49 protein-coding genes (1 of these 49 running past the window's edge) are annotated in these 57,083 nt (G+C 73.4%); 28 read left to right on the forward strand and 21 right to left on the reverse strand.

The genetic code is table 11. From position 1 onward, the window contains the following. Positions 1-1,744: flavin-containing monooxygenase (locus tag M4J07_RS13080; RefSeq protein WP_255971256.1), on the forward strand; the 1,744-nt coding region annotated here is incomplete at its 5' end. Between the two features lie 232 nt (positions 1,745-1,976). Further along, positions 1,977-4,187, forward strand: a complete 2,211-nt coding sequence (locus M4J07_RS13085; protein WP_255971258.1) for an MMPL family transporter — start codon at positions 1,977-1,979, stop codon at positions 4,185-4,187. A gap of 249 nt (positions 4,188-4,436) precedes the next feature. Here M4J07_RS13085 and M4J07_RS13090 read toward each other — a convergent pair whose 3' ends face one another. Continuing rightward, positions 4,437-5,024, reverse strand: coding sequence for a TetR/AcrR family transcriptional regulator (locus M4J07_RS13090; protein ID WP_255971260.1), 588 nt, complete (start codon positions 5,022-5,024; stop codon positions 4,437-4,439). Positions 5,025-5,091: 67 nt separating this feature from the next. On the opposite strand from M4J07_RS13090, the gene M4J07_RS13095 reads away from it, so the two are divergent. Together M4J07_RS13095 and M4J07_RS13100 are read left to right on the forward strand one after the other, a co-directional pair. Further along, positions 5,092-5,904, forward strand: coding sequence for a class I SAM-dependent methyltransferase (locus M4J07_RS13095; RefSeq protein ID WP_255971262.1), 813 nt, complete (start codon positions 5,092-5,094; stop codon positions 5,902-5,904). Positions 5,905-6,016: 112 nt separating this feature from the next. After that, the gene (locus M4J07_RS13100) at positions 6,017-6,220 is read left to right on the forward strand and encodes a hypothetical protein (RefSeq protein ID WP_255971264.1); all 204 of its coding nucleotides are present in this window, start codon (positions 6,017-6,019) and stop codon (positions 6,218-6,220) included. Between the two features lie 62 nt (positions 6,221-6,282). Here M4J07_RS13100 and M4J07_RS13105 read toward each other — a convergent pair whose 3' ends face one another. The 5 genes from M4J07_RS13105 to M4J07_RS13125 all read right to left on the reverse strand — a co-directional run bounded on the left by M4J07_RS13105 (position 6,283) and on the right by M4J07_RS13125 (position 12,943). Beyond that, a complete protein-coding gene (locus M4J07_RS13105) occupies positions 6,283-7,722 on the reverse strand; it encodes a family 43 glycosylhydrolase (RefSeq protein ID WP_255971266.1) in 1,440 nt (479 codons plus the stop codon). Between the two features lie 115 nt (positions 7,723-7,837). Beyond that, the gene (locus M4J07_RS13110) at positions 7,838-8,779 is read right to left on the reverse strand and encodes a carbohydrate ABC transporter permease (RefSeq protein ID WP_255971268.1); all 942 of its coding nucleotides are present in this window, start codon (positions 8,777-8,779) and stop codon (positions 7,838-7,840) included. 2 nt (positions 8,780-8,781) lie between these two features. After that, positions 8,782-9,687, reverse strand: a complete 906-nt coding sequence (locus tag M4J07_RS13115) for a carbohydrate ABC transporter permease (RefSeq protein WP_255971270.1) — start codon at positions 9,685-9,687, stop codon at positions 8,782-8,784. Between the two features lie 32 nt (positions 9,688-9,719). Further along, entirely contained in the window at positions 9,720-11,063 is a 1,344-nt protein-coding gene (locus M4J07_RS13120) for an extracellular solute-binding protein (RefSeq protein ID WP_255971272.1), read from the reverse strand. Positions 11,064-11,119: 56 nt separating this feature from the next. Next, entirely contained in the window at positions 11,120-12,943 is a 1,824-nt protein-coding gene (locus M4J07_RS13125) for a glycoside hydrolase family 2 protein (RefSeq protein ID WP_255971274.1), read from the reverse strand. 183 nt (positions 12,944-13,126) lie between these two features. Here M4J07_RS13125 and M4J07_RS13130 point away from each other — a divergent pair, with 183 nt between their 5' ends. From M4J07_RS13130 to M4J07_RS13145, 4 genes are all read left to right on the forward strand, one after another. Beyond that, positions 13,127-14,149 carry a LacI family DNA-binding transcriptional regulator gene (locus M4J07_RS13130; RefSeq protein ID WP_255971276.1) on the forward strand — a complete coding sequence of 341 codons (1,023 nt, stop codon included), beginning with the start codon at positions 13,127-13,129 and terminating at the stop codon, positions 14,147-14,149. 207 nt (positions 14,150-14,356) lie between these two features. After that, positions 14,357-15,034, forward strand: a complete 678-nt coding sequence (locus tag M4J07_RS13135; protein WP_374215031.1) for an HNH endonuclease family protein — start codon at positions 14,357-14,359, stop codon at positions 15,032-15,034. Further along, positions 15,031-15,327, forward strand: coding sequence for a hypothetical protein (locus M4J07_RS13140; protein ID WP_255971278.1), 297 nt, complete (start codon positions 15,031-15,033; stop codon positions 15,325-15,327). Before M4J07_RS13135 ends, M4J07_RS13140 begins: the two co-directional genes overlap by 4 nt. A gap of 157 nt (positions 15,328-15,484) precedes the next feature. Next, positions 15,485-16,543, forward strand: a complete 1,059-nt coding sequence (locus M4J07_RS13145; RefSeq protein WP_255971280.1) for a murein hydrolase activator EnvC family protein — start codon at positions 15,485-15,487, stop codon at positions 16,541-16,543. On the opposite strand, the gene M4J07_RS13150 is transcribed toward M4J07_RS13145, so the two are convergent. Next, positions 16,534-17,409 carry a YhjD/YihY/BrkB family envelope integrity protein gene (locus M4J07_RS13150; protein ID WP_255971282.1) on the reverse strand — a complete coding sequence of 292 codons (876 nt, stop codon included), beginning with the start codon at positions 17,407-17,409 and terminating at the stop codon, positions 16,534-16,536. The two genes, M4J07_RS13145 and M4J07_RS13150, sit on opposite strands and share 10 nt — an antisense overlap. Positions 17,410-17,599: 190 nt before the next feature. Between M4J07_RS13150 and M4J07_RS13155 the strand changes: the two genes are divergently transcribed. Then, entirely contained in the window at positions 17,600-18,619 is a 1,020-nt protein-coding gene (locus M4J07_RS13155) for a DUF389 domain-containing protein (RefSeq protein ID WP_255971284.1), read from the forward strand. A gap of 43 nt (positions 18,620-18,662) precedes the next feature. Here the strand turns inward: M4J07_RS13155 and M4J07_RS13160 are convergent, their stop codons facing one another. After that, a complete protein-coding gene (locus M4J07_RS13160) occupies positions 18,663-20,303 on the reverse strand; it encodes an acyl-CoA dehydrogenase family protein (RefSeq protein WP_255971286.1) in 1,641 nt (546 codons plus the stop codon). 39 nt (positions 20,304-20,342) lie between these two features. Further along, entirely contained in the window at positions 20,343-20,951 is a 609-nt protein-coding gene (locus M4J07_RS13165) for a TetR/AcrR family transcriptional regulator (protein ID WP_255971288.1), read from the reverse strand. Between the two features lie 75 nt (positions 20,952-21,026). Here M4J07_RS13165 and M4J07_RS13170 point away from each other — a divergent pair, with 75 nt between their 5' ends. The 7 genes from M4J07_RS13170 to M4J07_RS13200 all read left to right on the forward strand — a co-directional run bounded on the left by M4J07_RS13170 (position 21,027) and on the right by M4J07_RS13200 (position 28,726). Then, positions 21,027-22,544 (forward strand): class I adenylate-forming enzyme family protein, encoded by a 1,518-nt coding sequence (locus tag M4J07_RS13170; protein WP_255971290.1) that lies wholly within the window; start codon positions 21,027-21,029, stop codon positions 22,542-22,544. Between the two features lie 46 nt (positions 22,545-22,590). After that, positions 22,591-23,193, forward strand: a complete 603-nt coding sequence (locus M4J07_RS13175) for a TetR/AcrR family transcriptional regulator (protein WP_255971292.1) — start codon at positions 22,591-22,593, stop codon at positions 23,191-23,193. A gap of 188 nt (positions 23,194-23,381) precedes the next feature. Then, entirely contained in the window at positions 23,382-24,314 is a 933-nt protein-coding gene (locus tag M4J07_RS13180; protein WP_255971294.1) for a TauD/TfdA dioxygenase family protein, read from the forward strand. A gap of 123 nt (positions 24,315-24,437) precedes the next feature. Beyond that, complete coding sequence (locus M4J07_RS13185) at positions 24,438-25,763, forward strand: MFS transporter (protein ID WP_255971296.1); 1,326 nt, start codon at positions 24,438-24,440, stop codon at positions 25,761-25,763. Positions 25,764-25,801: 38 nt separating this feature from the next. Further along, positions 25,802-27,517: an aldehyde dehydrogenase family protein gene (locus M4J07_RS13190; protein WP_255971298.1), complete on the forward strand. Its 1,716-nt coding sequence runs from the start codon at positions 25,802-25,804 to the stop codon at positions 27,515-27,517. Positions 27,518-27,670: 153 nt separating this feature from the next. Beyond that, positions 27,671-28,339: a class I SAM-dependent methyltransferase gene (locus tag M4J07_RS13195; protein ID WP_255971300.1), complete on the forward strand. Its 669-nt coding sequence runs from the start codon at positions 27,671-27,673 to the stop codon at positions 28,337-28,339. Between the two features lie 123 nt (positions 28,340-28,462). After that, on the forward strand, positions 28,463-28,726 hold the full coding sequence (locus tag M4J07_RS13200) for a GlsB/YeaQ/YmgE family stress response membrane protein (RefSeq protein WP_255971302.1): 264 nt from the start codon (positions 28,463-28,465) through the stop codon (positions 28,724-28,726). A 17-nt stretch (positions 28,727-28,743) separates the two neighbouring features. Here the strand turns inward: M4J07_RS13200 and M4J07_RS13205 are convergent, their stop codons facing one another. Continuing rightward, positions 28,744-29,958: a heparan-alpha-glucosaminide N-acetyltransferase domain-containing protein gene (locus tag M4J07_RS13205; RefSeq protein WP_255971304.1), complete on the reverse strand. Its 1,215-nt coding sequence runs from the start codon at positions 29,956-29,958 to the stop codon at positions 28,744-28,746. A 154-nt stretch (positions 29,959-30,112) separates the two neighbouring features. Between M4J07_RS13205 and M4J07_RS13210 the strand changes: the two genes are divergently transcribed. From M4J07_RS13210 to M4J07_RS13225, 4 genes are all read left to right on the forward strand, one after another. Then, positions 30,113-30,787, forward strand: coding sequence for a response regulator (locus M4J07_RS13210; RefSeq protein WP_255971307.1), 675 nt, complete (start codon positions 30,113-30,115; stop codon positions 30,785-30,787). Beyond that, the gene (locus M4J07_RS13215) at positions 30,784-31,896 is read left to right on the forward strand and encodes a sensor histidine kinase (protein WP_255971309.1); all 1,113 of its coding nucleotides are present in this window, start codon (positions 30,784-30,786) and stop codon (positions 31,894-31,896) included. The genes M4J07_RS13210 and M4J07_RS13215 overlap by 4 nt, the downstream gene beginning before the upstream one ends. 100 nt (positions 31,897-31,996) lie before the next feature. After that, positions 31,997-34,294, forward strand: coding sequence for an MFS transporter (locus M4J07_RS13220; RefSeq protein WP_255971311.1), 2,298 nt, complete (start codon positions 31,997-31,999; stop codon positions 34,292-34,294). A 40-nt stretch (positions 34,295-34,334) separates the two neighbouring features. After that, positions 34,335-34,733: an SHOCT domain-containing protein gene (locus tag M4J07_RS13225; RefSeq protein WP_255971313.1), complete on the forward strand. Its 399-nt coding sequence runs from the start codon at positions 34,335-34,337 to the stop codon at positions 34,731-34,733. A 124-nt stretch (positions 34,734-34,857) separates the two neighbouring features. On the opposite strand, the gene M4J07_RS13230 is transcribed toward M4J07_RS13225, so the two are convergent. Genes M4J07_RS13230 through M4J07_RS13240 form a run of 4 tightly spaced genes read right to left on the reverse strand, consistent with a single transcriptional unit; the run spans position 34,858 to position 39,843 of the window. After that, positions 34,858-35,445, reverse strand: coding sequence for a sarcosine oxidase subunit gamma (locus M4J07_RS13230; RefSeq protein WP_255971315.1), 588 nt, complete (start codon positions 35,443-35,445; stop codon positions 34,858-34,860). After that, a complete protein-coding gene (locus tag M4J07_RS13235; RefSeq protein ID WP_374215029.1) occupies positions 35,435-38,290 on the reverse strand; it encodes a 2Fe-2S iron-sulfur cluster-binding protein in 2,856 nt (951 codons plus the stop codon). The genes M4J07_RS13230 and M4J07_RS13235 overlap by 11 nt, the downstream gene beginning before the upstream one ends. Next, entirely contained in the window at positions 38,287-38,595 is a 309-nt protein-coding gene (locus M4J07_RS48510; protein WP_374215030.1) for a sarcosine oxidase subunit delta, read from the reverse strand. The genes M4J07_RS13235 and M4J07_RS48510 overlap by 4 nt, the downstream gene beginning before the upstream one ends. Before the next feature lie 21 nt (positions 38,596-38,616). Beyond that, on the reverse strand, positions 38,617-39,843 hold the full coding sequence (locus M4J07_RS13240) for a sarcosine oxidase subunit beta family protein (protein WP_255971317.1): 1,227 nt from the start codon (positions 39,841-39,843) through the stop codon (positions 38,617-38,619). A gap of 191 nt (positions 39,844-40,034) precedes the next feature. On the opposite strand from M4J07_RS13240, the gene M4J07_RS13245 reads away from it, so the two are divergent. After that, on the forward strand, positions 40,035-40,715 hold the full coding sequence (locus M4J07_RS13245) for a GntR family transcriptional regulator (RefSeq protein WP_255971319.1): 681 nt from the start codon (positions 40,035-40,037) through the stop codon (positions 40,713-40,715). A 140-nt stretch (positions 40,716-40,855) separates the two neighbouring features. After that, positions 40,856-40,987 (forward strand): hypothetical protein, encoded by a 132-nt coding sequence (locus M4J07_RS13250; RefSeq protein WP_255971321.1) that lies wholly within the window; start codon positions 40,856-40,858, stop codon positions 40,985-40,987. Between the two features lie 54 nt (positions 40,988-41,041). Here the strand turns inward: M4J07_RS13250 and M4J07_RS13255 are convergent, their stop codons facing one another. Next, positions 41,042-41,443: a hypothetical protein gene (locus M4J07_RS13255; RefSeq protein ID WP_255971323.1), complete on the reverse strand. Its 402-nt coding sequence runs from the start codon at positions 41,441-41,443 to the stop codon at positions 41,042-41,044. Between the two features lie 206 nt (positions 41,444-41,649). Between M4J07_RS13255 and M4J07_RS13260 the strand changes: the two genes are divergently transcribed. Further along, the gene (locus M4J07_RS13260) at positions 41,650-46,017 is read left to right on the forward strand and encodes a cation-translocating P-type ATPase (protein ID WP_255971325.1); all 4,368 of its coding nucleotides are present in this window, start codon (positions 41,650-41,652) and stop codon (positions 46,015-46,017) included. 157 nt (positions 46,018-46,174) lie between these two features. Here the strand turns inward: M4J07_RS13260 and gdhA are convergent, their stop codons facing one another. From gdhA to modA, 5 genes are all read right to left on the reverse strand, one after another. Next, entirely contained in the window at positions 46,175-47,515 is a 1,341-nt protein-coding gene (gdhA, locus tag M4J07_RS13265; RefSeq protein ID WP_255971327.1) for an NADP-specific glutamate dehydrogenase, read from the reverse strand. Positions 47,516-47,756: 241 nt separating this feature from the next. Beyond that, positions 47,757-48,176 carry a TOBE domain-containing protein gene (locus M4J07_RS13270; protein ID WP_255971329.1) on the reverse strand — a complete coding sequence of 140 codons (420 nt, stop codon included), beginning with the start codon at positions 48,174-48,176 and terminating at the stop codon, positions 47,757-47,759. A 130-nt stretch (positions 48,177-48,306) separates the two neighbouring features. Next, on the reverse strand, positions 48,307-49,431 hold the full coding sequence (locus M4J07_RS13275; protein ID WP_255971331.1) for an ABC transporter ATP-binding protein: 1,125 nt from the start codon (positions 49,429-49,431) through the stop codon (positions 48,307-48,309). Beyond that, a complete protein-coding gene (locus M4J07_RS13280; protein WP_255971333.1) occupies positions 49,428-50,306 on the reverse strand; it encodes an ABC transporter permease in 879 nt (292 codons plus the stop codon). The genes M4J07_RS13275 and M4J07_RS13280 overlap by 4 nt, the downstream gene beginning before the upstream one ends. Continuing rightward, a complete protein-coding gene (modA, locus tag M4J07_RS13285) occupies positions 50,303-51,124 on the reverse strand; it encodes a molybdate ABC transporter substrate-binding protein (RefSeq protein ID WP_255971335.1) in 822 nt (273 codons plus the stop codon). The genes M4J07_RS13280 and modA overlap by 4 nt, the downstream gene beginning before the upstream one ends. Before the next feature lie 168 nt (positions 51,125-51,292). On the opposite strand from modA, the gene M4J07_RS13290 reads away from it, so the two are divergent. Continuing rightward, entirely contained in the window at positions 51,293-51,775 is a 483-nt protein-coding gene (locus M4J07_RS13290) for a molybdopterin-dependent oxidoreductase (RefSeq protein ID WP_255971337.1), read from the forward strand. 49 nt (positions 51,776-51,824) lie between these two features. Here the strand turns inward: M4J07_RS13290 and M4J07_RS13295 are convergent, their stop codons facing one another. Next, entirely contained in the window at positions 51,825-52,220 is a 396-nt protein-coding gene (locus M4J07_RS13295) for a TOBE domain-containing protein (protein WP_255971339.1), read from the reverse strand. A 179-nt stretch (positions 52,221-52,399) separates the two neighbouring features. Here M4J07_RS13295 and M4J07_RS13300 point away from each other — a divergent pair, with 179 nt between their 5' ends. From M4J07_RS13300 to M4J07_RS13315, 4 genes are all read left to right on the forward strand, one after another. After that, positions 52,400-53,326, forward strand: a complete 927-nt coding sequence (locus M4J07_RS13300) for a universal stress protein (RefSeq protein WP_255971341.1) — start codon at positions 52,400-52,402, stop codon at positions 53,324-53,326. Positions 53,327-53,532: 206 nt separating this feature from the next. Then, positions 53,533-54,300: a crotonase/enoyl-CoA hydratase family protein gene (locus M4J07_RS13305; protein ID WP_255971343.1), complete on the forward strand. Its 768-nt coding sequence runs from the start codon at positions 53,533-53,535 to the stop codon at positions 54,298-54,300. Next, entirely contained in the window at positions 54,297-55,442 is a 1,146-nt protein-coding gene (locus M4J07_RS13310; RefSeq protein WP_255971345.1) for a CaiB/BaiF CoA transferase family protein, read from the forward strand. Before M4J07_RS13305 ends, M4J07_RS13310 begins: the two co-directional genes overlap by 4 nt. Before the next feature lie 8 nt (positions 55,443-55,450). Beyond that, positions 55,451-57,083: the 5' portion of a class I adenylate-forming enzyme family protein gene (locus M4J07_RS13315; protein WP_255971347.1), read on the forward strand. It continues 38 nt past the right edge of the window; only the first 1,633 of its 1,671 coding nucleotides appear in the window; its start codon is at positions 55,451-55,453; its stop codon lies beyond the right edge, outside the window.

Here is a 57,083-nt window from a genome sequence, read left to right on the forward strand (position 1 = left end):
TCGCGCCGAGCGCGAGCGCCGGGTGCGCCCCGAGGGCCCTGGCCAGTACCGGTCCACCGACGCCGAGTTCGGCTGGTTCGCCGCCGACCCGTACGCCGGCGACGTCACCGACCGCGCCCCGCTGCACGACATGGTCGACGTCGCGGTCGTCGGCGGCGGATTCGGCGGCATCCTCGCGGGCGCACGCCTGCGCGAGGAGGGCGTCGCCACGGTGCGCGTCGTCGAGCAGGGCGGCGACTTCGGCGGCACCTGGTACTGGAACCGCTACCCCGGCATCCACTGCGACATCGAGTCGCACGTCTACCTGCCGATGCTCGACGAGACCGGCTACGTACCCGAGTGGAAGTACGCCCCCGGCGAGGAGATCCGCCGGCACGCGATGCGCATCGCCGAGCGGTCGGGCCTGTACGAGCACGCGCTGTTCAGCACCGCCGTCACCGCCCTCACCTGGGACGAGTCCGCCGGGCAGTGGATCGTCGCGACCGACCGGGGCGACGCGTTCCGCGCGACCCACGTGGTCACCGCGACCGGCACCCTCACCGAACCCAAACTCCCCGGCATCCCCGGCATCGAGGACTTCCGCGGCCACACCTTCCACACCTCCCGCTGGGACTACGGCTACACCGGCGGCGGCCCCGACGGCGGGCTCGTGGGCCTGACGGACAAGCGCGTCGGCGTCGTCGGCACGGGTGCCACCGGCGTCCAGGTCGTGCCGATGCTGGCCGCGGACGCCGGTCACCTGTACGTCTTCCAGCGCACCCCGTCGTCCGTCGACGTGCGCGGTCAGCGCCGTACGACACCGGGCGACGTCGGCGCGGACCGGCCGGGCTGGTCGGCCGAACGGCGGGAGAACTTCCTGCGGATCGTCTCCGGCGAGCAGGCCGAGCGGGATCTGGTCGCCGACGGCTGGACGGCGTCCGCGAGCCTGCTCGAAAAGCTCCTGCCCAGCTTCCGCCGCGACGGCGAGCCGGACTTCGAGGCCGCCTACGAGGCCGCCGACCACGCCACGATGAACCGGATCCGCGCACGCGTGGCCGCGGAGGTCACCGATGCCGCCACCGCCGCGGCCCTCCAGCCCTGGTACCGGTACGCGTGCAAGCGGCCCACGTTCTCCGACACGTACCTGCCCGCGTTCAACCGGGACAACGTCACCCTCGTGGACACCGCGGACTCGCACGGCATCGAGCGGATGACCGAGCGCGGCGTGGTCGTCGACGGGACGGAGTACGCGCTCGACTGCCTGGTGTTCGCCACCGGGTTCTCCGTCGGCGTCTCCGGCGTCACCTCCGGACGGCTGCCCGTCACCGGCCGCGACGGCGTCCCACTGCTGCACGCGTGGGCCCGCGGCGGACCGCGGACCGTGCACGGATTCACCAGCCACGGGTTCCCGAACCTGATCCGGATGGGCTCCCTGCAGAACGCCAGCAGCGTCAACTTCACCCACGTCCTGGACGAGCAGGCCGTGCACGCCGCCGCCCTGATCGCCGCCGCGCTGGCCGAGGACGCCGTCCTGGAACCCACCCCCGAGGCCGAGGACGCCTGGCTCGACGTCTGCGCGCGGGACGCCCCCGACCACGAGGCGTTCCACGCCGAGTGCACTCCCGGCTACTACAACCGCGAGGGCCGCGGCCGTCCGAACGGCCCCACCGCCTACCCGCACGGCGCCGTCGCCTTCCACGAACTGCTCCGCGACTGGCGCGCGAAGCACCTCGGCGAGCTGCTCCGAAGCCCCGGGAAACCCTGATACGCCACTGCTCCTGGGGGTCTACACGTATCTGTCCCGGCTCCTCCCCGGGTATGACACCCGCCGCCCGCTCCTACCGCAGGAGTGGGCGCGGAGTCGGGCTCAGAGGCTGACCTGAGGGGCCGGGCGGGCGGTGACGATAGAGGAACGATCCTGCCGACCCCCTGACGTGCACCGACGCACGGCGGGCGGTCGCTCCTGCCCCACGACCCCGACGGGAGCCCCTTTCGCCGTGGCTACGTTCCTCTACAAACTCGGGCGGCTGTCCTTCCGGCGCCGCCGCTATGTGGCGCTGTTGTGGGTGCTGCTGCTCGGCGGGATCGGCTTCGCGTCGTCGGCCGCACCCGCCCCGCCCGCCGACTCCTTCTCCATGCCGGGCACCGAGTCGCAGAAGGCCTTCGACCTCCTCGACCAGAAGTTCCCGGCCGCCAGCGCCGAGGGCGCGACGGCCCGCGTCGTCATCCGCGCCCCCCAGGGCGAGAAGCTCACCGACCCGGCTCCCAAGGCCGACGTCCAGAAGCTGGTGACGGCCCTGGGCGACGGCCCGCAGGTCGCCTCCGTCGCCGACCCCTACAAGGCGAACGCCGTCAGCAAGGACGGCACCACCGCCTACGCCTCCGTCACCTACAAGGTGGCGGGCACCGAGCTGACCGACAAGGCGCACGAGGCCCTGACCCAGGCCACCGACGACGCGCGCGCCGAGGGCTTCACCGTCGAGATGGGCGGCGACGCCGTCGAGGCCGAGCAGGAGATGGGCGGCAGCGCCGAGCTCATCGGCATCGCGATCTCCGCGGTCGTCCTCATCATCACCTTCGGCTCGATGGTCGCCGCGGGCATGCCGCTGCTGACCGCCATCATCGGCGTCGGCATCGGGGTCTCCGGCATCGCGGCCCTCGGCAGCGTCCTCAACCTGTCCAGCACCACGTCCACCCTGGCCACGATGATCGGCCTCGCCGTCGGCATCGACTACGCCCTGTTCATCGTCTCCCGCTACCGCGCGGAGATAGCCGAGGGACGGGAACCCGAGGAGGCGGCGGGCCGGGCCACCGGCACGGCGGGCTCCGCGGTCGTCTTCGCCGGACTCACCGTCATCGTCGCCCTCACCGGCCTGTCCGTCGTCAACATCCCGATCCTCACGAAGATGGGCCTCGCCGCCGCGGCGACCGTCGCCATCGCCGTGGTCATCGCGCTCACCATGATCCCGGCGCTGCTCGGCTTCGCCGGCCGCAAGGTGCTGCGCCGCAAGGACCGCAAGAAGTCCGCGCCCGCCCAGGGCGCGCACGGGGGCAAGCCGAACCTCGGCACGCGCTGGTCGAGCTTCGTGCTGCGCCGCCCGGCCGCCGTCCTGCTGGCCGGTGTCCTCGGCCTCGGCGCGATCGCCGTCCCGGCCACCAGCCTCGAACTCGGCCTGCCCGACGAGGGCACGTCGGCGCCGGACACGACGCAGCGCAAGGCGTACGACATGCTGTCCGAGTCGTTCGGCGCGGGCTTCAACGGCCCACTGATGGTGACCGTCGACGGCAAGGGCGCGGCCGCCGCCGCGAAGACGGTCGGCGACTCGCTCGCCAAGGTCGACGGCGTCGCCGCGGTCGCCCCGGCCCAGGTCAACCAGGCCGGTGACACCGCGATCATGACGGTCGTCCCGACCACCGGGCCCAGCGACCACGAGACCGAGGAACTGGTCAAGACGATCCGCTCCGAGGCCACGGCGTGGGAGGCGGACACCGATTCCGACGTCCTGGTCACCGGCCAGACGGCCATGACGATCGACTTCTCGCAGACCCTGAACGACGCGCTCGTGCCCTACCTCCTGCTCGTCGTCGGACTGGCCTTCCTGCTCCTGATGCTGGTCTTCCGCTCGATCCTGGTGCCGCTCAAGGCCGCGCTCGGCTTCCTCCTGTCGGTGGCGGCGGCGCTCGGCGCCGTGGTCGCGGTCTTCCAGTGGGGCTGGCTCGCGGACATCGTGGGCGTCGACCAGCCGGGCCCGATCATGTCGATGATGCCGATCTTCATGATCGGCGTGGTCTTCGGTCTCGCCATGGACTACGAGGTGTTCCTCGTGACCCGGATGCGGGAGGCCTACGTCCACGGGGCGCGCCCCGGCGAGGCCATCGTGACCGGCTTCCGGCACGGCGGCCGGGTCGTCGGCGCCGCCGCGGTCATCATGATCAGCGTCTTCTCCGGCTTCATCATGGAGAACAACGACATGATCAAGATGATGGGCTTCGGCCTCGCCGTCGCCGTCCTCTTCGACGCGTTCGTGGTCCGGATGGCGATCGTGCCCGCGGTCATGGCCCTGCTCGGCAAGTCGGCCTGGTGGCTGCCCCGCTGGCTCGACAAGCTGCTGCCGAACGTCGACGTCGAGGGCGAGAAGCTGCACAAGAGCCTGACCCCGCCACCGGCCCCGCAGGACGACCGCGAACTGGAGTCCGTCCGCGGCTGAGGCCACCGCCACCCCGTGCACAGGGGCCCGCTCCGGTCACCGGAGCGGGCCCCTTCGTCCTGAGCGGCGGCCACGTCGGACACACCCGCACAGTGTCGTGGCCGCCGCCGGGACGCGTACGCCGTCGGGCGGCGCGGTGCGTCCACCGTCCTCAACCGCCGTACGCGCACCGGGGTGACGGCCGGCCCCCGGCCGCCCCTCGGACGGTTGTCCGGTCGATCGCCTGTACCCAAGGGGCCGGGTCCTCGCTCACCCGGTGAGCGCCCCGGAGGTGACGGACTCGACGACCTTGCGCACGGCGCCGTCACCCGGTTCCTCGTCGCGGCCCGCGAACAGCAGATGAGCCGTCCCGATCAGGGAGAGCGCGAGCATCTCGGCGTCGGCGCCGGGCGCGATCCGGCCCAGCTCCCGCTCCGCCCGCAGATATCCGGTCAGCGCGGCCGTCGCCTGCACCAGCACCGGCACCCCCGGCTGCCCCGCCGCGCGCAGCCTGGCCCGCAGCCCGTCGCGGAAGGTGACGAGGCCGACCATCGACACGGCGACCGGCGTGAACAGCTCGGTGAGCGCATCCGTGAGGTGGTCGACGACGGACCCCGACCCCGCGGACGCCCGCAGCGCCCCGGCCAGCGCATCGATCCGGCCCACGCGGTCCAGCACCAGCTCGGCGAGGAACGCGTCGAAGTCCGTGAAGTGCCGGTGCAGCACGCCCTTCGCGCAGCCCGCCTCGGCGGTGACCGCCCGGCTCGTCAGCGCCGCCGCGCCGTCCCGCAGCAGGACCCGCTCGGCCGCGTCGAAGAGCTGCCCCCGCACATCCCGTAGCGCCACACCGGTCGGCACCTGCGCATCTCCTTCGTCGACTGGGGCAACCGTAGACGAGTGGGCAGGTGCCCACTAGGGTGGGCGCATGCCCACTCAGTCGCGTACGCCCGCAGAAGAACCGCACAGGGCCCGCCACATGGCCGAGTCCTTCGGCGCCGACCCCGAGCGCTACGACCGGACCAGACCCCGCTATCCCGACGCCCTGGTGCGCCGGATCGCCGATGCCGCGCCGGGCCCCGCCCTCCTCGACGTCGGCTGCGGCACCGGCATCGCGGCCCGCCAGTTCCGGGCGGCCGGCTGCACCGTCCTCGGCGTCGACGCCGACCCGCGGATGGCCGCCTTCGCGCGGGGCGGCGGGCTCGACGTCGAGGTGTCCGGCTTCGAGACGTGGGACTCCGCGGGCCGGACCTTCGACGCCGTCGTCGCGGGACAGACCTGGCACTGGATCGACCCGGCCGCGGGCGCCGCGAAGGCCGCCGACGTGCTCAGGCCCGGTGGCCGGATCGCCCTGTTCTGGAACGTGCACCGGCCCGCCCCCGACCTCGCGGCGGCCTTCTCCGCCGCCCACCTCGCGGCGCTGCCCGACGCCCCGCGCAACCCGTGGGCCCGCGCCACCCTCGACGCGTACGGCCCGATCTTCGCCACGGTGGCCGACGGGCTGCGCACCGACGGCTCCTTCGGCGAACCGGAGGAGTGGCGCTTCGACTGGGAGCGGACCTACACCCGGGACGAGTGGCTGGAGCAGATGCGCACCAGCGGCGAGGCCGGTCAGTACGCGCCGGAGCGACTGACCGCCCTGCTGACGGGCACCGGCGCCGTGATCGACGCGCTCGGCGGCACGTTCACCATGCCGTACACGGCCGTGGTCGTCACCGCCGTGCGGACCGTCACCCCCTGAGTGTCAGTGCCGGGTGCTATCCCTGGAACACGACAGGGGAACACCAGGCACCCATGACGGAGGAGTCATCATCCAGGACGGTCGACACCGGCGTTCCGGGCAGGACCTGTGCGTGCGGCGGCACCCGGAGACACAGGTCGAGTGCCTCCTCGCCGACACGCACTATCCGCGCCCGCACTACGCGCTGGACGGGACGACGTGGCACGACGGCCTGTGCGGCGCCTGCCACGGCAGCGGGAGCCGGGACGGCGAGGTCTGCGGCGCCTGCCACGGCGGCGGGTTCTGCCTGCTGGAGATCGAGATCGAGGAGGACTGAGCCCCGGCTCCCCGTCGGGGACGGGGAGCCGGGGCCAGCCATTCCGCGGATCGGTCCGCGGGTCAGTCCGTGTACACCTCGGCGCGGTCCACGCTCACGAACGCGGCGCCGGACGACGCGTTGCGCTCGCCGGTCACCCGGACCCGCAGGGTGTGCGGACCGTTCGCCAGGCGCGGGCTGAGGTACTGCAGGGTCTCGCCGGTGCGGATCGCCCCGTAGAAGTCGACGCGCTGCTCGGGGCCGCCGTCGACGCTGATCGCGGCGATCCCGTTGCCGGTGTCCTTCACCGACAGCAGCGCGATCCGGGTGCCGGTGAAGCTGAACGTGGCGGTGTTGCCCGCCTGGTCGCTCCAGTGGTCGTCGCTCCAGAAGCACTGCGCCGCGCAGCCGGTACCGGAGTTCCAGGTGCCCGTGTACGCGACGGACCCCGAACCGCTGGACCGGCCGTCGTCGTTGATCCAGTGGTTCCCCGAACCGGGGTCGCCGGAGGGCAGGTTCTGGGTGGCGCCCATGGCCTGCGGAGTGCCGAGGTCCGGGCTGCCGTCCGCGTTCCAGCCGATCTTCTGGGCGCGGGTGGTGCGGTTGCTGTAGGTGTTGGTCGACGTGGTCTTGGCGTGGTAGATCAGCCAGTCCTCCGTGCCGTCGGGGGACGTGAAGAAGGCGTGGTGGCCCGGGCCGAACACGCCCCGGTCGTCGGCGCGGGAGAAGACCGGGCCGGAGCGCTGCGTCCAGTTGCCGGGGACCAGCGGGTCGGCGCCGTTCGGCAGCGACATCATCCACACCTGGTAGTCCGGCTTGCCCGTGTCGCAGGTCGAGTACGTCATCCACGTACGGCCGTTGCGGTTCAGGAACTCGGGCCCCTCGCGGACCTCCGGGCAGCCGCCCGCCGCGTCGATCGCGACCGCGTCGCCCGAGACCGTGTACGGGTTGGACATCGGCGCGATGTTGAGGCCGTTGTGCTGGTACGGATTGATGCCGCTGTAGGCCAGGTAGAGGCGGCCGTCGTGCTGCAGGATGCCCGGGTCGATGGCGAAGTCGTTCGCGTGGTTGGGCGGGGTGAGCTTCGCCTTGAAGTGGTACGGGCCCGCCGGGTCGTCGCGCTCCGACTCCAGGACGTAGAGCCGGTGGTGGTCGTCCGTGCCGTCGTCGGCCGTGTAGTAGAGGTACCAGCGGTTGCCGAAGCGGTAGAACTCCGGCGCCCAGATGTGCTGGTTGCGCGAGGCCTCGGTGTCCGTCCAGACCGTGATCGGGTCGGCGTCCAGCAGCGTCGCCAGGGACGGCGAGCGCCACATCCGGATGCTGTCGCCCTGGGTGGTGGTGAGGTGGTACGCCCCGTTCGCGTAGGCGAGGAACGGGTCGGGGCCCGTGTTGAGCGGATTGCGGAAGGTGGTCGAGGCGGCGGCCGGCGCCGGCTTCTGCGCGGCGGCCTGCGGCGCGACGAGCAGACCGACGAGCAGGGCGAGAAGTGCGGTGACGAGGGCGGTACGGGGCCGTGCACGCATGAGCGGCTCCTTACATCGATGTAAGTCCCACGGCTTCAGGACGGTAGGGAAGGGAGACGGAGGTGTCAACGAGGCGCCAGGGGCGGCGGGTCCGCCGCCCGGCGGGGTGCCGGCCTCACTGACCGCCGAGACCCGTGGTGGCCACCGACTTGACGATGTGCCGCTGGAAGAACATGAAGACCACGACGAGCGGCAGCGCGGCGAGCACGGCCGAGGCCATCGACTGCGCGTACTGGACGCCGTACGCGTCCTTCACCGACGTGATGCCGACGGGCAGCGTCATCAGGGACGGGTCGGACGTCGACACGAACGGCCACAGGAAGTTGTTCCACGCGCCGATGAACACGAAGATCGCGACGGCCGCGAGCATCGGCCGCGACAGCGGCAGCAGCACCGACCAGAAGATCCGCCAGTGCCCCGCGCCGTCGATCCTGGCCGCCTCCTCCAACTCCCTGGGCAGCGAGTCGAAGTGCTTCTTCAGGATGAACACCATGACGGGCGCGACCGTCTGCGGCAGGATCACCGCCGCGTACGTGTCGAGCAGGTGCAGCGTCAGCATCTGCTGGAACCACGGCACGATCAGGATCTGCGGCGGCACCAGGACGGCCGCGACCGTGAGCACGAACAGCCACCGCCGGCCCGCGAACAGCGTGCGCGAGAAGGCGTATCCGGCCATCGCGGAGACCAGCACGGTGACCACGGTGACGGCGGCCGCGATGAGGAAGCTGTTGAGCATCCACAGCGGCAGGTCGCCGCGCTCCCACACGGTGCTGAACGCCTTGAGGGTGAAGCCGTGCTCCGGCCACAGCCAGTGCAGCGGATCGCTGGCGTCCTGATCCGACTTGAGCGCGGTGAGCACCGCCCACGCCATCGGCAGCAGCCACACCACGGCCCCGATCGCGAGCACGGTGAGGGCCAGGACGCGCGTGGTCCTGCCCGCCCCGAGCGTCAGGTTCGTCCGGGTCCTGGCCGGGCGCGGCGGGCGTCCGAACGGCCGGACGGGAACGGCGCGGCGCGGCGCCGACGAGGTGCGGACGGGGGTCTCGGTGGAGGTCATGGTCACTTCTCCCGGCGGCGGAGTGCGAAGAACTGGGCGGCGGAGGCGAGGACGACCAGGGCGAAGAAGATGTAACTGATCGCCGAGGCGTAACCGAGCCGGTAGCCGGTGAAGCCGACGTCGTAGACGTACTCGACGACCGGGCGCGTGGAGTTGTTCGGGCCGCCCTTCGTCATCAGGTACACCTGGTCGAAGACCTTCAGGGACGCCAGGACCTGCAGCACCGTGATCACGACCGTGATCCGGCTGAGCTGCGGCAGCGTGATCGACCACAGCCGGCGCCAGGCCCCGGCCCCGTCGATGGCCGCCGCCTCGTACAGGTGGTCGGGGACCGACTGGAGCGCGGCGAGGTAGAGCAGGAAGTTGAAGCCGACCGTCCACCACAGGGTGGTGAGGGCGATGGCCCACATGGCCACCGACTCGTCGCTGAGCCAGGCGTACTGGGTCAGTCCGAGGGCGTCCAGGAGGTGGTTGTAGAGGCCGAGGTCCGGCTGGTACAGCCAGATCCACAGCAGGCCGACCACACCGACCGGGAGCAGGTACGGCGCGAAGAACGCGAGCCGCCACACCCACTGCCCCGGCAGCCCGGTGTGCACCAGGAGCGCCATGCCGAGCGCCACCACGACCAGCGGGACCGTCGACAGGACGGTGAACCAGACGGTGTGGCCGAGCGCACGCCACATCTCCGCGTCCCGGAACGCCTCGGTGAAGTTGTCGAGGCCGATGAACGACGGGGCGTGCGCCGACAGGGCCCGGTCCGTGAGGCTCATCCACAGCCCCTGGCCCAGCGGCCAGACCATGAACACGGCGAACAGGACGAGGAAGGGGAGCGCGAAGAGCAGACCGGGGGAGAACAGCCGCCGCAGCGCCGGGAGCCCCGGCCTGGGCGAGGCGTGGGGAGAGGACATCGTCGTGCCTCCTGCGAGGTGGTCGCGGCCGGTCAGGCCGGGCTGGGCTTGGCGAGGAAGGTGTTCAGGCGCCGCACCATCGCGCGCGCCGCACGGTCCGGGGCGAGACCGTCGAGCAGGGCCTGCTGGAGGACCTGCGACATGGCGTTCTGGAAGTCGGAGCCCGCGCCCGCGAACCACACGGCGGGGTCGAGGACGACGTGGTCCGCCGCCGACTTGTAGTGCTCCTGCGGCAGCAGGGCGGCGTACTCCGGGGTGCGGGTGATCGGCTCGTACGCCGGGATGTGACCGGCCGTCGCCCAGATCTGCCCCGCCTTGAGGAGCGCGGCGATCGCCTGGTGGGTGCGCCGCCGGTGGTCCTCGTCGGGGTGCTCGCGGTGCGGGAGCACGAACGAGTGCGAGTCGGCGTACACGGCCGGGGTGCCGAAGACGGTCGGCATGGGCGCCGCGCCCACGTTCTTGTCCGCCGCCCGGAACGTGCCGAGCTCCCATTCGCCGGACAGGATCATCGCGGTCTGCCCGTTGGTGAACGAGGCGAGCCCGGCCGCGTAGTCCAGGCGCTTCGGGTTCGTCCGGCCGTCGACCAGCTTGGCCATGAACGCGATGACCTCGGCCATCCGGTCCACGTCCACCTCGGCGGGACCGCCCGCCGGCAGCGTGAACGCGCCGCCCGTCTGCCGGTACAGGCCGTAGAACAGCCGCCAGCCCTGCGCGGTGTCCGTGGCGTAGCCGAAGGCGATGCCCTGCTTGCCGGACGCCTTCGCCAACTCCCGCCCCGCGGCGAGGAACGTGTCGGGCGACGAGAACGCGTCCGCGTCGAGCGTGCCGTCCTTCGTCAGCAGCCCGGCCTTCTTCACCGGCTCCGGATGGAAGAAGACGATGAACGGGTGGGTGTCCAGCGGGATCGCGTACGTGCGGCCCTCGTACTGGGTGCGCGACCACACGGCGTCGGCGAAGTCGCTCTTGCGGACCCCGAACTCGGCCAGCAGGTCCAGGTCCCACGGGTCCACGAGACCGGTCGGTGCGTAGCCCGCGAGGCGCGACATGTGCGCGATCGCGACGTCCGGGCCGCGCCCGCCGGCCGAGGCCATGGCGAGCTTCGTGTAGTACGGGGTGCCCCACTCCAGGACCGTGCGCTCGATGCGCGTGCCCGGCATGTCGGGCCGGGCCTCGCGCACCATGTCGTTGAGCAGGCCGCCGTCGGCCCCGCTGAACAGGTCCCACAGGCGCACGGTCGAGTCGCCGGCCGCGAGCGCGCTGCCGCAGCCGCTCAGCGCTCCGGCGCCGAGGACCGCGGCCCCGGCACCCAGCGCGGCCGTCAGCGCGCGTCGTCTGGTGAGTGCGGGGCGACCGACGGAGGCGGGTGTGCCGGTCATAGGGCTCTCCTTACATCGATGTAATACGCGGATGGTGGTGGCGGGCGAGGGCCGGACTACTCGGCGTCCTCGAACGCGGCCGGGCGCAGCTGGGCCCGGCGCAGCAGAGTGGTGTCGACCTTCTCGGTGCGGTCGAAGCGGTACACGCCGTTGCGCTCCTGGAAGACGTCCGTGAGCTGGGTGTAGCAGTAGCCGAACATGTCCGGGTCCTCGAGCAGCACGCCCGTCAGACCGGTGAACCGCTCGACGAACTCCTCGGCGGTGCGCGGCCGTTCGCCGTACCCCCAGGAGGCGTCGCGCTCGTCGCCCGCCGCGTCGGCCGCCTCGGGGTCCCACCAGATGCCGCCGAACTCGCTGCAGAAGTACGGCTGACCGCGGTACGGAACGGACCAAGGGCGGCCCTCCGGGCCGGAGTTGACGTGCGGCCTGTCCTGCGCGAGGCCGTGCATCACCTTGGCGAAGGCGGCCGGGTCCTGCTCGTAGCAGTGCGAGTCGTACACGTCGGTCTCCAGCACCCGGTGCGCGTACCCGGACGCGTCGATCACCGGGCGGGTGCCGTCGGCCTGCTTGGTGGCCAGGAACATGGCCCGCGTGACGTCGTCGAGCTGGGTGATCCGGTCGTGCAGGTGCTGGTACGTCTCGTTGAGCGGGCACCAGCCGACGATCGCCGGGTGCGAGTAGTCCCGCTCCACGGCCTCCAGCCACTGCGCGACGTACGAGGCGTCGGGGCGCTGGTTGTCGTCGCGGGCGCCGACCTCGCAGCCCCAGTCGCCGAACTCGCCCCAGACCAGGTAGCCCAGCCGGTCCGCGTGGTACAGGTACCGCTCCTCGAAGACCTTCTCGTGCAGCCGGGCCCCGTTGAAGCCCGCGGCCAGGCCGAGTTCGATGTCGCGGACGAGCGCGGCGTCGCTCGGCGCGGTCATCAGACCGTCCGGGTAGTAGCCCTGGTCGAGGACGAGGCGCTGGAAGACCGGCTCGCCGTTGAGGAGGAGCCGCTTGCCGTCGACGGCGACCGAGCGCAGGCCCGCGTAGGAGGTGACCCGGTCCACCGGCGCGCCGTCGGCGTCGACGACGTCGAGCACGAGGTCGTACAGGTGCGGGTCGGCCGGCGACCACGCGCGCAGCCGGTCCTCGGGCACGGTGAGCGCCAGCCGGGGGCTCAGGCCGAGGTCCGCGCGGGTCTCGGCGCTCACCACGGTGCCGTGCTCGTCCGACAGCGTGGCGCGGACGCGGTGCCCCGGCGCGTTGCGGCTCAGCGGCAGCTCCAGGAAGAACGATCCGGAGGCCAGGTCGGGGGTGATCCGCGGCCGCTTCAGGGCGACGCTCCGCGGCACCGGCTCCAGCCACACCGTCTGCCAGATGCCGGTCGTCCGGGTGTAGTGGCAGTGCGAGTTGGCGTACCAGGTGGCCTGCTTGCCGCGGGCCTGCGGGCCGTGCCGGGTGTCCCTGGCCCGCACCACGAGCGTCAGCTCCGCGCCGGCGGCGGCCACCTCGCCGAGGTCGGCGGTGAACGGCGTGAAGCCGCCGCGGTGCCGCGCCACCTCGACGCCGTTCGCCCACACCGTGGTGTCCTGGTCCACCGCGCCGAAGTGCAGCAGCACCCGGCTGTCGTCCCACTCGGCGGGCACGGTGACCGTCCGGCGGTACCAGACGGCCTCCAGGAAGTCGGTGTCCCCGACCCCCGAGAGCTCCGACTCCGGACAGAACGGCACCACGATGCTGCCGGTCAACTCGCGCTCCCGCAGGCCCCGTTCGAGGCCGGTGTCGGAGCGGTCGATCTCGAACTGCCACACGCCGTTGAGATTGAGCCAGGCCTCGCGGACGAACTGCGGGCGCGGGTACTCGGGCCGGGGCGTGGTGGCGGGGGTGGGGACAGGCATGGGACTCCTTGCCGCACGGGGTGTCGCGGGAACGCGTGGACGAGCGTCAGCAACGCGGTGCTGATCGGTGCGTGCCCATGGCACCATGCGAATTACATCGATGTAAATGTGCGGGACGGTCAAGGATCCGCCCCGAAACCGATTCGTGATGGTCGATACGATCGCGGGTGGCAGACGGAAGGAATGAACAGCGTGGCGGCCAGACCCAGGATCAAGGACGTGGCGGAGTACGCGGGCGTCTCGCCCAAGACGGTCTCCAACGTGATCAACAACTTCGAGCACGTCTCGGACCGGACCCGCGAGACCGTGAAGGAGGCCATCGAGGCGCTCGGTTACCGGGTCAACATCGCGGGCCGGCAGCTCCGCCAGGGCCGCACCGGCATGATCACCCTGGCGGTTCCCGAACTGGACGTCGCCTACTTCGCCGAGCTGGCCAAGCACGTGATGGCCGAGGCGGACCGGCGCGGGCAGACCGTGCTGCTGCACCAGACGAACGGGGTGCGCGAGCGGGAACTGGCGGCGCTGCACGGCTTCGACGCCCAGTTCACCGACGGCGTGATCCTCAGCCCGCTCGCCCTGCACCCCCGTGACGTGGCCACCAGGGACCGCAGGCTCCCCGTGGTCCTGCTCGGCGAGCGGCCCGCCGAGGGCAGCACCGACCACGTCGCCATCGACAACGTCGCCGCCGCGCGCGAGGCCACCGCGCACCTGCTGTCCCGCGGCCGGCGCCGGATCGCCGTCGTGGGCGGGATGGTGCGGGGCCCGCAGGGCACGGACCGGCTCCGCACCGACGGCTACCGCGAGGCGCTGAAGGAGGCCCACGTCCCCTTCGACAGCGACCTCGTGGTGCCGGTGGACGCGTTCCACTGGCGCGACGGCGCGCGGGCCGCGGCCGCCCTGCTGGACGCGGACCCCCGCCCGGACGCCTTGCTGTGCCTCAACGACCACCTCGCCCTGGGTGCGTTGCGCGCCCTGTACGAGCGGGGCGTGAGCGTGCCGGGCGAGCTCGACGTGGTGGGCTTCGACGACATCGAGGCGTCGCAGTTCAGCGTGCCGAGCCTGACGACGGTGGCCCCCGACAAGAGGGAGATCGCCCGGGCCGCGGTGGCGCTCCTGCTCGACCGGATCGACGACCCGGACACCAGCCCGTTGCAGGACCACGTCGTCGGGCACGAGGTCATCGTGCGGGAGAGCACTGGGGGTTGACCGGGGGCCGGGTGGCGGGCCGGTTCGCCGTCCGGCGGGGGCTCGGTGAACATCCCGCTGCCGAATGTGAACGCGCTGTCGAGGTGCCCCCGTGCGCGCAGTGGTGCCGCATAGGGTGCGGACGTGCGAAGTGCGACAGACGGAACGAAGCGGGTCACGGGGCGTCAGGCGCGTTGCTGGTACGGGAGTTCGGGACTCGTCGCCCTGCTGCTCCTGGCCGGGTGCAGTGCCGCCGGTCCCGGTGACGGAGACGGCGGAGCCGACGGGGCGGGGAGCGCCGGGCCGTCCGCGTCGGCGAGCGGAGCCGCCGGACCGGCAGCGGGTACCGGAACGCTCCCGGGCCTGCCGACCGTGGGCACGGCCCGTACGGAACTGGCGGATCTCAAGGTGGCGCCCCACGGCTCCATGTCCGGTTACAGCCGCGCCCGGTTCCCGCACTGGGCCGAGCAGGGCGACGACTGCAGCACCCGCGAAGTCGTCCTGGAGCGGGACGGCAAGGGCGTCGAGCGGGACGCCGCGTGCAAGCCCGTCTCCGGGACCTGGGTCAGCGTCTACGACGGAAAGACCTTCACCGACGCCGGTGACCTCGACATCGACCACACCGTGCCGCTGGCCAACGCCTGGCGGTCCGGCGCCGACTCCTGGACCCAGGAGCAGCGCAAGGCGTTCGCCAATGATCTGACGCATCCTCAACTCCTGTCGGTGTCGGCCTCGTCGAACCGGTCCAAGGGCGACCAGGGCCCCGACGAGTGGCAGCCGCCGGTCACGACGTACTGGTGCGCCTACGCGCGCTCCTGGGTGGCGGTGAAGTCGACGTACGAACTGACCGTGACCGACGCGGAGAAGGACATGCTGAACCGAATGCTGGGCACCTGCTCCTCATGACCGACGACCCGCGGGACGAGCGGATCGAGGGAGCGGTGCGGGCCGGGCCCGGCGGTGCCATGACCGACGAGGTCGGGGTCATCACCGGTGACGTCACCGTCGCCACGGTCCGCCGTTCGGACGGCGCCGCCCACGTCGCCGTCCAGTACACCGGGGCCGACGAGTGGTACACGCTCACGGGCAGCCCGGTGCCGGTGCCGCCCGGCGGTCTCGGGGCGCTCCACGACGAGGTGCTGCGGCGCGTGCGGCGCGGGGGAGCGGCCGAGGTGTCCGCGCCGCCCGGCGACGGCTGACGCTCGGCCGGGCGGCACCGGCGGAGCGAAGCGACCGCTGACGGTAGACGCACCGCGGCGGATCCGACCGCGCCCCCCTACTGCGTCCGGTGGACTGCGGGCGGCACACCGGCGATGTCGCACGGAAGACCCCTGTCCGTTTTGCGACAGTCGGTCAATGCGATGGGTGGGACGCGTAGGGAGTGCGGCGGCGCTGCTGACGGCAGTCGTGGCCGGGGCCGTGCCGGGTCATGCGGCGGACGGGCCGCCGGGCGGTGACCGGGCCGCCGCGGCGGCGCGCGCCGAGCGGCTGATGCGGGACGCCGCCCGCGCGGTCGAGGCCTACGAACAGGCCCGCGCCGCGGTGGAAAGCGGTGCGCGGGAGCTGGCCAGGACCGGTCGGCGGGAGGCCGCCGAGCAGCGTCGGCTCGACGGGCTGCTGCGCGCCCTGGGGCAGCAGGCCCGCGCCGAGTACCGCTCGGGCGGCGGCGGACTGTGGGGTCCCGTGCTTCCGCTGATCACCTCGCGCTCGCCCGAGCGGGCCCTCGACGGCGCGGTACGGGCCCGGCGCGGCGACCGCGCCGCGGGTCAGCTCACTGACCGGGTACGCCAGGCCAGGGACCGGATCGCGGCGGACCGGGCCACGGCCGCGCGGCTGCTCGGCGCGCAGCGCGTCCAGGCCACGCGCCGGGCCACCGCCCGCGCGCAGATCGAGGCGCGCCTGGACGAGGCGCAGGCGGAACTGCGGCGGGCGCAGGTGCCGCAGGCCGTTCCGGCGAGCCGCGGCGACTGCGCGCAGGGCGACGTCGCCGGTCTCGGCACCGCCACCGACCGGACCTGGGTGGCGCCCGTCGACCCGGCCCCCCTGTCGGCCGGGTTCGGCGCGGGCGGCGACCGCTGGGCGCACCGCCACACCGGGCAGGACTTCGCCGTCGACACCGGGACGACGGTACGGGCGGTCGGCGCGGGCACCGTGCTCTTCGTGGGCTGCGGCGACGGCTTCGGCAACCAGGTCGTCGTCCGCCATCCGAACGGCTACTGCACGCAGTACGCCCATCTCTCGCTGATCGGCGTCTCGCCCGGTGACGAGGTCGCGGCGGGCACGGCCCTGGGCCTGTCGGGCGCGACCGGGAACGTCAGCGGCCCGCACCTCCACTTCGAGGTCCGGGTCACGCCCCAGCTGGGCTCCGGCATCGACCCGATGCCGTGGCTGCACGTCCGCGGCGTTCACGTCTGAGCGGAGACGTCCTGCGCGCCGGTGTCCCGGGCGGCCGCGTCGCGCGGGACGAGGAACCGGTTCAGCGGCGGCTCCTGGGCCAGCACCGCACCGATCGTCACCGCGAACGTGACCGCCGCGCACACCGCGATCAGCCAGGACAGCATGGCCAGGACCAGACCGAGCGAGCCGTACTCGCCGAGCGCCCGGTCGATCGCCCGCGGCATGTACAGCGGGGCGGTGAGCGCCAGCGCGCTGGTCGCGGCGGCGGCGAGCAGCGCACCGGGCAGCAGTTGCAGCCAGCCGATCCGCTTGGCCAGGAGGAGGTGCTGCGTCCACAGCCACATCCCCGCGCTCATCAGGAAGTAGAGCGGGACGCCGAGCACGGCGCCCGTCCCGAACCCGGTGCGGATCGGGCCCTGGAGGAACACCAGCACCAGCATCGTCAGGAGCCAGGCCACCCACCGCCACGCCGCGATCCGGGTCGCAGCGCGGGGCAGCGCCCAGGCCCGCTCGCAGACCCGGGCCATCGCGCGGCTGAAGCTGGTCGCGGAGACCAGGGCGATCAGCACGCCGACGGCGCCGCTGGTCTCCCGCAGCCCGGTGTCGTCGGAGTGGCCGAGGACCTGGGCGAGTTCCTGGTCCGACGCGCCGGAGAGACCGAACATCGCCCGCAGCGAGTCCTGGAGCTGCTCCCGCACCCCGCGCGGGGTGAACGCGGCGACGGCGAACAGCAGCGGGACGGAGGCCAGGAACGCCTGTGCCGCGAGGCGGGTCGCCGAGTCGAGCAGCTGGCCCGAGACCAGCCGGCCGCTGAGCTCCGTGAGGACGGGGAAGCGCCGCTCGGCGCCGTCGCGCAGCCGGTTGAGCCGGGTCGTCCACGCCATCCCGCCTCCTGATCACGGCCGCCTCGTGCGAAGTATCGCCTCCGGCTCCGGCACCCGCATTCCGGGCGGCCGTCCGGTCGGAGCGGTCCGAATGGCGGGGTGACGAGGCCGCGACGATGCTGAACGCGACCGCCGTGGCGAGCTGACAGCCGTGGCGAGCAGTGCGGGGCAGCGGAGAGGGAGCATGCGGATGGCGACGGTCGACGCGGTCGCGGTGCGGCGGATGGCCGACACCCTCTTCATCGAGCGCGACCCGCGCAGCCCGAGCTCGACGCGGTTCTGGGGACTGCTGCTGCTCGCCGCGGTCATCGCGAGCGCCGGCGTGGTCGGCGACTCGACCGCCACCGTCATCGGCGCGATGATCGTCGCCCCGCTGATGACCCCGATCCTGGGCAGCGCCCTCGCCCTGGTCCTGGCCGACCGTGCGCAGGTGGTGCGGTGCGCGCTGCTCGTCCTCGGCGGCGCCCTCGCGGTGATCGCGATCGGCATGCTGCTGGGCTGGATCGCCGCGCCGCCCGACGCGTTCGCGTCGAACAGCCAGGTGTCCTCGCGGATCAGCCCCCGGCTGATCGACCTGCTGGCCGCGCTCGCCACGGGTACGGTCGGAGCCTTCGCGCTCGTCCGCGCCGACATCTCCGACACGCTGCCCGGCGTCGCGATCGCCATCTCGCTGGTGCCGCCCCTGGCGGTGACCGGGCTGCTCGTCACGGTCGGGCGCTACCACGACGCCTCGCAGTCGGCGCTGCTCTTCGCGACGAACGTGGCCGCGATCGTGGCGACCGGCACCATCGTCTTCCTGGTGTACCGGGTACGGGCCGTCGCGCAGGAGGGTGGGCTGCGGGTGGGCCGGTTCCACGGCAGCACGCTGGCCGCGGTGATCGTGCTGGTGGTGCTGATCGCGGTGCCGCTGACCACCGGCACCGTGACGGTCGCCCGGGACCGTGCTCTCGCGGCCGACGCGCGCCCGGTCGCCGAGCGGTGGGCCGCCGCGGGCCATTGGGAGATCGCCTCCGTCGACGCCCGCAACGGCATCGTGGTCATCGGCGTCCTGGGCCTGCCGCCCCAGCCGGCGCCCACCGCGCTGCGCGCGGCCCTCGACCGCAACGGCATGCGCGACGCCGATCTGGAACTGCATCTGGTGGGCGGCCGGACCCACTGGTGTCCGGCGGACACGGACCGGTGCAGCGTGAAGGAGTCGTCCCGGAGCTGAGCCGGGGCCCGTCCGGCCGTGCGTGCCGTGCGGGCCCGGGCCGTCAGGCGGGCAGCCGGTCCAGGAGCGCCGCGAAGTCGGTCCCGGCGGACAGCGTGCCGAAGGCCTGGCCGCGGTCGCCGGCGAGCCGGGACGCGCAGAAGGCGTCGGCGACGGCGGCCGGCGCGTGCCGCACGAGCAGCGAACCCTGCAGGACGAGGGCGGCGCGCTCGATGACGCGGCGGGCGCGCAGCGGGGCGTCCTCGGTGAGGACGAGCTCGCCCTGCAGCTCCCGCCAGGCCGCGTCGAGCCGCGCGTCGGCGCCGGCCGCCGCCTCGATCTCGGCACGGAACGCCGCCAGCGACTCCGGCTCGCGGGCCAGGGCGCGCAGCATGTCGAGGGCGTTCACGTTGCCGGAGCCCTCCCAGATGCCGTTGAGCGGGGCGTCGCGGTACAGCCGCGGCATGCCCGACGCCTCGTCGTAGCCGTTGCCGCCGAGGCATTCCAGCGCCTCGGCGACGGCGACGGGCTGCCGCTTGCACACCCAGTACTTGCCGACGGCGGTGGCCAGGCGCAGGAACGCGCGCTCACCCGCGTCGCCGCGCTGGGCCCGGTCCGCGGCACCGGCCAGGCGCAGTGCGAGCGTCGTGGCGGCCTCCGACTCCAGGCTCAGATCGGCCAGTACGTTGCGCATCAGCGGCTGGTCGATGAGCTTGGCGCCGAACACCGAGCGGTGCCGGGCGTGGTGGGCGGCCTGCGCGAGGGCGGCGCGGGTGCCCGACGCGGAGCCGAGGACGCAGTCGAGCCGCGTCATCGTCACCATGTCGATGATCGTGCGCACGCCCTTGCCCTCGGGGCCCACGAGCCAGGCCACCGTGTCGTCGAACTCCGGCTCGCTGCTCGCGTTCGAGCGGTTGCCGAGCTTGTCCTTGAGCCGCTGGATGCGGAAAGTGTTGCGGCTGCCGTCCGGCAGGACCCGCGGCACCAGGAAGCAGGAGAGCCCGCCGGGCGCCTGCGCGAGGACCAGGAACAGGTCGTTCATCGGGGCGCTGGTGAACCACTTGTGGCCCCGCAACCGCCAGCTGCCGTCGGCCTGTTCGGTGGCGACCGTGGTGTTGGCGCGGACGTCGGTGCCGCCCTGCTTCTCCGTCATCCCCATGCCGGCGAGCAGCCCCGGCTTGTCGGCGGGCGTGCGCAGACCGGACTCGTAGACCCGGCTGGTCAGCAGCGGCTCGTAGATCTTGGCGAGGTCGGGGGAGTGGCGCAGCGCGGGGACGACGGCGTACGTCATGGAGACCGGGCAGCCGTGTCCGGCCTCGGTACTGCTCCACACCATGAAGGAGGCGGCGCGGGCGACGTGGGCGCCCACCCGCTCGTCCGCCCAGGCGGCGCCCGCCAGGCCCTCGCTCACCGCCACGTCCATCAGCGCGTGGTAGGCGGGGTGGAAGTCGACCTCGTCGATCCGGTTGCCGTACCGGTCGTGGCTGCGCAGCACCGGCTCGTACGTGTTGGCCTGCTCGGCCCAGCGCTGTACCTCCTCACTGCCCGCCCGGAGGCCTATCCGGTGCAGGTCGTCGAGGCACCACTCGGCTCCCTCGCGGCGCACGCCCTCCAGGAGTACCGGGTCGTCGGCGACGTCGTGCCCGGTCAACGGCGGTGCCTGGTTGGTCACTTGGTGGGTGACGGCGGTGGGGTTGCTGGACATGGGGCTCCTCCGGGGCAGCGGGCGGGATTCAGCCGGGATTCAGTCGGTCGGGGCGCCGGCGCACCGCAGCGCCGCCGTGGTGAGGTCGGTGAGCAGGGCGTCGCCGGCGCTCGCGTCGGGGGCGCCCAGCGGGTCGACGAGCACCTCGCCGATCGCGCCGGTGAGCGCGGCCGCGGTGATCTCCGCGTTCTGCGGCGGCAGGTGTCCGGCCGCCACGCCCTCGCGCACCACTTCGGCCCACAGCGCGCGGTAGCGGCGCCGGAAGTCGAGGCGCTCGGCGCCGACCGCGGGTTCGGTCGGCGCGGCGAGCAGCGCGTAGGCCAGGCCGCGGTTCTCCAGGGCGCGGCGCGCGAAGACCTGGACGCCGCGGGCCAGCCGCTCGACGGGGTCGCCCGGCCCGTGCAGCACCTCGCCGAGCACGTCCACCTCGCGTCCCGCGGCGCGCCGGAACACCTCCACGGCGAGCGCCGCCTTGGACGGGAAGTGCTGGTACACCGAGCCGGCGGCGATGCCGGCCGCGCCCGCGACGGCGGACACGGACGCCTGGGACCAGCCCACGTCCGCCACGACCGTGGTGGCGCAGGTGACGAGACGCTCCCTGGCGGCATCGAGCCGACTGATTTCGGCTGGGGTCTTGCGGTAGGCCATGCATGAAGTGAACCATCATTCAGAACTTCACGCCATGGCCGGTCACCGAACCGGCCGGCTCGTCAGGAGAACGTGATGCACCTCAGTGCCCTGCTGGACAGCGCTGTTCGCTCGGCCGGCGACAAGGAAGCCGTGGTCTACCGCGAACAGCGGTGGACCTACCGGGAGTTCGCCGCGACGGCCCGACGCGCCGCGACCGTGCTGCGCGCGGCGGGACTCGGGCCCGGGGACCGGCTCGCCGTGATGACCCACAACACCCCGGCCTTCCTGTTCGCCGCGTTCGGTGCCTGGTACGCGGGTGCCACCCTCGTCCCCGTCAACCACAAGCTGCAGACGGCCGAGGTCGAGCGCCAGCTGCGGCACTGCGGGGCGCGCCTCGCCGTCGTCGACGCCGGGATCGGCGAGCGCGCGACGGCGGCGAACGCGCAGGTGCGCTGGCTGGTCAGTCACCCGGACGCGGCCGGCGACGGCCCCGAGGGCTCCTTCGAGTCGCTCGTCGCCCGCGCCGAGCCCTGGACCGGCGAGCCCGGCCCGGACGACGACATCGCGCAGATCCTCTACACGTCGGGCACTTCGGGAACCCCCAAGGGCTGCGTCCACACCCACCGGGGCGTCGCGCTGGCCGCCACCTACACGGCGGCCTCGATCCCGCTCCACCGTGACGAGCGCTTCCTGATCTGCATGCCGATCTGGCACGCCTCGCCGCTCAACAACTGGACGATGAGCACGCTGCTGCTCGGCGCCACGGTCGTGCTGCAGCGCGAGTACGAGCCCCGCGGCATGCTGGAGACCATCGAACGGGAGCGCGTCACCGCCCTGTTCGGGGCGCCCATCGCCCTGATCGCGCCGGTCCAGGCGGTGCCGGACCTCGCGGACTTCGACCTGACGTCCGTCCGGGCGTGGATCTACGGAGCGGGACCGCTGGACGCCGACACGGCCCGCCGGCTGATGAAGGCGTACGGGTCGGACGCGTTCCACCAGGTGTACGGGATGAGCGAGACCGGTCCCGTGGGGTCCTCGCTCTCCCCGGCCGAGCAGGTGGAGAAGGCGGGCTCGATCGGGCGCGGCGGCATGCCGGGCGTCGACCTGCGGGTGGTGCGGCCGGACGGGACCGACGCGGAAGCCGGACAGACCGGCGAGATCTGGCTGCGGTCGGACACCCGGATGGTCGGCTACCTGGACGACCCGGCGGCCACCGCCGAGGTCTTCGCGGGGGACTGGTACCGCAGCGGCGACCTGGGGCAGGTCGACGAGGACGGCTTCGTCTCCGTCGTGGACCGGATGAAGGACGTGATCATCACCGGTGGCGAGAACGTCGCGTCGCAGGAGGTCGAGGGCGCCCTGCGCGGCCACCCGGACGTCCTCGACGTCGCCGTCGTCGGACGGCCGCACCCCCAGTGGGGCGAGACCGTGGTCGCCGTGGTCGTGCCGCGCGCGGACGCCGGACTCGACCTGGCGGGGGTGCGGGAGTGGCTGGAGCCGCGGATCGCCCGCTACAAGATCCCGCGGGAACTGGCCCTGCGCACGGAACTGCCCCGCACGCCGTCCGGGAAGGTCACCAAGCACGTGCTGCGCGCCGAACTGGCCGGCTGACGGGGTCCCTCGTGCCCGGCGGGCGGCGCCCGCGTAGGGTCACGCCATGGCCGAGCAGCAGGTGGAGTCCGCACGCAGGGGACCGGGGCGCCCCCGGGAGGAACGGGTCACCCGGGCCGTTCTCGACGCCGTCGTCGACCTGGTCGCCGAGAGCGGCATGGGCTCGCTGACCATGGACGCCGTCGCGGCCCGCGCGGGCGTCAGCAAACCGGCGATGTACCGGCGCTGGTCGACCAAGCAGGACCTGATCATCGCCGCCGCCGAATCACGGATCGGGCCGCTGTCGGTCCCCGACATGGGCGACTTCCGGGCCGAACTGCGCGCCGTGCTGACCGCGCGCATGGAGGCGTACCGCAGGCCGGGCGTCGACCGGCTGCTCGCCGGGGTCATCGGCTCGGCGGCCGAGGCGGGTTCGGAGCGCGGGGCGTACCGCGCGTACACCGCCCGCGTCATGGCCGAGACCCGGCACCTGCTGGAACGCGGCGTCGCCCGCGGCGACGTGCGGCCCGACGTCGACGTGGACGCCGCCGCCACGCTCGTCGCCGCGTCCCTCGTCTTCCGGATGGTCGGCGAGCAGCGGATGCCGGACGAGGAACTCGTCGAATCGGTCGTGGACCTCGTCGGCCGGGCGGTCGCCGCCCCTTCGTGACGCGTCGTCAGCCACCCGGCGCAGTCGTCCGATCACGCCCCCGCGACGCGGTTCACGCCGTGCCGCGGGGGCTTTTCCATGCCGTCGAGCACCCGCGGAAATTTCTTCTCCCCAACCCCTTGCCCCGGCACATCCCAATATCGATACTGCCGGTTACGTAATTAGCTCCGCTGCTGGGAGGAACCACCATGGCCGCCACCGCGACCACCGCCGACGCCCCCGAGCCCGTACTCGACAAGCCGCTCATGCACTACGGCCGACGCGTCCTGGACCGCCTCGCCCCGGGCACCGAGGCCCCGCGGTACCAGCTCCTCGACGTCACCCCGCTGACCCCGCACATCGGCGCCGAGATCGGCGGCGTCGACCTCGCCGCGCCGATCGGCGACGCACTCGCCGCGGAGCTGCGCCAGGCGCTCCTGGAGTGGAAGGTGATCTTCTTCCGCGACCAGACCGCCGTCGAGCCGCGGCACCACGTGGACCTCGCCGCGGTCTGGGGCCCGCCGGAGGCCAACCCGTTCTTCCCCAAGGCCGGGACGGCCGGCGTCTCCCGGCTCGCCAAGGACGCGACGGCCGTCGGCAACGAGAACATCTGGCACAGCGACCACTCCTTCATGGCCGCCCCCGCCCTCGGCTCCGTGCTGCGCGCGGTCGAGGTCCCGGCCGCCGGCGGCGACACGATGTGGGCGGACATGGCAGCCGCGTACGACAACCTCACCGACGCCATGAAGGAGCGCATCGAGCACCTCACGGCGGTCCACGACTGGGTGCCCAGCTGGGGATCGACCATGACGCAGGAACAGATCGCCCACTTCCGGGGCGACCTGCCGCCGGTCGAGCACCCCGTCGTGGTGCGCCACCCGCGCACCGGCCGTAAGACCCTCTACGTGAACGAGCCGTTCACCACGCACGTCGTCGGCCTCTCCGCGGCCCAGAGCCGTACGCTCCTCGACGAACTGGTGCTGCAGGCACGCGTCCCCGAGTTCCAGACCCGCTTCCACTGGGCGCCCGGCTCCGTCGCGATCTGGGACAACATCGCGACCCAGCACTACGCGATCAACGACTACTTCCCGCAGCGCCGCGTGATGGAGCGCATCGCCGTCGCGGGCGTCCCCCTCGCCTGACCGTCCGCCGGCCGTCCGGTGTGCGGGGCACGGGCCACAGCGCCCCGCACGCCGGCGGCCCTCCGCTCCCTCCGCGCCTCGCCGCATCTTCGACGCACCACCGCATCCGTCCCGGGAGGACCCATGACCGCGGTACCGACTGTGCCCCCGCAATCCGCCGGGACCGTGCAGGCCGCCGGCAGCAGCAGCCGCGCCTGGATCGTCACCGGGCTGCTCGTCGTCTTCATGATGGTGAACTTCGCCGACAAGTCCGTGCTGGGGCTCGCCGCCGACGAGATCCGCGCCGACCTGCACCTGAGCGCCACTCAGTTCGGCCTCGCCAACAGCGCGTTCTTCCTGCTCTTCTCCGTCGCCGCCGTCCTCGTCGGCCTCGCCGCCGACCGGGTCTCGCCCAAGGTCCTGCTGCTGGCGATGGCCGTCCTGTGGTCCGTGGCGCAGGTGCCGGCCGCGATCGGCGGCGGACTCGCCGTCCTGGTCGTCTCCCGGGTCTTCCTCGGCGCCGCCGAAGGACCGGCGTTCCCCGTCGCCCAACAGGCCACGCTCGCCTGGTTCCCCGACCACCGGCGCAATCTGCCGGGCGCCCTGATCACCCTCGGTGTCACGCTCGGCGTCATCGTCTCCGCCCCCGGCCTGTCCTGGCTGATCCAGCACCACGGCTGGCGCGCCGCCCTGTGGGTGCTCGCCGGAGCGGGCCTTGTCTGGGCGGTCGCCTGGGCGCTGCTCGGCGCGGACGGCCGGCACCGGGCGGCGGGAACGGACGGGCCGCGGGGGGAAGTCGGGGAAGTCGGGGCGAGCGTGCCGGACGCGGGCGGACCCGACCTCCCGTACCGGAAGATCTTCGCGAGCCGCACCTGGATCGGCGCCACCCTCGCCTACTTCACCAGCTACTGGACCGTCGCCCTGATGCTGGTCTGGCTGCCCTCCTACCTGCGCAACGCACTCGACTACTCCGCGGACGCGGCAGGCACGATCGTCATCGCGCCCTGGACCGTCGGCGCCGTCGTCCTGCTCGCCCAGGCGGGCATCACCGGACGTCTGATGCGACGCGGCGTCGGCAGCCGGCGTGCCCGCGGCGGAGTCGGCGGCCGGCTCCTCGCGATCGGCGCCGTCTGCTGCCTGGCCGTCCCCCTCGTCGACGGCGCCCCCGCCAGGACCGTCCTGATCGCCCTCGGCTTCGGGTTCGGCGGCTCGTACGCGACCGTCGCCGCGACCACCGTGGCCGAACTCGCCCCGGCGTCCCGCAGCGGCGGCGCCCTCGGCACCATGAACGCCGTCGTCACGGCCGCCGGTCTCGCCGCGCCCGCCGTCGTCGGCGCGCTCGTCGACGCCCGGGGCACCGTCGGCTACCAGGACGCGGTCCTGCTGTCGGGAGCACTGCTCGCCGCCGGCGCCGTGGCATCCGTCCTGCTCGTCGACCCGGCGCGGGACCGCGCCCGGCTCGGCCGCTGAACCCGACAAGTCCCCCCATCACACCAGGAGTTGACCCCTTGAACGCCGCACCGGCAGTACCGGACACCACCGCCCTGGACCGCGCCGTCGCCGACCTGCGCGAGCACGCCACGTCCTGGACCGGCACCGCCCTGGCCGAGCGGATCGACCTGCTGGCACGGATGCTGCCCCGGATCGCCGACGGAGCCCCGGCGATGGTCGCCGACGCCGCCCGCGCCAAGGGCTACGACGCCACGTCGCCCTGGGCCGCCGAGGACTGGATCACCGCACCGTGGGCGCTCGCCCAGACCGTCACCGCGTACCTCCACGTGCTGCGCCGCATCGCCGCGGGACACGACCCGGTCGACGCCCGCGCCGTGCGCAGCCGCGACGGCCGCACCGTCGTCGACGTCTTCCCCGCCACCGGCACCGACCGCCTCCTCCTGAACGGCTTCACCGCCGAGGTGTGGACCCTGCCGGGCACCACCCGCGACCAGGTCCTGGCGCGCGCGGCGCGGGAGTACCGGGGCGCCGCCGGCGGCCCGGTCGTGGCACTCGTCCTGGGCGCCGGGAACGTCGCGGCGATCACCCCGCTCGACATCCTGCACAAGCTCTACGCGGACGGGCAGGTCGTCCTCGCCAAGATGAACCCGGTCAACGCCTACCTGCGCCCCCACTTCGAGAAGGTCTTCGCCGAGTTCGTCGACCGGGGCTGGGTCAGGTTCGCCGACGGCGGCGCCGCCGAAGGCGCGTACCTCACAACCCACGACGGCATCGACACCCTCCACGTCACCGGCAGCGACCGCACCCACGACGCCATCGTCTGGGGCACCGACGAGCAGGCCGAGCAGCGGCGCCGCGACGACACCCCGCTCACCACCAAGCCGTTCACCAGCGAACTGGGCGGCGTGAGCCCCTGCATCGTGACGCCCGGACCCTGGAGCGCCGCCGACTTCCGCTTCCAGGCCGAGCACATCGTCACCAGCAAGATGAACAACTCCGGCCACAACTGCGTCGCCAGCCAGATCCTCGTCGTCCCGCGCGACTGGGACGGCACCGAGCGGCTGCTCGCCGAGATCCGCCGGGTGCTGCGCGCACTCCCGCCGCGCCGCGACTACTACCCGGGCGCCGGGGACCGGCTCGGCGCGGTCGCCGCGGCGCACGCCGCCGCCGAGGTCCTGGGCGCGGACGGCTGCCGGGTCCTCGTCCCGGAGATCGAGGGCACGGACGACCCGATGCTCCACGACGAGGTGTTCGCCAGCGCGCTCGGCGTGGTGCGGCTGCCCGGCGCCGACCCGGCCGCGTTCCTGCGCGCCGCCACGGAGTTCGCCAACGACCGGCTCCCCGGCACCCTCGGCGCCACCCTGCTGGTCCACCCCAGGACCGAGCGCACCCACCGGGCCGCCGTCGACGAGGCCGTCGCCGCGCTGCGCTACGGCACGCTCGGCGTCAACTGCTGGTCCGCGTTCGGCTTCCTCCTCGGCTACACGCCGTGGGGCGCCTTCCCCGGCCACACCCGGCAGGACATCGGCAGCGGCACCGGATTCGTGCACAACGCCTTCCAACTGGAGGACGTGGAGAAGACGGTGCTGCGGGCCCCCTTCGCCCCCGCGCCCCGCGGCCTGTTCACCGGCTCGCCGTCGCTGTCGCCGCGCCCTGCGCACTTCGTCACGAACCGCACGGCCCGGACGACGCTGGAACGCCTGACGGACTTCACCACGGCGCCGCGGCTCACCAAGCTGCCGGGGATCTTCGCGTCGGCACTGCGGGGGTGACGGCGGGCGGCGCGGTCCGGCGCGGACCAGGGGCGAAGGACCCTGGCCCGCGCCGGACTCGCCGGAGCGGGGCCGGGACCGGCATAGTGCGGGGGCGCAAGGGGCCCCGTTCCACTGCCGGGCCCGCGACCCGCACCTGAGGAGGCGCCCACCATGTCCGACCTCGACAGCCAAGTCCCCTACTGGGACGGCGTGGCGGCCACGAAGACGTTCACGCACCCGCTCCACCTGCCCTGGCTCGACGGAAGTGCCGGTACGGGCGCGGCCGGTGAGCATGCCGCGGTCCTGGACTACGGGTGCGGGTACGGCCGCGCCATGGAGGAGCTCGCCCGGCACGGCTTCGACCGGCTCACGGGCGTCGACACCTCACCCGGCATGATCGACCGGGCCCGCACCCTGCACCCCGCCCTGCGGTTCGCGACGCTCGACGCACCGCCCCGGTCGCCCTTCCCCGACGCCGAGTTCGACGTGGTCCTGCTCCTCGCCGTCCTGACCTGCGTACCCGGCGACGCGGCACAACAGCGGCTGATCGCCGAGGTGCACCGCGTGCTCAGGCCCGGCGGACTCCTCCACCTCAGCGACCTGCCGCTCCAGGACGACGAACGCCACCGCACCCGGTACCGCGCCGAAGCGGAACGCTTCGGCACCTACGGCGTGTTCGAGACCAGCGACGGCGCCGTCTGCCGGCACCACTCCCGAGCGTGGCTCGACACCCTGCTGACCGGATTCGACACCGTCGCCACCCGAACCGTCCCCCTGCTCACGATGAACGGGGGACAGGCCACGGGACTCCAGATCCTCGCGCGCAAGCCCGCCCCGTGACCATCCCTCGGACGGTTGCCGGGAACGCCTCAACTCGTGCGCGCGAGACTGCGTCCCCCATGCCAGGGAACACGTGACTCGACAGTCGTGTCGAAGCACCGGATCAAGGAGAGGCAGACAGGCATGGAGATCTCCGGCATCTTCACCGCGATCGTGGTCGGCATCGTGATCGGCATCCTGGGGCGCCTGGCCATTCCCGGCCGCCAACGCATCGGCATCCTCTGGACGATCCTGGTGGGCATCCTCGCCGCACTCGTCGGCACGGCCGTCGCGGGCGCCTTCGACGTCGCCGACACCAAGGGCGTCGACTGGATCGAACTGGCCATCCAGATCGGCCTCGCCGCCGTGGGCGTCGTGGGCGTGGAGAGGCTCAAGGGCCGCCGCTGAGCGGCGGGCACCGCCGGTCACCTGACGCGGCGGGCCGGGAGCGTGCAGGCGTGGAGCAGGTACTCGCACGGCCCGCGCCGCAGCACCCGGGTCCACGCCGTGGCGACGGCCATCGCCGTCCCGGCGAAGAGCAGCAGGGCGAGCAGGGCCGGGCCGGTCGCGTCCGCCATGCCGACGACACGGATCGCGAGGATGTGCAGGACGTACGCGCTGAGCGCGGTCATCCCCACCGCCGTGACGGGGGTGGCCAGTCGGGTCAGGCGCGGCATCCGGGACGTGACCGTGAGGCAGGCCGCGACGACGAGCAGTGCGACACCGGTGTTGCCGACGACGGAGAACGTCGTCTGGCTGTGCGGCACCGCGACGAGCAGCCAGTCGGCGGGCGTCCGGTCGATGACGTAGCCGACCGTGTCGGACCACCAGGCCGTCGACGCGGAGCCGCCGTCGGTGGCCGCGTCGACGCCGGACAGGGCGCCCGGCACGGAGTGCAGGGCCAGCCACGAACCCCCGTAACCGACGACGGCCAGCGCGCCGCCGTAGCCGAACAGGCGCGCCCGGGTCCGCGCGGAGCCGAGGTCGAGCCGGCCGAGCGCCATGCCCGCGAGCATGAACGGCAGCCAGGTGAGCACCGGGTACTCGCCGGTGAAGAACAGTTCCAGGACGCCGTCCGTGTCCGTCAGGCGGGCGAGCGGGTCGTGGGCGACGACGGCGTCCGCCCAGCCGCCGCCCTCGATCGACTGCCGTATCAGGTACAGGACTTGGGGCAGCACCAGGGCCGTGGCCGCGGCGAGGAGCGCGAGAGCGCGGACGCCCAGCCGGCGCAGCGGCAGGACGAGGAGGAAGAGCAGGCCGTAGAAGGAGAGGATCACGTCGACGTCGGTGTCGAGGGCGGTCAGCGCGTAGCCCACCGCCATCAGGACCACGGCCCGGATGACGATCCGGGCCCGCGCCTGCCGGCCGGCCCGCCCGGTGCGGGGTCGCGGCCGGCCGGTGATCAGGACGAGGGAGAAGCCGGCGAGCACCGCGAACAGCGCGGCGGAGCGGCCGCGCGCGAGTTCCAGGCCGAAGCCGAGCGGCCCGCCGATCGTCGGGTCGGGGCCGACGTGCGCGGTGTACATGCCGAGGACGGCGAGCCCCCGGGCCAGGTCGATGCCGACGAGCCGCCCGGCCGAGGCCGTACGCGCGGTGGAAGAAGGGACGGTGGACTCGTTCCATGACGCTTGTCGGGTCATGACGCCCAGGATCGGGACGCCGCGGTTCCGGGCCCATCGGGCAGGTGGCTGGAGTTGCCCCCGCCGCCCGGCGGGTCGGCCCCCGGGCGGAACCGGCCGGGGGTGCCGTCCGTCGTAACGGTCCAGAGGTGGTCCGGCGAGGGGCGGAGCACAGATGATCCGGGTTCTGGTGGTCGACGACGAGGCCATGATCCGTACGGGGTTCCGGCACATCCTGGAGTGCGTCGACGACATCGACGTGGTGGCGGCCGTCTCCGGCGGCTCGGCGGTCCGCACCGCCCGGGAGACGCATCCCGACGTGGTCCTGCTCGACATCCGGATGCCGGACGTCGACGGGCTCACCGTCCTGGCCGAACTGCGCAGGCTTCCGGACCCGCCGGTCGTCGCGATGCTCACCACTTTCGACATGGACGAGTACGTGGCCACCGCCCTGCGCGAGGGCGCGTCCGGATTCCTCCTGAAGGACACCGACCCCGAGCAACTCCCGTACTCCCTGCGTTCGTTGGCCGAGGGCGGCGTCGTCCTGTCGGCGAAGGTCACCCGGACCGTCGTCGACGGGTTCCTGGACACCGAACCGTACGGCCCGGCCACCGCCGGGGTCGCCCGCCTGACCGACCGCGAGCGCGCCGTCCTGATGCTGGTCGCCGACGGGCTGTCCAACGTCGGCATCGCGGAACGGATGCACCTCAGCGCCGCGACCGTCAAGGACCATGTGAGCGCCGTGCTGAACAAACTGGACGTCGGCAGCCGCGTGCAGGCGGCGCTGCTCGCCGAACGCGCCGGACTGCTGCGCGAGGCGGCGCCGCCGGCCGAGGGTGCTGACCGATGAGTCCTCATCGGCTGGTTCACGTGCTGCTCGGCGTGGTGCCGGTGCTCGTCGCGCTGCTGGACGTCCAGGTCCACATCCGCGAGGACCACCGGTTCCAGTTGGCCTACGGGCTGCTCGGCGCGTGCGCGCTCGCGCTGCGGCGCACGTTCCCCGCGCTGACCTATCTGCTCACACTGCCGTCCGCCCTCTTCACGGACGCGGTACTGGCCCCGCTCATCGCCCTGTACACGCTCGCCTCGCTCTCCCGGCACCGCGTGCTGCTGGCCGGCTGCGCCCTGGCGTTCGCCGTCAGCGACACCATCTGGTGGTCGTGGCCGACCCCGGAGTTCCTCGACCTCACGGACCGCTCGGAGCTGATCACGGCGACCTACAGCCTGGCGACGGCCGCCGCGCCCGTCTTCCTCGGCCAGCTCGTGCAGGCCCGGCGCGAACTGGCCCTGCGGCTCGCGGAGATCACCGCCTCCCGTGCGAAGGAACGGCGGCTGCTCGCCGACAGCGTGGTCGCCGTGGAGCGGGCGCAGCTGGCCAGGGAGATGCACGACGTCGTCTCCCACCAGGTCAGCCTGATCGCCGTACGGGCCGGGGCGCTGCAGATGAGCGCCCGCGATCCGGCGACGAAGGAGAGCGCGGCCGACATCCGGCGGCTCGGCGTGCAGACCCTGGACGAGCTGCGCCACATGGTCGGCGTCCTGCGCGCGGCAGGCAGCAGACCCACGGAACTCACCCCGCAGCCCTCGCTCGCCGACCTGCGGAGACTGGTCGACGCCGGCGACATCGAGGCCGACCTGCGCACCGAGCTGCCCGAAGGGCTGCCGCCCACGGTCCAGCGGGCCGTCTACCGCACGGTGCAGGAGGCGCTGACCAACGTGCGCAAGCACGCCCCCGGCGCACCGGCCACGATCCGCGTCGGGCGGACCGGGGACACCGTGTACGTGCAGGTCACCAACCCGCCGTCGGACCGCCCCGCCCTGCGGCTCCCCGGGGCGCGGCACGGCCTGACCGGTCTGCGCCAGCGGGCCGCGCTGCTGGGCGGCAGCGTCACGGCGGGCCCCACGGACGACGGCGGTTTCGCGCTCCGCATGGAGATCCCGGCACCGGACCCGCAGTGAAAGATCTGTGACGTTATACCCTTATATGTCCCATTAGGTGCGCGAGGCGCCGGCCGTGGAAGAGCGAGCGCGGAAGGGGGATCAGCAGGAGGGTCGGCAGATGGTGGACACCGGTGCGCCCGGTGGCGGCACGGGGCTCGTTCCCGCGTACCCGGCGGACGGCAGACGGGGCTCGCTACGGGTGGTCGGACTGCTCCTCGCGGCCGTGGCCGCCCTGTACGTGGTCGCGCCCGCGGTGCACTCCGCCGCCGTCCCCCAGATCCGTGCCATGCTCGGCCTCAGCGCCGAGCACGAGGTGTGGGCGCGCGTCGTGGGCACCTCGCTGGCGGTACTGACGCTGGTGGCCGCGGGACGGGTGGGAGACCTCCGCGGGCGGCGCTCCGTACTGCTGCTGTCCTTAGGTGTGCTCACCGGCGGGTGCGCACTGCTCGCCGGCGCGTTCGACGCCTGGTCCTACGTGGTCGGCCGGATCGTCGTGTCGATGGCCCTGGCCGCCGTCTTCGTCAGCTGCCTCGCGCTCCTGTCGACCGTGTACCTGCCCGGCCGGATCCGCAAGGTGCTGGGCGGCTGGCTCGCCGCGATGTCGGTGGGCTTCGTGCTCGCCGTGAACCTCGCGCCGCGCGTGGCGACCGCGACCGGCTGGCGGCTCGCGGCCGCGGCCATGGCGGTCGCGGCGGGCGCCGCCCTGCTGCTGGTGCGGCGCTACGTGCCCGAACCCTTCCCGCTGACCCGCCGCCCGGTCCCGGACCGGCTGCGCGCGCTCAGCCTGCTCGCGTTCGGCCTGCTCGCCCCGGCGGCACTGCAGCTGGCACCCCTGTGGGGCTGGTCGGACGTCCGCGTCGGCGTCCTCCTGGTCGCCGCCACCCTCGCGCTCGTCGTGGCCCGGCTGCGCTGCCCCGTACTGCCGGACGGATCGTGCGCCGGGACGCTGACCGTGGGCCTCGCCCTCGGCTTCACCCAGGTCGTCCTCGCGGTGGCGCTGCCGGTGCTCGCCGTGGGGCAGGGTGGCACCCCGCGGTCGGCGGCCTTCGTCCTGTCGGCCTTCGGTGTCGGCGGCGCCGCGGGCTGTCTGCTGGTGCGCCGCCGCCCGGTCTCCCCGGTCACCGGCTCCTCCCTCGGACTGCCGCTCGCCGCGCTCGGCCTGGTCAGGCTGCAGGCGGGCCTCGGCCACGCGTCCGTGTCCCTGGCGGTCGGCTACGTCGTGGTCGCCGTGGTCGGATTCGGCGTCATGCTGGCCGCGACGCCCCAGATGGCGCGCTACCTCGCGGCCGTGCCCCGCACGCACCTCGGCACCAGCGCCGCCCTGCTCCCGGCCTCCATCCTGCTCGGGACCGCCGCCGCGCAGGCCGTGCCGTACGCCGCCGCGATCGACGGCGCACCGCTGCCCGCCGACGCCCGCCAGCTGTTGCGCATCGGCACCATCGTGCTCGCGGTGGCGGCGCTGCTCCTCGGGCGGATCGCCGTCTCGGTGGCCGTGGCCACCGCCGCCGGACTCCAGTACCTGCTGGTGCGCGCCGGCGCCGGCGACTCGGGCACCCTGATCGCCGCGCTGGCCCTGGGCGCCGCCGCGGGCGCCCTCGTCTGGTCGCGCCACGAGCAGTCGGAGCGGCTGGCCCGGCTCAGCCAGACCGCGCGCACGCTGCAGCACGCCGTCCTCCATCCCATCCCGACGACCCTGGGCCGGCTCCGGCTGGCGAGCCTGTACCGGCCCGCCACCGCGGACACCGGCGTCGGCGGCGACTTCCTGGAGGCGCTGCACACCCCGTTCGGCACGCGGATCCTCATAGGCGACGTGCGCGGCAAGGGGCTGCAGGCGGTCCGGACGGTCACCGACCTGCTCGGCTGCTTCCGCAGTCAGGCCTACGAGACGGAGGACCTCGGCGAACTGGCCGCCCGGCTCGACCGGCAGGTGCTGCGGGTCGCCGCCGCGCGCGGGGACGACGAACTGTTCGCCACGGCGCTGCTCCTGCAGCACGACGGCGCCGCCCCCGGCGTCCAGGTCGTCAACTGCGGCCATCTGACACCCCTCGCGGTGACCCCCTCCGGCGTCACCGAGGTCGACGTACCCGCCCAACTTCCGCTGGGTTTCGGTACGTTGGGTGCCGGCTGGCCGATCGCCCCGCACACCCTGCGGCTCGGCCCCGAGGTGACGCTGGTGGCGCACACCGACGGACTGAGTGAGGCGAGGAACTCGAGCGACGAGTTCTACCCGCTCGCCGAGCGGCTGGCCGAGGCGGAGTACGGCACGCCGGACCACCTGGTCCGCCATCTCGACGACGGGGTGCGCGACTGGACGCACCACCTGGCGGACGACATCGCGATCATCGCGCTCCGGCCGGCCGAGACACCGCCCCCGCCCCGCGAAGGTCCGAAATGCGAGGAAACGCGCCACAAGTGATACTTCACTCCACCATCAAGGTGATGCCGGAAGGGGATCCATGGACGACTACCCGCTGCTCGACGTCTTCCTCACGATGCTGTTTCTCTTCCTCTGGGTCATGTGGTTCTTCCTGCTCTTCCGCGTCATCACGGATGTCTTCCGTGACAACGAACTGAGCGGCTGGGGCAAGGCGGGATGGATGATCTTCTGCATCCTCCTGCCCTTCCTGGGAGTTCTCGCCTACGTCGTCGTGCGGGGCCGTGGCATGGGGCAGCGCGACGTCAAGCAGGCCCAGGAGGCGGAAGCCGCATTCAAGGACTACATTCGCAAAACAGCTTCGGGTGATCCCGAGCAGTCCTCCAGCGTCGACGAACTGTCGCGGCTCGCGGAACTGCACCGCTCCGGTGCGCTGTCCGACGAGGAATTCGACCGGGCCAAGACGAAACTGCTTGCCTGACCCCGGCCGTCGTCAAGCGCCACCGGTGACGATCTGACGGAACCGCGGGCACCGGCGACGGCCGGTGCCCGCGGTCTCTTGTGACCGGCCTGTCGACGTGTCGATCTGTCGGCCCGTCGGTCTGTCAGCCCGCGCCGTACTCCACGCAGGCGTCGGCCAGCCAGGCGGCGAGGTACCCGGCGAAGGACGACCTGACGAAGAGCCACGCCTGCCGGGGGCCCGCCTCGCGGACGACGAGCGTGACGCCTGCCTGGGCGAGCAGCGTGGTGTGGCAGGTGCCCGCCGGGGCGCCGGCCGGACCGAGGTCGAGGGCGCAGCCGTGCGCGAGGACGTCGGGCAGCAGATCACCGGCGAGCGCGAGCACCGTGCGCTGCGCCGACGTGTCGGTGACCGAGCCGAACGCGTCGCCGATCGCCGCCCGCAGCCCGGCGGTCAGCTCCGCGGCACGGTCGGGCGCCGCCACGAGCAGCCACTCGTCGGGGCCGAGCCAGAGCACCTCGACCTCCGTGTCCAGGTGCGCGGTGCAGGGGCCGGGGAGCGGATGGCCGAGGTACTCCGCCACGGCCCGCGCCACGGCGCCGCCCGGCGCCGCCCGCAGGGTGAGCTGGGTGCGGAACGGGACTTCGCGGGCACTCAGCCCCGGCGGGAGGGCCGGGTCCCACCCCGCCAGCGGGCTGGTCCGGACGGGGCGGAGCGAGCTGTCAGCCGTCACGGCGGGCGCCCTCCTTGTCGTAGAGAACGGGTTCGGCGACCGTCACCGCGACGGTGCGGCCGTCCAGCGGCACGTACAGCGTCTCGCCGACGCGCTCGCTGCCGGAGCGCAGCAGCGCGAGGGCGAAGGTGCGCTCCAGGGCGGCGCTGCGGTAGCTGGAGGTGACGTGCCCCAGCATCGGGACCGGCGGCGCCGGGATCGTCTCGGTGGCGATGATCTGGGCCCCCTCGGGCAACAGCGTGTGCCCGTCGACGGGCAGCAGGGCGACGAGCTGCTTGCGGTCGGCGCGCAGGTTCTCGGCCCGGCCGAAGGAACGCCTGCCGACGAAGTCCTTCTTCTTCCTGGAGACCACCCAGCTCATGCCGAGGTCCTGCGGGGTGACGGTGCCGTCGGTGTCCTGACCGATGATCGGGTACGCCTTCTCGGCGCGCAGCACGTGCATGGTCTCCGTGCCGTACGGGGTGATGCCCAGCGGCCGCCCCGCGTCGTACAGCGCCTGCCAGACCGAAGTGGCGTACCAGGACGGCACGTTGACCTCGTAGGCGAGCTCACCGGAGAAACTGATCCGGCACACCCGTGCCTCGACACCCGCGATGACCGTGTCGCGCCGGCTCATGAACGGGAAGGCGTCCGCGGTCACGTCCAGGCCGTCGGTCACGGCGGCGAGCACGTCCCGCGAGCGCGGTCCGACCAGGGGGATCGTGGCCCAGTGCTCGGTCACCGAGGTGAGGTGGACGCGCAGCTCCGGCCACTCGGTCTGGAGCCACTCCTCCATCCACTCCAGGACCTTCGCGGCGTTGCCCGTGGTGGTCGTGAGGAGGAACTCGCCGTCCGAGACGCGCAGGACCGTGCCGTCGTCCAGCACCATGCCGTCGACGCCGCACAGCACGCCGTACCGGATCCGGCCCGGCTTCAGCGTGCTCATCACGTTCGTGTAGAGCCGGTCGAGGAAGCAGCCCGCGTCCGGGCCCTGCACGCTGATCTTGCCGAGGGTGGAGCCGTCCATCATCGCCACGCCGGTGCGCGCCGCCCGGCACTCGCGCCGCACGGCGTCGTCCATGGTCTCCCCGGGCAGCGGGTAGTACCAGGGCCGCTTCCACTGGCCGATGTCCTCGAACAGGGCGCCGTGCTCCTGGTGCCAGGCGTGCAGCGCGGTCACCCGGACCGGGTCGAACAGGTCGCCCCGGTCGCGGCCCGCGAACGCCGCGAAGGCGACCGGCTGCACCGGCGGCCGGAAGCTCGTGGTGCCGAGGTCCGCCACGTCGGTGCCCAGCGCCTCGGCGACGATGCCCGAGGCGAGGATCCCCGAGGTGCGGCCCTGGTCGTGGGCCGTGCCGACGGTGGTGTACCGCTTGACGTGCTCGACCGACCGCAGCCCCGCGCCGGTCGCCCGGAACACGTCGCTGACCAGCGCGTCGCGCTGCAGGTCGACGAACTGCGCCGCACCGTCCACGCCGTCCCGGGGACTGGGCACCCGCCACAACTCCAGTGCGGGATGCGGCAGTTCGGTGTCCGCCGCCGGTACGGGCACCGGCGCCACGGCGATGTCGAGGGCGGTCAGGGCCGCGGTCGCCGCGGCGATGCCGTCGGCCAGGCACGCGCCGAGCGTGCGCAGCCCGTCCGCGGCGCCCGCCGTGCGGACGGCGGCGAGCGGGCCGCCGGGCACGAACGTGGCGAGCCCGGCGTCGTGGCGGAGCGTGCCGCGCGCCTGGCTGAACAGGGCCACGGCCGGGTTCCAGCCGCCGGAGACGAGCAGCACGTCGCAGTCGACGCCGTGGCGTCGGGCGCCCCGGCCGTCGCGCTCGGCTATGTGGACGCGCGAGACGCGGTCCACGCCGCTCGTGCCGGTGACGACATGGCCTGCGTGCACGGGAATGCCGCGCTCGGCGCAGGCGCGGGACAGCCGCTCGGGGACCGTGGGCCTGGCGTCGACGACGGCCGCCACCTCGACGCCCGCGTCGGCGAGGTCGAGTGCGGCGTCGTACGCGCTGTCGTTCGTCGTGAAGACCGTGGCCCGGCGGCCGACGAGGACGCCGTACCGGTGCAGATAGGTGCGGGCAGCGGAGGCGAGCATGATGCCGGGCCGGTCGTTGTCGTCGAAGGCGACCGGGCGCTCGGTGGCGCCGGTCGCGTGCACGACCTGCCGGGCCCGGATGCGCCAGACCCGCTGCCGGGCCAGGTGCCGCGGGGCGGCGGCGCCCAGGTGGTCGGTGCGCTTCTCCAGGGCCAGGACGAGGTGGTCGTCGTAGTGGCCGAAGGCGGTGGTGCGGGTGAGGAGCGTGACGTTCGGGGCGGCGGTCAGGCGCCGGGTCGCCGCGTCCACCCACTCCTGGGCGGGGCGGCCGTCGATGTGCTCCCGGGTGCCGAGCAGGCTGCCGCCGCACTCCGGTGCGCTGTCGAGCAGGACGACCCGGGCGCCGGTGCCCGCGGCGGTCAGCGCCGCCGCGAGACCGGCCGGTCCCGCGCCGACGACCAACAGCTCGGCGTGCAGGTGCTTGGCGTCGTAGCGGGCCGGATCGGGCGTGGCGGCGAGCCTGCCCCGGCCGCCGAGACCGCGCGCGACCAGCCCGTCGTACAGCTCGACGGTGGTGGCGGTGAGCATCGGCTCGGGGAACGGCGCTTCGATCTGCACCAGAGCGTTGGGCTCCTCGACACCGGCGGCCACGATGCCGCGCGGCCGCCCGTACGTGATGCCGGTCGCCACCCGGTGGACGCCGTTGGCCAGCAGCGCGGAGGCGAGCGTGTCACCGGGGTGTCCGGTGTACGCCGTGCCGTCGAAGGTGAACGCGAGGGTGGCGGAGCGGTCCACGCGACCGTGGCCCGCGACCCGGAAGGGAGTGCTCATGCGCCGGCCTCCTGGCCCTGCCGGGACCCGTCGCCCAGCGGGTTCGGGGCGCCGACGGGATACACGGAGAGGAACGCGTGACTGGCCGTGTCCCGCACGGCGTTGAACCAGCGGCGGCAGCCCGCGGTGTGCGCCCAGCGCTCGGCGAAGGGCCCCTTCGGGTTGTCGCGGAAGAAGACGTAGCGGGCCCACTGCTCGTCGTCGAGGGCGGCGGGGTCCTCGGGGTGGGGCACGTGGGCCTGGCCGCCGTAGTGGAACTCGGTCTCCTCCCGGGGCCCGCACCAGGGGCAGGGGATGAGCTGCATGGCTGACTCCTAGCGAGGGGTTCAGTGCGCGACGGCGGCGGCGCCGTGCTCGTCGACGAGGGCGCCGGTGGTGAACCGGTCGAGGGTGAAGGGCGCGTTGGTGGGGTGCGGTTCCCCGGTGGCGACGGTGTGGGCGAAGGCCCAGCCCGCCCCGGTCGTCGCCTTGAAACCGCCGGTGCCCCAGCCGCAGTTGAGGTACAGGTCCTCGATCGGCGTGCGGCCCACGATGGGCGAGGCGTCCGGAGTGGTGTCGACGATGCCGGCCCAGGTGCGCAGCAGGTGGGCGCGTGCGAAGACGGGGAAGAGTTCGAGCGCCGCCGCCATCTGCCGCTCGATGATGTGGAAGGCGCCGCGCTGCCCGTACCCGTTGTAGCTGTCGATGCCGGCGCCCATCACGAGTTCGCCCTTGTGGGCCTGGGACACGTACACGTGCACCGCGTTGGACATCACGACCGTCGGATGGACGGGTTCGAGGAGTTCCGAGACGAGGGCCTGCAGCGGATGGCTCTGCAGCGGGAGCCGCAGCCCGACCATGGCGGCCAGCACCGAGGTGTGCCCGGCCGCCGCGAGGGCGACCTTCCCGGCGGCGATCCGGCCGCGCGTGGTGCGCACCCCGGTGACCCGGCCCCCGCTCACGTCGATGCCGGTGACCTCGCAGTTCTGGATGAGGTCGATGCCGTACGCGTCCGCGCGCCGGGCGAAGCCCCAGGCCACGTAGTCGTGCTTGGCGATACCGGCGCGCGGCTGGTACGTGGCGCCGTGCACCGGATGTCGCACGTCGGGGCTGACGTTGACGATGGGGCAGACCTTGGCGACCTCGTCGGGCTCCAGCCACTCCGCGTCGATGCCGTTCAACTGGTTCGCGTACACGCGCCGCTTGCTGTCGCGCACGTCCTGGAGGTTGTGCGCCAGGTTCAGCACGCCGCGCTGGCTGAAGAGGATCGGGTGGTCGAGCTCCTCCGCCAGCGTCTCCCACAGCTTGAGCGAGTGCTCGTAGATGCCCGAGCTCTCGTCCCACAGGTAGTTGGAGCGGATGATCGTGGTGTTGCGGGCCATGTTCCCGCCCGCGAGCCACCCCTTCTCCAGCACGGCGATGTTCGTGATGCCGTGGTTCCTGGCGAGGTAGTAGGCGGTGGCGAGACCGTGGCCGCCGCCGCCCACGATCACCACGTCGTAGGACGGCTTCGGATCGGCGTTCCGCCACAGGAAGTCGGGGTGGTCGGGCAGGGCGCGTGCGTCGCGGGTCATGGAGGACTCCTTGAGAGCCGACTGATGGCGCACTGATATATCAGCGAGCGAGCTCCGCGAACGCTAGCGGGCGCCGAACGGCCCGTCAACGGGGTGGGGGAGTGCGGTCGAGTCTGCCCGGTAACTGATATATCAAGAGGGTTCTACGCTACAGTTGCCGCCCGACCCGGGGCGTTCCAAGGGAGACTCGCATGGCCGCTGGCACCGCCTCCGGACCCGCCGCCGACGGGCCGGCGAACGGGGCGACGCTCGCCGAGCAGGCGTACCGGGCGATCACCGACCGGCTCGTCACCCTGCAGATCCGCCCCGGCGCCCCGGTGCACGACGCCCGCCTGGCCGAGGAACTGGGCCTCGGCCGTACTCCCGTGCGCGAGGCCCTGAAGCGGCTGGAGACCGAGCGGCTGATCGTCGCCTACCCGCGGCGCGGCACCTTCGCCACCGAGGTGCAGATCGCGGACCTCGGCCACATCTCCGAGGTGCGGCAGCAGCTCGAACCGCTGGCGGCGTCGATCGCCGCCCGCCGCGCCACGGCCGCCGACCGGGAGCGGCTGACCGGATTCCTCGCCCGACTCGAACCGGCCCCGGGGACGACGGACGACGACACCGAACTGCTCCGCCTCGACATGGCCGTCCACCGCGCCGTCTACGCGGTCACGCACAACCCCTACCTCGAAGCCACGCTCATCGGCTACGACAACCTCGCCACCCGCATCTGGTGCCTCTTCGTCGACCGCCTCGACGGCCTCGACCAGCACGTGCACGAGCACGGGCAGATGCTGCGGGCGGTCATCGAGGGCGACGCCCCGAAGGCCGCGGCGCTCGCCGCCGAGCACGTCGACAACTTCGAGCGCGCGATCCGCTCACTGATCTGAGGCCCGCGCCTCCCGGCACGACGCCTCGTTCGCCCGGACTTCTCCTGGCCGTCACCTGGGCTCTGCCTCCGGAGGGTAAGGAAGCCGCACGCATTGATGACAGCACCGGACATGGGCCGGTGAACAGGAGTGTGATTCCCATGGGCAATTTTCTGCAGGCCCTGTTGATGAAGGTCGGCCTGCTGCTGGCCGAGGCGGTTCTCTCCCGACTCGTGTACGAGCTGTACGCGGCGTACACGCGGTCACGACAGGCGGGTCCGGCGACCGCCTGACACGCCCGTGCGTGGCGGCGCGGCCCGCGCCGCCACGCACGGGGCTCCCTTCACTCAGCTCCCTGTGCCCATCGACGTCGGCGGACCGGCTTCCGGTTCGGGTGCGGGTTCCGGTCGGCGGGCGCGTTCTTCCTGTGTCTCGCGGATCATCCAGGTCGCCCCGGCGACGGCCAGGGCCACCGGCCACTCGAGAGCCCCGGCGATCGCGAGGGCCCCGAGGCCGCCGTAGTAGATCAGGTCCTTCGAGTGCGGCGGCGAAGGCAGCCAGCCGGTGACGACACGCGTGTTGCTGGCGAGGTCGCCCGGTGTGAAGTAGGGAATGGGCACCTTGGCGTTCAGCGTGTGCACAGCCAGGTTCTGGTCGTGCTCGTGGGCCTCGGCCCGTTCGGGTTCCTTCTGCGGAGAGGCCGGTCGGGTCCGGGCGCTCTCCTTCTTGCTCTTCGCTGGAGTGGGCATAGCAACTCCTGGTCTCGTTGCCTGAGAGTGCTGTGCGTACCCGTGCCCGTCCCGGCCACACCCGCATTCCGGTTCGTCCGGTCGGCAGGGGGCGAAGTCTGGAATGCGACCGTGTCCCGAGGGCACCTGTGCGGGACGATACACACCTCTCGGCCGGGGCCGGCGGGAAGGTGGGCCACACGATGGGGAATCCGGGAACTGCCTGGTTGTCCACGCTCTTCAGGCCGCTCGTCGCGGGCCGGCGGGGGGCCCAGGACTCCCGCGTCCGGATCCGCGGCGAGCGTGCGCACATCGCGGTACGAGGGCTGCAGGGGGCCCGGGAACCCTCCCTCACCAGGTCGTTCGAAGAGCGCCTCGGCGCCGTGCCCGGTGTCCGATGGGTCGCGGTGAACAGTCATCTGGGCCATGTCGTCGCCGCTGTCGAAGGAACGGTCGAACAGGACAAGCTGCTGGCGACGCTGCGCGAAGCCGTCGAAGCCGTGGAGGGTGAACACGGCGAGGACGCCGCCCTCCCCGACCACCCGCTGGCCCCCAGGGCGGCACGGGAAGCCGAGCTGGCGCTCGCCGCCCACGTGGCCGCACTGCCGGTGGCCCTGCTGGCGCGGCTGGCCGGCCGCACCCCGATCCCGGCTGTCTACGCCTCGGTGCTGAGCGCGCTGGAGGCACACCCACGCCTGCGCGGCTCGGTGGAGCGCCGTCTCGGCCTGCACGACACCGAGTTCGCCAGGGCGTTGCTCAGCGCGGGCGTGAACGCCCTCTCCGGGGTCGGCCCCGGCATCGGTGTGGATGCCACCCGCCATGCCCTGCGCCTGAGGGAACTGCTCGCCCATCAGGCCGCCTGGCGGGCGGCGGAGCCCCGACTCACCGACTCGGCCGGCCGGTTCGCCGCCGCGGGCGTGCGCGAGGCATCCCGTGAGGTGCCCCTGCGCGCCGGTCCGGTCGAGCGGTACGCCGTCCGTGCGGAGACCGTGGCGGCCGCCTCGTTCGGCGGGGCGCTGGCGATGACCGGCCGGCCCCTGCACGCGGCACAGGCGGTCGTCTCGGTGATCCCGAAGGCACCCTGGCTGGCCCGCGAGGCCTTCGCGAGCGTGCTGGGCAGGGGACTGTCCAGGAGCGGATCGCTCGTCGTCCGCCCGGCGGCGCTGCGCCGGCTCGACCGGGTGGACGTGGCGATCCTCGACACCGATGCCCTCATGACGGGGGCCCATCTCCTCACCGACCTGCTGCCTCTCGAAGAAGCCGCCGACGCCGGGGAGTTGGCCGCCGTCGCCCACCGGCTGTTCACCCCCGGGCGCCTCGACCGGGCGCGGGAGGACGGACCGTGGCGCCTGGCACCGATGGAGCGCTGCCCGTCACCGGAGCCGGCCACGAGCGCCACGGCGTACGCGGCCTACACCGATGCGCGCGCACGACTGGAGCGGAACGGCGCACGCCGGATACTCGGCCTGGTGCGCGACGGCCGGTTGCTCGCACTGGTCGGTGTGGTGCCCGAAGTGGACGAGGCGGCGAGCGCCCTGATCGCCGCCGCCGAGCGCTCCGGACTCACGGTGCTGATCACTCCGGGCGACTCGGAACCGCCCGGGGGCCGGCGCGGCGACCAGGCGGTCGAGGGCGGTGAACACCTCGTCGCGTCGGTTCGCGCGGCCCAACGGGACGGCTCGGGCGTGCTGTTGCTGTCCCGGCGCAGGGACGCCCTGGCGGCCGCCGACGTGGGGATCGGCGTCACCGGGGATGCCGGGGAACCTCCGTGGGGCGCGGATGTCCACGTCGGTACGGACCTCGGGCGGGCGGCCGTGCTGCTGGCGGCCTGCAAACCCGCGAGGTCCGTGTCGGGCTGGGGTGTGCGGCTCGCCCAGGCGTCGGCCGGGGTCGGCCTCGCGATGACCGCGGTGCAGACGGCCCGCCGCCCGCTCACCCGCTTCCTGCTGACCGTCAACGGCGCCGCCGCCGTGGGCCTCGGCGCCGGGGTGTGGTCCGCGTCCCGCGTGCTGACCCAGCCCCTTCCGGTGTCGGCGGCGCGTCGGCCGTGGCACGCGATGGACCCGGCCACGGTGCTCGCCAGGACCGGCAGCCGCGCCGAGGGTCTGACGGCCGATCAGGTGAAGGCCCGCACCCGGTGGTCCGGGCGTGCGGCCCCGCGCCCGTCGCTCGCGCGGGCGTTCGTCACCGAGACGGCCAATCCGCTCACGCCGGTCCTCGTCGGCGGCGCCGCGCTGTCCGCCGCCGTGGGGGCCGTCCTGGACGCGTCGATGATCCTGGCCGTGACCGCCGTGTCGGGTCTGATCGGCGGCACCCAGCGCTATCTGGCCGAGCGCACGGCGGCCCGCCTGTACCACCGCGCGGTGATCCCGGCCCGGGCCGTGCGCGACGGTGCGGAGACGGAGCTGGCCGCCGAAGGGCTGGTCGTCGGGGACGTCGTGGTCCTGCACGCGGGCGATGTCGTCCCGGCGGACTGCCGGCTGCTGACGGCCGACGGGGTGGAGGCCGACGAGTCGGCGCTGACGGGGGAGTCGCTCCCGGTGAGCAAGTCCACCGCACCCGTCCTCGCCCACCACCCCGCCGAGCGCACGTCCATGGTGTACGAGGGCACGACCCTCGCGGCGGGGCACGCCCGTGCGGTCGCCGTCGCCACCGGCGAGGCCACCGAGGCGGGGCGCGGCGCCCGGTTCGCCGCCGCCGACGCACCGCGGACCGGGGTGGAGCACCGCCTCGGCCAGATCACCCGGGCGGCCCTTCCCGCGGCGCTCGCCTCGGCCGGTGCCGTGGTGGCGGCGGGACTGTTCCGCGGCCGTCCGGTCCGCGAGACCATCGGCGCGGCCGTCGGCCTCGCCGTGGCCAGCGTGCCGGAGGGGTTGCCCTTCCTCGTCACGGCCGCCCAGCTGGCGGCCGTCCGCCGTCTCGCCGAGCACGGCGTCCTGGTGCGCGACGCCCGGACCATCGAGGCGGCCGGCCGCGCCGACGTCCTGTGCTTCGACAAGACCGGCACGCTCACCCACGGGCGCCTCGAACTCGTCTCCGTCCACGCCGACGGCCGTACGCTCCCGCTGGACAGCCGGGAAGCACACCACCGGGCGGTCCTCGCCGCCGGGCTGCGGGCCACGCCACGCGCCCGTGGCAGCCGCCGCCTGACCCACGTCACGGACCAGGCGATCGGCACCGCCCTTCGAGAGGCGGGCATCCGCCGTGACACGGCAGCGCCCGGCTGGAAGCTCACCGCCACCCTCCCCTTCGAGCCGAGCCGTGGCTTCCACGCGGCTCTGGGCCGCAGCCGGGACGGGTGCCTGCTGTCGGTCAAGGGCGCACCCGAGCAGGTCGTGGACCTGTGCGCCACCCGGGACGGTCGAGCCCTGAACCGGGCGGGCCGCCGAGCGGTGCTGGCCGAGGGGCAGAAGCTGGCCGCGGCCGGCCATCGCGTCCTGGCCGTCGCCGAACGACGGGCGCCCGCCGGGGCCGGACCGGCACCGGACGACACCGAACTGACCGACGAGGACGTCGCCGGCCTGGACTTCCTCGGCTTCCTGGTCCTGGTGGACCAGGTGCGCGGCAGCGCCCAGGGGCTGATCCGCCGCCTCGCGAAGGCGGGCGTGCACATCGTCATGATCACCGGGGACCACCCCGACACCGCCGAGGCGATCGCCCGTGAACTCGGCGTCGTCGACGGGCACACCGTCGTGAGCGGCGCCGATCTCGACGACCTCGACGACGACAAGCTCACCGCGCTGCTGCCCACCGTCGGCGTGGTGGCCCGCGCGACACCGCACCACAAGGTCCGCGTCGTGCGGGCCTTCCAGAGCATGGGCCGCACGGTCGCCATGACCGGTGACGGCGCCAACGACGCACCCGCCATCCGGCTGGCCGACGTCGGGATCGCCTTCGGCCACCGCGCCACCCCGGCCGCCCGCGCGGCAGCCGACCTGGTGGTGACCAACGGCCGCCTCGAACCCGTCCTCGCCACCCTGGTCGAGGGCCGTGCGCTGTGGGTGACGGTGCGCCAGGCCCTGGCCGTCCTCGTCGGCGGCAACCTCGGGGAGATCGCGTTCGCGGTGAGCGCCGCGGCACTCACCGGCCAATCGCCGCTCACCGCACGGCAGTTGCTGCTGGTGAACCTGTTCACCGACCTCGCGCCGGCCGTGGCGGTCGCCACCCGCACCCCACGCGGCACCCTGGCCGAGGGCTCCCTGCACGAGGGCCCCGACATCTCGCTGGGGGCCGCACTCGCACGGGAGACCGGGGTGCGTGCCGGTGCCACCGCGCTGGCGGCGCTCGCGGGGTGGCTGGTGGCCCGGGCCAGCGGCCGCGCGGCCCGGGCGCGCACGGTGGCCCTGCTCGCCCTCGTGGGCGCCCAACTGGGCCAGACCCTGGTGACCGCACCGAAGAGTCCGACGGTCGTGACGGCCGCCCTGGGGTCGGCCGTCGCTCTGGCCGCCGTCGTCCAGACCCCGGGGGTCAGCCAGTTCTTCGGCTGCACCCCTCTCGGCCCGCTCGCCTGGGCCACCGCGGCGATCGCCGCCGTGGCGGGGACGGTGGCTTCGGGACTCTCCCTGCACCTGGTCCGGGACACGAGCGCGGAGTAGCCGGCCGTACCGGCGGCCCGCAGCGTCGAAGGTCGTCCACCCGCTCCCCGGTGAACCCGGCAGGGGGCGGCGCCACGGCCCTGCCGACGTCGCAGGGCCGCGCGCGCCGTCACCGTGACGGCGGCGCCACGGCTACGGGATCACGGGGCGCGCCGCGTCAGATGACGCCCTGCGCCAGCATCGCGTCGGCGACCCGCTCGAAGCCCGCGATGTTCGCGCCCGTCACGTAGTCGCCGGGGGCTCCGTAGCGCTCGGCGGTCTCGTGGCAGGTGGCGTGGATGTCCTTCATGATGTGCGCCAGCTCGTCCTCGACGCGCTGCGCGGGCCAGGAGATCCGGGCGTGGTTCTGCGCCATCTCGAGGGCGCTGACCGCGACGCCGCCCGCGTTGGCCGCCTTGCCGGGGCCGAAGGCGACGCCCGCCTGCTGGAACAGGTGGACGGCCGCGGGGGTCGTCGGCATGTTCGCGCCCTCGGAGACCGCCTTCACGCCGTTGCGGATCAGCGTGGTGGCGTCGTCCTCGGTCAGCTCGTTCTGCGTGGCGGACGGCAGGGCCACATCGGCGGGCACCTCCCAGACGCGACCGCCGCGCACGAAGCGGGCGGAGGCGCCGCGGCGCTCGGCGTACGCGTCGACGCGGCCCCGCTCGACCTCCTTGATCTGCTTGAGCAGTTCGAGGTCGATGCCCTTCTCGTCCACGACGTAGCCGGAGGAGTCCGAGCACGTCACCGGGTTCGCGCCCAGGGCGTGCAGCTTCTCGATGGTGTAGATCGCGACGTTGCCGGAGCCCGACACGACCACCGTCTGCCCCTCCAGGTCCTCGCCGCGCTCGCGCAGCATCGCCTCGGCGAACAGCACGTTGCCGTACCCGGTCGCCTCCGGGCGGATCAGGGAGCCGCCCCAGCCCTGGCCCTTGCCGGTGAGGACGCCGGCCTCCCAGCGGTTGGTGATCCGCCGGTACTGGCCGAAGAGGTAGCCGATCTCCCGCCCGCCGACGCCGATGTCACCGGCCGGCACGTCGGTGTGCTCACCGATGTGCCGGTACAGCTCCGTCATGAAGGACTGGCAGAAGCGCATCACCTCGGCGTCGCTGCGCCCGTGCGGGTCGAAGTCGCTGCCGCCCTTGCCGCCGCCGATGCCGAGGCCGGTCAGCGCGTTCTTGAAGATCTGCTCGAAGCCCAGGAACTTGATGACGCCGAGGTTCACCGACGAGTGGAAGCGCAGGCCGCCCTTGTACGGGCCGAGCGCGCTGTTGAACTCGACCCGGAAGCCGCGGTTGACCTGCACCCGTCCGCGGTCGTCCTGCCACGGCACCCGGAACATGACCTGACGCTCGGGCTCGCACAGCCGCTCCACGAGTCCCGCCTCGGCGTACTCGGGGCGGGCCGCGAGCACCGGCGCCAGCGTCTCCAGGACCTCGTGGACGGCCTGGTGGAACTCCGGCTGGGCCGGGTTGCGCTGCTCGATCTCGGCGAGGGTCCTGCCGAGTATGTTCTGCATGTCGGATCGCGTCGTCACAGAAGGCCTTTCTGGCGCGGCTACCACCGGATCCGGGAGAGGTGCGGCGACCTCGGTTCCGGTCCATCGATGAGCGCTCGGCGCCTTTGCCGGGCGCGGGGCAAGGTTAGTGTTACGCGCATGTAAACACCTTGACCAGCATGCCAGGCAGGAGCGGCTCACCATGTGAGACCCCGGGACGCTGCGCGGGAAGCGGAATCCCTTGCGGCGCCCCGGTGGCCGGTCAGCCGGTGGTGAGCGACACCTCAGTCGCCTTGATCAGCGCGGTGACCGGGGAGCCGACGGCCAGGCCGAGTTCCGTGACGGCGTCCCTGGTGATCGCGGCGGTCAGCTCGCCGCCCTCGACGGTGACCCGGACGGCGGCCATGGCGGCGCCGGCGGCGATGTCGCTGACGGTGCCGGGCAGCCGGTTGCGGATGGAGAGCCCCTCCACGGAACCCGTGGCGAGGGAGACCTCCGTCGACTTGACCAGGGCGCGCACGGCGGACCCCTCGGCGAGACCGAGTTCCTTGACGGCGTCCACGGTGATGGCGGAGGTGAGGTCGCGGCCGCCGTCGAGGCGGACCCTTACCGTCGCCATGGCCTCGCCAGTGGTGACCGTGGTGACGGTGCCGGGGATCTGGTTGCGGATGCTCAGGCTCATGGGAACGCCTCACGGGGGTGGGGTGAAATGCCGGAATTCCGGCCTGCTGTGCGGTTCACCCTAGAGCCTGCGCGACGGTTCGGGCCGGCCGGCCGGCCGTCCTTCCGCGGACGGCCGGAACCGTCGGGCGTCAGGCGGGATAGGCGTGGGTCTGCGCCGCCTTCACCGCCGCCCACACCTCCGCGCCCGGATGCAGGCCCAGCTCGGCTGCCGCCACCGTCGTGAGACCGGCGGCGAGGGGGAGCTCGCCGGTGAGGTCGGCGCGGATCTGGTCGCCGTGCGTCTCCAGGCCGGCCACCTCGCAGTGCCAGAGGTTGCGGGCGCTGGTGCCGCTGGGGCGCTCGCGGTACAGGGTCACCGCGGTCGGCGGGAAGGTGACGAAGACCGGTCCGGTGAGGTCTTCGGTGGTGGTGATCGCGGGCCCGCCGTCCAGCCGGACGGTGTGCCCCTCGGCCTGCCCCCGGTACAGGTTGAGGCCGATGAGGTGGGCGATGTAGTCCGTCCGCGGGTGCCGGGCGATGTGGCCGGGGGTGCCTTCCTGGACCACCTGGCCGTCCTCGATGACGACGAGGCGGTCGGCGAGGACCATGGCGTCGAGCGGATCGTGCGTGACGAGGACCGCCACCGCCTCGAACTCGGCGAGGTGGCGCCGGAGTTGGGCGCGGACTTCCAGGCGGGTCCGGGCGTCGAGCGCGGCCAGCGGCTCGTCGAGGAGGAGCAGCCGCGGGTGGGTGGCCAGCGCGCGGGCCACGGCGACGCGCTGGGCCTGGCCGCCCGAGAGCCGGCGGGGTTTGGCCCCCGCGTGCGCGGCGAGCCCCATCCGGTCCAGCCACCGCGCGGCCTGGGTCCGGGCCTCCGCCTTGGTCGCGCCGTGGCAGCGCGGGCCGAAGGCGACGTTGTCCAGCGCCGTCAGGTGGGGGAAGAGCAGGTAGTCCTGGAAGACGACGCCGACCGGCCGGGACTCCGGCGGGGTGCGGTCGAGGTCCGTGCCGTCCAGCCGCAGGCGTCCGCCGGTCAGCGGGACCAGTCCGGCGAGGGCGCGCAGCGCCGTCGTCTTGCCCGCGCCGTTGGGCCCGAGGAGGGCGACGACCTCGCCGGGGGCGACGGCCAGGGAGACGTCGAGGCGGAAGTCGCCCCGCTCGACCACGAGACGGGCGTCCAGGCCCTCCCCGGCGGCAGCGGCCCCGGCGGTCGCCCCGTCGGCGGCGGTGCCGTGCGCGGTCCTGTCGAGATCGGTCTTGTCGAGATCGGTCATGAGGCGGTCATCCAACGGTCGCGCAGCCCCGCCAGTACGGCGATCGAGACGGCCAGCAGCACGAGGCTCAGGGCGATCGCGGCCTCCGGATCGCTCTGCAGGGCCAGGTACACGGCGAGGGGCATGGTCTGGGTACGGCCCGGGAAGTTGCCGGCGAAGGTGATCGTCGCGCCGAACTCGCCGAGCGCCCGCGCCCAGGCGAGCACCGCGCCCGCCGCGATGCCCGGCGCGATCAGCGGCAGCGTGACCCGGCGGAACGCGGTGAAGCGGGAGGCGCCCAGCGTGGTGGCCGCCTCCTCGAAGCGCGGATCGGCGGCCCGCAGCGTGCCCTCCACGCTGATCACGAGGAACGGCATGGCGACGAACGCCTCGGCGACCACGACCCCGGCGGTCGTGAAGGGCAGGGTGATGCCGAACCATGCGTCCAGCCACTTCCCGACGACGCCGTTGCGGCCGAGCGCCGACAGCAGCGCCACACCGCCCACCACGGGAGGCAGCACCAACGGCAGCGTCACCAGGGCCCGTACGAGACCGCGGCCGGGGAACTCGACACGGGCCAGCAGCCAGGCCAGCGGCACGCCGATGACCAGGCTGACGGCGGTCGCCGCCGTCGCGCACAGCAGGGAGAGCCGCAGTGCCTGCCACACCGCGGCGCTGGTCAACTGGGCGGGCAGGTCCGACCACGGGGTCCGGACGAGCAGGGCGATCAGCGGCACGATCAGGAACGCCAGGCCCACGAGCGCGGGCAGCAGCAGGGGCAGCGGTGCGCCCCGGAAGCCCCCGGACCCCGTGCGTCCCGGGGGGTGGGAACGGCGACGCCGCGGACCGCCCGTGAGGGTGTCGGCCGCGGCGTCGGGCTTGTCGAGCGAGGTCACGGCTTCAGGAACCCGGCCGAGGTCAGGACCTTCTGGCCCTCGGCGGACCGGACCAGCTCGATGAACGCCTTGGCGGCAGCCGCGTTCTTCGAGTCCTTGAGCTGCGCGATCGGGTAGTCGTTGACGGCGTCCGCCGACTCGGGGAAGTTCACGCCCTCCACCTTGCCACCCGCGGCCTTCACGTCGGTCTGGTAGACGACCGCGGCGTCGGCCTCCTTCAACTCCACCTTCGTCAGGGCCGCCTTGACGTCCTGCTCGTAGGAGACCGGCGTGAGCTTCAGCTTGCCCGCGTCCAGCGCCTTCTGCGCGGCGGCGCCGCACGGCACCTCCTTCGCGCAGAGCACGACCTTCAGCTTGGAGTCCGTCAGGTCCTTGAGCGAGTCCACCTTGTCGGGGTTGCCCGGCAGGGTGGCGATCTCCAGCTGGTTGCGGACGAAGGTGGCCGGGCTGCCGGCGGCGCCCCCGGCATCCGTGACGATCTTCATCGTCTTGGGGCTGGCGGCGGCGAACACGTCGGCCGGGGCGCCGCCGGTGATGCTCGCGGCCAGCGAGTCGCTGCCGCCGAAGCTGAAGGTCACCTTGGTGCCCGGGTTCGCCTTCTCGAACTGCTTGCCCAGCGTCGTGAAGCTCTCCTTCAGCGAGGCCGCCGCGAAGACGGTGACCGTGCCGGACGGCTTGCCCGAGGCCGACGCCGAGGAGTCGGAACCGGCGGACGAGGAGTCGTCGGAGGAGGCGCAGGCGCTCAGGGCCAGCAGCGCGGCGGCGCTCACACCGGTCACCTGGACTATCCGGCGGGTCCGGCGCACTGTACGGGTCATCACGGATCTACTCCCTCTCGGCCAAAGCTTGCGCTGAGCATACTGCCGCACTTGCAAGGTGAAAGTCTCCTGTCACATCGCATGAGCTGGGTTGGAGATTCCGACGGCTGGTATCTGCGTTTGAGTGGAGTCGTCGCTCGGGTACGGTCCCCGGGGAGGTGCCAGCCCGTGAGCGATTCCCTCGCACATGCCCGTACGGCTGCCGTCGCGACGGCGGAAGTGGTGCTCGACGGCGACGTGGCCCGGCCGTCCCGGCTGACCGTGGCCGATCTGCGGAGCCGGCCGCAGCGGTCGGCGGCGGTGGCGTTCGAGTGCGCCACCAGCGGCGTCCGGCACCACCGCTTCACCGGGCCGCTCCTGCACGACGTGCTGGTGGCGGCGGAGCCGGCGTTCGACCCGGCCCGGCGCAAGGACCGGCTGCGCTTCCTCATCGCCGTCAGCGGCGCGGACGGCCACCGCACCCTGCTGTCCTGGGCCGAGATCGACCCGGACTTCGGGCGCGCACCCGTCCTGCTCGCGGTCGCCATGGACGACAGCCCGCTGGACGGCGCGGGGCCTCAGCTCGTCCTCCCGCAGGACCGCTGCGGCGCCCGGTACGTCAGCGGCATCACCGCGATACGGGTCAACGGCGGCTACTCCGCCTGGACCTGACCCGCAGGGAGGGGAGGGCCGGAGGTAAGCCGCGGGGAGAGGGGCGCCGTCAGACCCGGTCGATGTGGACGTTCGTGGACTTCACCCGGGCCGTGGCCTCCATGCCGACCTCCAGGCCCAGCTCCTCGACGGCCTCCCGGGTCAGCAGCGACACCAGCCGGTGCGGGCCCGCCTGGATCTCCACCTGGGCGGCCACGTCGCCGAGCTTGATCGCGGTCACGATGCCGGGGAAGGCGTTGCGGACCGAGGTGTAGGAGGTCTCCTCGTCGCCGGTGCCGCCCTTGGCGAGGCCGACGGAGAAGGCGGCCAGGTCCTGCCCGTCGATGAGCCGCTTCCCGGTCTCGTCCCGATGGGTCGCCACGCGCCCCGCGTCCGCCCACCGTCGCGCGGTGTCCGGGCTCACGCCGAGCAGCCGGGCTGCCTGGCCGATCGTGTATGACTGCATGGTCGTCAAGATATGCCCCCGCCCCGATGCTCCCGAAGGCGACTCTTCGATCTCCCGGCGCGGCGCGGCGGTCACCCCCGGCGTGCGGCGGAAGTGCGGCGTGCGGCGGTGCGGGTCAGTCTGGTGGGAGGGCCGAAGCGGGGCCGCGACCGAGGCCACGGCGACCAGGGAGTTCACGTATGGCAGGCCAAGTGCTGGTCGGGACGGACGGATCCGAGTCGAGCCTGGAGGCGGTGGCGGCCGCGGCGCGCGAGGCACGTCTGCGCGGAGTGGACCTGGAGATCGTGCACGCCTTCATCTGGCCGCTGGTCAAGGCCCCGACGGCGGCCGCGCCCATCAGCCAGCCCACCAGCCGGCTGCGCGACCAGGCCGACGAGATCGTGGCCGCGGCCGTCGAGCACGCCCGCGTCGCGGAGCCGCAGCTGTCCGCGATCCGCGGCGAGGTCGTCACCGGGGAACCGCTGACCATCCTGGCCGCCCGGTCGCGGGAAGCGAGTCTGGTCGTCGTCGGCAGCCGGGGCCTGGGCGGCTTCACGGGCCTGCTGATCGGCTCGGTCGCGGTGCATCTGGCCGCCCACGCGCACTGTCCCGTCCTGGTCCTGCGCGGCCGGGCCGCCGCGGAGGGGCCGGTGGCGGTCGCCGTGGACGGCTCGGGCGACGCGCAGGTCGCCGTCGACGAGGCGTTCGCGCACGCCGCGCGGCGGGCGACCGGGCTGCTCGCCGTGCAGGTCTGGAGCACCTGGACGGGTCCCGGCAGGGAGTGGCCGGGCGACATGGCGCCCCTCGTCTTCGACGTCGACAAGCTGCGCGAGGAGTGCGAGCGCACCCTCGCCGACGCCGTCGCGCCCGGCCACGCCCGCCACCCCGACGTCGCCGTCGAGGAACGGGTGGTGGAGGGCCGCGCCCGGCCGGTCCTCATCGAGGCCTCCGGCGAGGCCCAGCTGATGGTCGTGGGCGCCCGGGGCCTTGGCGGCTTCACCGGTCTGCTGCTCGGCTCGGTCAGCCAGGCCCTGCTCCAGCACGCGGACTGCCCGGTCCTCGTCGTCCGCCGGTCACCCGAAGGCACCGAGGGCACCGAGGGCACCGAGGGCACCGAAGGCGCTTAAGGCACGGACGGCACCGAAGCCGCATCCTGGTCGGCTTTCCCGATCGGCTTTCCTGGTCGGTTTTCCGCCCAGGACGTCCACGGACCGACCTCGTGCGCGGTGGATCACATGGTGCGGAGGGTGGACAGGGCGCGTACGGGCTCGTAACTTAACGAATGTTCGACAAAGATCGTGGTCGTCCTTCGTGACCTGAGCCGGGAGCCCGCATGGCCGACGCAGTACTCGCCGAATTCCGTGACGACGGGATCACCGTCATCACGCTCAACCGCCCCGAGGCCCGCAACGCGGTGAACCGGGCCGTCGCCGAGGGCGTCGCCGCGGCGCTCGACGAGCTCGACCGCCGCGACGACCAGGTCGTCGGCGTCATCACCGGTGCGGGCGGCACGTTCTGCTCCGGCATGGATCTCAAGGCGTTCCTCGCGGGGGAGCGCCCGGTCGTCGAGGGGCGCGGTCTCGCCGGGATCACCGAGGCGCCGCCCCGCAAGCCGATGATCGCCGCCGTCGAGGGGTACGCACTGGCCGGCGGCTGCGAGATCGTCCTCGCCTGCGACCTGGTCGTCGCCGCCGACGACGCGCGCTTCGGGATCCCCGAGGTCAAGCGCGGCCTCGTGGCGGCCGCGGGCGGCCTGCTCCGGCTGCCGCGCCGCATCCCGCCGCAGATCGCCCTGGAGATCGCCCTCACCGGCGACTTCCTGAAGGCCGGCCGGGCGCACGGGTTCGGCCTCGTGAACCGGCTCACCGCACCGGGTCAAGCTCTCGACGGGGCAGTGGAGTTGGCGCGCGCCATCGCCGCCAACGGGCCCCTCGCCGTCCGCGCCACGAAGCAGGTCCTCACCGAGGCCCGCACCTGGAGCGCCGACGAGGAATGGGTCCGGATGCGCGAGATCGCCGCCCCCGTGTTCGGCTCCGACGACGCCGAGGAAGGTCCCCGCGCCTTCGCGGAGAAGCGCGCGCCGCGCTGGACCGGGCGGTGAACGCCGGACCACTGGCCGGCGTGCGGGTCGTCGAGCTGGGCGGGCTCGGTCCCGGCCCGTTCTGCGGCATGCTGCTCGCCGACCTCGGCGCGGAGGTGATCCGCGTCGACCGGCCTGGCGAGGCCGGGCAGGCCACCCGGCACCCCGTGATCCACCGCGGCCGCACCTCGATCGCCGTGGACCTGAAGCACCCCGAAGGCGCCGACGCCGTGCGGAAGTTGATCGCGGGCGCCGACGCCGTCATCGAGGGGTTCCGGCCCGGCGCCGTGGAGCGCCTCGGGATCGGCCCCGACGTGTGCCTCGCCGCCAACCCGGCACTCGTCTACGGGCGGATGACGGGCTGGGGCCAGGACGGACCCCTCGCCCAGGAGCCGGGCCACGACATCAACTACATAGCCCTGGCAGGCGCGTTGCACGCCATCGGGCCCGCCGACGGCGATCCGGTGCCGCCGGTCAACCTCGTCGGCGACTTCGGCGGGGGCGGCATGCTGCTCGCCCTCGGTCTCGTGAGCGCGCTGCTGCACGCCCGCACCAGCGGCGAGGGACAGGTCGTCGACGCCGCGATGACCGACGGCACCGGCCTGCTGCTCGCCATGACGTACGGCTTCCTTGCGCAGGGCGCCTGGGAGGACCGGCCGGGGGTGAACCTCCTCGACGGCGGAGCGCCGTTCTACGCCGTCTACCGCTGCGCGGACGGCGGGCACGTAGCGGTCGGGGCCATCGAGCCGCAGTTCTACGCCGCCCTGCTGGACGTCCTCGGACTGCGCGACGACGAACGGTTCGCACGGCAGCGCGAGCGTGCCGCCTGGCCCGCGATGAAGTCCGCGCTGACGGCCCTGTTCGCCACGCGCACCCGGGACGAGTGGGCGCGGGCCTTCGACGGGAAGGGCGCGTGCGTCACCCCCGTCCTCTCGCTCACCGAGGCCGCCGCACACCCGCACAACGCCGCCCGCGGCTCCCACCGCCGCGGCCCCCACGGCGGACAGGAACCGGCGCCCGCCCCCAGGTTCAGTGCCACGCCCGCCGGTGATCCGGCCCCCGCGCCGGTCATCGGCGCGCACACGGGCGACGTGCTCACGGCCGTGGCCGGACTCACCCACGACGACATCGACAGGCTGCGCGAGAAGGGAATCGTCGGATGAGGCGGTACGTGCCCGAAGGAATGCCCGAGAGCCTGCCCTACCCCGACGCGTCCCTGGGCGACCTGCTTGCCGGATCGGCGCACCGGCACGCCGACCGGCTCGCCCTGCGGGACGGTGAACTCACCCTGACGTACGCGGAGTTGTACGACCGGGCGTGCCGGGTCGCCGCCGGGCTGCGGGAGCGCGGCGTACGGCACGGCGACACCGTCGCGCTGCACCAGCCCAACTCCGCCTGGTTCACGGTCACGTACTACGGCGTGCTGCTGGCCGGCGCGGTCGTCACCCCCGTCAACCCCGCCCTGCCGCCGAAGGCGCTGCGCGACCAGCTCCAGGAGGCGGGCGCCGTCGCGGTGTTCACGCACCCCGCGACCCGCGCCGCACTCGACGAGGCCGAGGTGCCGGGCGTCCGGCTCACCGTCCTGGTCCCGCCGACCGACACTGCTCCCGCACCGCCGGGCACGGACTCGGGTGCGGATTCGGGCGGCACCTGCCTGGAGGACCTGCTGGCCGCCGAGCCGCTCGCCCCCGTCGTGGTGTCCGGGGACGACCTCGCCCACCTCTCCTTCACCGGCGGCACCACCGGCCGCTCCAAGGCGGTGCGCGTCCTGCACCGCAACGTCGTCGCCAACGTCCTGCAGATGGCCTGCTGGCGGGGTGCCGCCCGGCCCGTCGTCGACGCCGAGGGACGCGTCCACCTGGAGCCGGTGCCCGAGGCCCGGACGCCGTACACGATCGAGATCGGGGCGTCGACCGGCGTCGCGCTCGCGCCCATGTTCCACGCCATGGGGCTGGTCAGCCAGTCCGTGAGCATGGCGACGGGGACGAGCGTCGTGCTCGCCGGGCGGTTCGAGCCGGGCCGGTTCGTGCGGCTCGTCGAGGAGCACCGGGTGACCATGATCCCCGGCTCGCCCACCCTCTTCCACGCCCTGCTCGCCCTGCCCGGCATCGAGGACGCCGACCTCACCTCCGTGCGGATCGTCAACTCCGGTGCCGCGCCCATCGACGCGCACGCCCTGCACCGGCTCGGCGAGCTGTTCCCCCACGCCTGCATCGTCGAGGGGTACGGCCTGACCGAGGCGACCATGGCGCTCACCACCCACCCGATGCTGCGCGAAGGACCCGTGCCGGCCGGCAGCGTCGGCGCGCCGCTCTTCGACACCGACATCGAGATCAGGGACCTCGGCTGCGGGCCGGTGATGCCGGCGGGGCGGACCGGGGAGGTGTGGGCGCGCGGACCGCAGATCACCGACGGCTACCAGGGGCACCGCGACCTGACCGACGAGCAGTACCGGGACGGCTGGCTGCGCACCGGTGACCTGGGGCGGCTGGACGAGGACGGCTGGCTGTTCCTCGTCGGCCGGGCCAAGGACATGCTGATCTACAAGGGGTACAACGTGTACCCGACGCCCCTGGAGGACCTCCTCCACGAACACCCCGCGGTCGAAGGGGCCAGCGTCATCGGCGCGCCGCACGCGGAGGCCGGCGAGATACCGGTCGCGTACGTCGTCACCCGGCCAGGTCACCCGTCCGGGCCCGAACTCGCCGCGCGGCTCATGGAGTTCGTGGCGGAGCGCGTCGCCCCCTACCAGCGGGTGCGAGAGATCCACTTCATCGACGCCCTGCCGGTCTCCGCGGCGGGCA

Origin of the sequence: Streptomyces longispororuber (assembly GCF_024448165.1) — a bacterium.
Taxonomy (GTDB): Bacteria; Actinomycetota; Actinomycetes; order Streptomycetales; family Streptomycetaceae; genus Streptomyces; species Streptomyces longispororuber_A.

Coding starts and splice junctions, on each gene's coding strand:
- M4J07_RS13095 (WP_255971262.1), top strand. CDS start 5,092: ATGCCCACTCAGTCGCGTACGCCCGCAGAAGAACCGCACAGGGCCCGC.
- M4J07_RS13105 (WP_255971266.1), bottom strand. CDS start 7,722: ATGCGTGCACGGCCCCGTACCGCCCTCGTCACCGCACTTCTCGCCCTG.
- M4J07_RS13110 (WP_255971268.1), bottom strand. CDS start 8,779: ATGACCTCCACCGAGACCCCCGTCCGCACCTCGTCGGCGCCGCGCCGC.
- M4J07_RS13115 (WP_255971270.1), bottom strand. CDS start 9,687: ATGTCCTCTCCCCACGCCTCGCCCAGGCCGGGGCTCCCGGCGCTGCGG.
- M4J07_RS13120 (WP_255971272.1), bottom strand. CDS start 11,063: ATGACCGGCACACCCGCCTCCGTCGGTCGCCCCGCACTCACCAGACGA.
- M4J07_RS13125 (WP_255971274.1), bottom strand. CDS start 12,943: ATGCCTGTCCCCACCCCCGCCACCACGCCCCGGCCCGAGTACCCGCGC.
- M4J07_RS13130 (WP_255971276.1), top strand. CDS start 13,127: ATGAACAGCGTGGCGGCCAGACCCAGGATCAAGGACGTGGCGGAGTAC.
- M4J07_RS13140 (WP_255971278.1), top strand. CDS start 15,031: ATGACCGACGACCCGCGGGACGAGCGGATCGAGGGAGCGGTGCGGGCC.
- M4J07_RS13145 (WP_255971280.1), top strand. CDS start 15,485: ATGCGATGGGTGGGACGCGTAGGGAGTGCGGCGGCGCTGCTGACGGCA.
- M4J07_RS13150 (WP_255971282.1), bottom strand. CDS start 17,409: ATGGCGTGGACGACCCGGCTCAACCGGCTGCGCGACGGCGCCGAGCGG.
- M4J07_RS13155 (WP_255971284.1), top strand. CDS start 17,600: ATGGCGACGGTCGACGCGGTCGCGGTGCGGCGGATGGCCGACACCCTC.
- M4J07_RS13160 (WP_255971286.1), bottom strand. CDS start 20,303: ATGTCCAGCAACCCCACCGCCGTCACCCACCAAGTGACCAACCAGGCA.
- M4J07_RS13165 (WP_255971288.1), bottom strand. CDS start 20,951: ATGGCCTACCGCAAGACCCCAGCCGAAATCAGTCGGCTCGATGCCGCC.
- M4J07_RS13170 (WP_255971290.1), top strand. CDS start 21,027: ATGCACCTCAGTGCCCTGCTGGACAGCGCTGTTCGCTCGGCCGGCGAC.
- M4J07_RS13175 (WP_255971292.1), top strand. CDS start 22,591: ATGGCCGAGCAGCAGGTGGAGTCCGCACGCAGGGGACCGGGGCGCCCC.
- M4J07_RS13180 (WP_255971294.1), top strand. CDS start 23,382: ATGGCCGCCACCGCGACCACCGCCGACGCCCCCGAGCCCGTACTCGAC.
- M4J07_RS13185 (WP_255971296.1), top strand. CDS start 24,438: ATGACCGCGGTACCGACTGTGCCCCCGCAATCCGCCGGGACCGTGCAG.
- M4J07_RS13195 (WP_255971300.1), top strand. CDS start 27,671: ATGTCCGACCTCGACAGCCAAGTCCCCTACTGGGACGGCGTGGCGGCC.
- M4J07_RS13200 (WP_255971302.1), top strand. CDS start 28,463: ATGGAGATCTCCGGCATCTTCACCGCGATCGTGGTCGGCATCGTGATC.
- M4J07_RS13205 (WP_255971304.1), bottom strand. CDS start 29,958: ATGACCCGACAAGCGTCATGGAACGAGTCCACCGTCCCTTCTTCCACC.
- M4J07_RS13210 (WP_255971307.1), top strand. CDS start 30,113: ATGATCCGGGTTCTGGTGGTCGACGACGAGGCCATGATCCGTACGGGG.
- M4J07_RS13215 (WP_255971309.1), top strand. CDS start 30,784: ATGAGTCCTCATCGGCTGGTTCACGTGCTGCTCGGCGTGGTGCCGGTG.
- M4J07_RS13220 (WP_255971311.1), top strand. CDS start 31,997: ATGGTGGACACCGGTGCGCCCGGTGGCGGCACGGGGCTCGTTCCCGCG.
- M4J07_RS13225 (WP_255971313.1), top strand. CDS start 34,335: ATGGACGACTACCCGCTGCTCGACGTCTTCCTCACGATGCTGTTTCTC.
- M4J07_RS13235 (WP_374215029.1), bottom strand. CDS start 38,290: ATGAGCACTCCCTTCCGGGTCGCGGGCCACGGTCGCGTGGACCGCTCC.
- M4J07_RS48510 (WP_374215030.1), bottom strand. CDS start 38,595: ATGCAGCTCATCCCCTGCCCCTGGTGCGGGCCCCGGGAGGAGACCGAG.
- M4J07_RS13240 (WP_255971317.1), bottom strand. CDS start 39,843: ATGACCCGCGACGCACGCGCCCTGCCCGACCACCCCGACTTCCTGTGG.
- M4J07_RS13245 (WP_255971319.1), top strand. CDS start 40,035: ATGGCCGCTGGCACCGCCTCCGGACCCGCCGCCGACGGGCCGGCGAAC.
- M4J07_RS13250 (WP_255971321.1), top strand. CDS start 40,856: ATGGGCAATTTTCTGCAGGCCCTGTTGATGAAGGTCGGCCTGCTGCTG.
- M4J07_RS13255 (WP_255971323.1), bottom strand. CDS start 41,443: ATGCCCACTCCAGCGAAGAGCAAGAAGGAGAGCGCCCGGACCCGACCG.
- gdhA (WP_255971327.1), bottom strand. CDS start 47,515: ATGCAGAACATACTCGGCAGGACCCTCGCCGAGATCGAGCAGCGCAAC.
- M4J07_RS13270 (WP_255971329.1), bottom strand. CDS start 48,176: ATGAGCCTGAGCATCCGCAACCAGATCCCCGGCACCGTCACCACGGTC.
- M4J07_RS13275 (WP_255971331.1), bottom strand. CDS start 49,431: ATGACCGATCTCGACAAGACCGATCTCGACAGGACCGCGCACGGCACC.
- modA (WP_255971335.1), bottom strand. CDS start 51,124: ATGACCCGTACAGTGCGCCGGACCCGCCGGATAGTCCAGGTGACCGGT.
- M4J07_RS13295 (WP_255971339.1), bottom strand. CDS start 52,220: ATGCAGTCATACACGATCGGCCAGGCAGCCCGGCTGCTCGGCGTGAGC.
- M4J07_RS13300 (WP_255971341.1), top strand. CDS start 52,400: ATGGCAGGCCAAGTGCTGGTCGGGACGGACGGATCCGAGTCGAGCCTG.
- M4J07_RS13305 (WP_255971343.1), top strand. CDS start 53,533: ATGGCCGACGCAGTACTCGCCGAATTCCGTGACGACGGGATCACCGTC.